The sequence below is a fragment of the Lysinibacillus sp. NPDC093692 genome, from assembly GCF_050280125.1.
In the GTDB taxonomy this organism is placed as follows: domain Bacteria; phylum Bacillota; class Bacilli; order Bacillales_A; family Planococcaceae; genus Lysinibacillus.
Genome location: NZ_JBNNUW010000012.1, coordinates 57,672 through 115,342 on the forward strand (window position 1 = coordinate 57,672; position 57,671 = coordinate 115,342).

Below are 57,671 nucleotides of genomic sequence, written 5' to 3' on the forward strand. Positions count from 1 at the left end.
GCGTACCGGTTGAAGCTAATGTCAGTGGTCACGGTTTAATTGCGCGGATTAAGGGGAGCAAGCCAGGCAAAACGATTGCCTTACGGGCAGACTTTGATGCTCTTCCTATACAAGATGAAAAAGATGTACCATACAAATCAACTGTGTCTGGTGTTATGCATGCTTGCGGGCATGATGGTCATACAGCTACTTTGTTAATTATCGGTAAGCTATTGTGGGAAATGCGCGATGAGCTAGTAGGAGAATATGTACTAATTCATCAACATGCTGAAGAGGTTGATCCAGGTGGAGCAATTGGGATGGTACAGGCTGGTGCCTTGGATGGCGTTGATGCTATTTTTGGTACACATCTTTCTTCTAACCATCCTACAGGGATAGTTGGCTACCGCGTAGGGCCGACGATGGCCGCTGTTGATAGTTTTGAAATAAAAATTCAAGGTCAAGGCGGTCATGGCGCGCATCCGGATCAAACAAAAGATGCGATTGTTATTGGCTCTCAGCTTGTTATAAATTTACAACAGCTTGTCGCACGTCGTGTTGCCCCAACCGAATCTGCTGTTTTGTCGATTGGTTCATTCGTGGCATCTAATGCCGACAATATTATTGCCGATACAGCTTACTTAAATGGCACAATTCGAACGTTTAATAAAGATGTTCGTGAAACGATGGAACGTGAGTTTAAACGGGTTATCCAAGGTACAGAAATTGCGCATGATTGTACAATTGAACTGAATTACCGTCATGGCTACCCTGCGGTTGTAAATCATGAGAAGGAAACACTCTTTGTGCGTAATATCGCTCAGGATATTTGCGATGTTACTGAGATTGAAGCAACTATGGGGGCTGAAGATTTCGCTTATTACTTAGAAGAAAAGCCAGGTACATTCTTCTTCACGGGAGCCCGCCCAGCTAAATATGCACCACACCATCATCCTAAATTCGATATAGATGAAAAAGGGATGCTCATTGCTGCAAAGGTATTAGTATCAGCAGCACTAGATTATCAATTAGTAGAATAGAAGACAAATGCACTGGAGAGCCCGAAGCAAAAGTAGCGCTCCACCACTTAAATCTCTCTTTAACAAAAATAAGCTCATTTCTCCAATTCTATTATTGGAAAAATGAGCTTTTATAATTTGCTGAACACCATAACGTGGGTTGATTTCCGTTCCGGCTAGGCGCTTTCCTGGGGACGTCCGTTAATCCGCTGGAGCTACAAGGTTGTTGATTATCACAAGACGTGATGCTCTTAGCCTTTGATCCCCTATTCTGTGACGCTAATTTCCAAAGAGACGCCCGGTCTCCACTCCCATCAATTTATTCAACGGCATATGTTTTAACTAAATTCATTACCCTATGGTGATATGCTTAAATTTCAAGACTTCGAGGCTTTAGAAGTCAATTCACTCACAACCAAAATGATTATAAAAGTAACATAAAACATCGGCTGTGTGATACCACATAGACCCACTATAATCGCTTGCGTTATCATTGCAAGACGCACAATTTGATTGACTGCTACCTTACGTGCTTCATCCGATAAAGGATAAAGCATGTCCATACGAAATTCACCGCTTGATAATAAAGCTGATTTTAATTGAATAGTTGTAGCAAAGCTCAATGCACCTGCAATAATCCATGTAACGACTGGGATATCTACAAAGGCTGCAATAGCAGCTGAAATTACTGTTAATCGGAGCCATAAATAAAAATGATCATCTGTTCGGACGAATGTACGGAACACTAAGTACTTTTGGGCATTGTCTTTCTTGTATGCCACAAATTTATAAAGCCAATCAAGCCAACCACGACGACGGATACTACCTCGCAAATGTGGAACGTCCGTGAAATAATTAGCAAAGCGATAGAAACTCATCATGCGATTTTGTTCCAGCTTTACAAAGTGCTCGTACGGAATAGGCTCACCAGCACATTTTTTTCTAAATATTACAATATACACACATCCAACTGCAGCAGCAACAGTAGCTAAAATAAGCTGCATTTGAAGCGCCATGTACACAGTAATACCAAAGATAACAGCTCGAATTAGCCTGTCCACCCAAATCATTTGACCACGTTCACTAAAACGATAACTAAATTCACCTTGCACGCTAAAATACTTCAATATAATAATAAGTAGAAATACTGACCAAATTTCAGATGTTGTTAATTCAGTAACAGCCTTAAGTAAAGGGATGCTTACGATATAAACAATTGCCACAATCCAAACCTGTGACCAAAATGTCCACGCTAACGCCTTTTTAAAATAATATGACATTTTCGATTCTAAAGGTAATAAATACACTTGGTCTGGCTCTCTCAAAAGTGAAGTTGGACGACTAAATGCTAGTAAAATCCCCACTGCCACTGCAATTAAAACCTCTGCCGGAAAATCAGACTGTACAATTTTCAGCCATTCACTATATTGATAGCCCCCTGCTCCAATAAGAAATACTAGTACAATCGCTATATGCCCCGTAAAAATAAATCGCATATATTTTTGCACTTCACCTATATAGTGCATAAAGCGAGAGGACCATACATCACGCAAGTTCTTCATGGTCGCGCTCCTTTGTCATTGCAATATATAAATCATCCAATGTCGCATGTGGCATCGCAAATGCCTTGCGTAAATCCTCCATTGACCCTTGTGCTCGCACGCGTCCTTCATGCAATAAAATGATACGGTCACAATGCTTTTCAGCGGTCGATAAAATGTGCGTAGACATTAAGATAGAAGCGCCTTCTTTTTTCTTTTCATCCATCTGATCAAGCAAGGATTGAATCCCAAGCGGGTCGAGTCCCACAAAAGGTTCATCAATAATGTAAAGACTTGGATTGACTAAAAAGGCGCACATAATCATAACCTTTTGACGCATACCTTTTGAGAAATGCGATGGGAACCAATTCAGTCGTTTTTCCATTCGAAATTCCTTTAATAATAATTGCGAACGAGCTTCAAGTGTTGCTTCATCTAGACCATAAGCCATCGCCGTTAATTCTAAATGTTCACGTAATGTTAGCTCATCATATAACACAGGTGTTTCAGGGATGTAAGAAAATGCTGTACGATACTTGTCCGTATTTTCCTTTAACGTCACACCATTTAAACGTATGTCTCCTTCTTTTGGAAGCATCGTTCCGATGATATGCTTAATCGTTGTACTTTTACCAGCTCCATTTAAGCCAATTAAGCCAACAAGCTCTCCTTTTCCAATCGAAAATGATAAATCTTTAATAACCGGCTTTCTTGTATAACCACCTGTCACATGTTGTACCTCTAATACCGTCATACCATCACTCCTCTTCTCGTTTATATTTTATCAAAAATTAGCAAATGATACAGTTATGAGTATGATAGAATGTATGTACATATATAATAAGGAGGAATTTTCGAATGAGCGATTGCCTATTTTGCAAAATCATTGATGGATCCATCCCAAGTACAAAAATTTATGAAGACGAACATGTCTATGCATTTACTGACATTTCACCTGTAGCGAAGGGACATACCCTATTAATTCCAAAGCATCACTGTAAGGACCTATTTGAGATGCCTGAGGAAGTAGCTCGTAATTTATATGCAGCTGCACCCAAAATTGCGAATGCTATAAAAGCTGCTTTTAACCCAATTGGACTTAATACGATTAATAATAATGGTGCTGCAGCTGGACAAACTGTTTTCCACTACCACTTACATTTTATTCCTCGTTACGATGAAAAAGAAGGCTTGGGATTAAATTGGCAAACACAAAAATATACACCAGAGCAATTATCTGATGTTGCGGAAAGCATTAAAGCCAACCTTAAATAATTTCTTATTGCAATTTAAAGATTTATATCGTACACTCACAAATAAGTTTCGCTAACGGTCATGAGGACACGTTAGGAGACAAAAAAGATTAGCATAGTCGAGGAGAGATTAGAAATGAATACAAAGAATTTAGTATTAATGGCCCTTTTAGTCGGTGTTGGTGCTACACTTTATGTGGTCACACCAGGTATGGTAAACGGCATGAAGCCTGATTTCATGCTAACAATGATGTTTATTGGCATTTTATTGTTCCCTACTGTTAAAGAAACATTCTTACTTTCTTTAGCAACCGGTGTACTGTCAGGTTTATTTACAACGTTTCCAGCTGGTCTTGTTCCAAACATTATCGATAAAGCAGTAACGGGCTTTGTTTTTTTAGCGATTTTAATTGTGCTAAAAAAATTGGCAAGCAACTTTATAGTATCTGCTAGCTTAGTTGGCTTAGGAACAATTTTATCTGGAACTGTCTTTTTAGCAGTAGCACTTTTTGTATTCAACGCAAATGTTGGTGCAACATTCGCTGTACTGTTTGTAGGGGTTGTATTACCTGCTGTAGCATTTAATGTCATTGCTTTTGCAATTATTTATCCTATAGTTGCAAAATTAGTGAAACGCTCTAAATTCCAAACAGCTATTTCAATTTAATAAAAGGTGCATACAATTAGAAAATACACCTTTATCTTCAAAAGAAACTAAACCGTGATTCAAAACCACTCGTTTAGTTTCTTTTTTATTTTTGTATATTTGCATTTCATGGTTTAATAGTAGGTAACACATGATAATTACAGGAATGAGGTAATCGATATGAAAGCAAAACCATTTTTATTTGGACTTGGAGCTGGGATCGTCGGTGGTACAATCGCTGTACTTCTTTCAACTCCTCAATCAGGACAACAATTACGCGCTAATTTGCGAGCAAATGCTGAAAGTACAAAGGACAAACTTTTGGATGTAAAACAGCAAGCAGGCACAGTAAAACAATCTGTTCATTCGCTTACTAATGAAATAAAAAATAATATACCACTAATAATAAATGATTTAAAACAAACTATTACTACATTCACTGAAGAAATAGAACCTTCAAAAAATAACTTACAACAAGAAATAGATGCATTACAGAATTCAATAAGCGAAATCGAGAAAAACGTTGCACAATTTACAGAAAAAAAGAAAAAACCGCAAGAAAAAGTTAGCGACTAAAGTCCTTTCCGATTAAATAAGATTATATATTTTTATTAATTTCTATTGGTAAAATGTTATTTTTTAACCACTTTTCAATTTTTTAATTTTTCTAACTTTAAACTTTTTTCCTTTATTGCTATAATATTTTTAAAATGTTAAAGAAAGCAGTAGGTGATGGCTTTGTCAGAGGAATTGTACACTCAAAAAGAAGCGATGCTTTATAGTCAAAGAATTGCGCAAATATCAAAAGCCTTATGGAAAGCAGTTGAAAAAGATTGGCAGCAATGGATTAAACCCTACGATTTAAATATTAATGAACATCATATTTTATGGATTTCGTATCATTTAAAAGGGGCTTCAATTTCTGATGTGGCGAAATTTGGAGTAATGCACGTTTCCACTGCATTTAATTTTTCAAAAAAATTAGAAGAGCGTGGATTCCTTAAGTTTTCAAAGCGTGATGACGACAAGCGTAATACGTATGTTGAGTTAACAGAAGCAGGTACAGAACTTATTGTTGAAATGAATAGCAATTATCATAATACTTATCATTCTGTGTTAGAAGGTTCATTAGCTTTAAAAGACTTATACGGTCGTTTCCCAGAATTTTTAGATGTTATGGCTGTTATTCGCAATATATATGGAGAGGACTTCATCGACATTTTTGAGCGTTCTTTCCAGCACTTCCGTGAATCCTTTGACACGATCGAAGAACGTTCAACTGTAAAAGGATAAAAGTGAAACTACTAGGCTTTTAGCGTTAGTTGTTCGTAATCTAAACCTAATGGCCGTAAAAGCTTATAATTAAAGAGGTATTTCAGAAATATTTCTGAGATACCTCCTTTTTCTTGCATTCTAATATAAATCAATTTAAATTAAATAGACCATTCATATTACGGAGTTGATAATCATGCATTGTTGGAAAATATTAAATCTGGAACATCATTACGGAACAACGCGTATTATGATCATGTCTGTACTTGTTTTTTTTACTGTCTTTTCGCTTTCCTATGTGACATTTAATTTATTTAATGATGAGCACTATACAGATCGTTTGTTTTGGCTTTTTGTTATTGCTATATTTGCAATTTACCCAATTCATAAATGCTTACACTTTCTAGCATTATATGATTTACGTCAGCAATTAAAATTGCGTGTGCGTACCCAATTTTATGTTATTCCTGTTCTTCACATGCGTATCCGTGAACCTTTATCGAAAAACCGATATATTTTAGCTTTACTTTCACCATTTATAGTACTAAATACAAGCATTTTATTGGGTACACTACTATTCCCTGCGTATACTCATTATGGTACATTACTTTTAGCTTACCACTGTAGTCTATGTGTAATAGATATTCTATATGTAAAATATTTATTAAATTCACCTAAAGACTCCCAGATTGAGGAGACGCCTAAAGGCTATGAAATTTTAGTGCCACCTACTATTCACTAAATTGCTTGTACTTGTGTTTTATTAACGTTTTTTGTTATGCTATTACTATTGAAAGAGGGGAGGAATAGACTTGCTGTTAATGATTGTAGTTCTATTCTCGGTATTCTATTTATTTCAAATAAACCGCATGACTTATGCGCTGTGCATGCGACGTGAAATTCCCGAAGAAAACCAACCAAAAGTATTCCGAACTATAAATATACTTATTACAATTTTACTTGTCTCATTTTATATTGAAGTTTTATATGCAGTATAGTTAAAAAGAAAAGTGATCCGCGCCAGTCAACGTTCAGAGGTAAATCGAACGCCTTATGTGACCGCGCGATCTGATCAATTATATTTAATGGAACGTGACTTCAAGTGGACTGCGCGAATGCCTTTACATTGTTAAAAAAAGCTAAGGAAATTAAACCCTTAGCTTTTCGTTATTTTTATTAATTAGTATAGGAACGCTGCACCAACAATAATTAATAAAATAAATAACACAACTAATAAAGCAAAGCCTGAGCCTGAGCCGTAGCCGCCGCCACCACCGTATCCTCCGCTGCCCATAACTTCACCCCCTTTCTTTTCTATATCCTATGCGCTTGCAAATATGAAATATAGGCTATACTCAAGGGGAACCATTTTGTTTTTAAATCGTTTATGTTATAGTAAAAAATGGGACGAAACCATATAAGGAGAGAATATCCACTATGAAAAAGACAGTTTTATCTTTAACATTAGCTGCTTCAGTATTAGCACTTGGTGCTTGTAGCGGAGACGACAACAAAACAATCGCAACTTCAAAAGTAGGTGACATTACAGTTGCTGACTTTAACAAAACATCAAAAACTTTAGCAGGATCTCATATAATTCAACAAATGATGACTGAAAAAGTATTATCTGATAAATACAAAGTATCAGATAAAGAAATCAAAGAGGCCTATGACGCAACTGCTTCACAATTCGGTGATAGCTTCGCCGATGCACTGGCTGCAAGTGGCTTAACTGAGGAAGGCTATAAAGATGCTTTACGTATTGAACTTCTTTCAGAAAAGGCTTTACAAGAAAAAGCGTTTAAAGAAGCAGATGTAAAAAAACATTATGAGCAAATGAAAACTGAGTTAAATGCTCGCCATATTTTAGTAGCAGATGAGAAGACAGCTAAAGAAGTCATTGCTAAAATTAAAGGTGGCGCTTCTTTTGCGGATGTAGCAAAAGAATACTCAACTGATACTACCTCTGCTCAAAATGGCGGAGAGCTAGGTTGGTTCTCTGTTGGTGCAATGGTAGATGAATTTAATGACGCGGCTTATGCCCTTCCTTTAAAAACATTAAGTGAACCAGTTCAATCAAGCTTTGGTTTCCACATTATTGAAGTTACGGAAAAGCGTGATGTAAAAGGTGTTGGTTCATTCAAAGACGAAGAGAAAAACATCCGTACACAAATGCTAGCTAAATTAAAGCAAACAGGTGAAGATCAACAAATTCTTAAAGATATCGTTGCAAAAATGGCAAAAGATGCTGATGTAAAAACATCTGATAAAGAATTAGAACCTGCTATTGAAGCTCTTACAACAACAAGTGAGGAGCAAGCTAAAGCTGCTGAAGAAGCAGCTAAAAAAGCTGAAGAAAAAGCTCAAAAAGAAAGTAAAGACGACAAAGAAAAAGATTCTGAAAAATAATCTTACTAGTTGTTACTTTACTATATGAAAAAGGGTTACGCCGATACAGGCGTAACCCTTTTTATACAAAAATGTCTGCTAAATGAAGAAAAATGTAATCCCCAACCTTTGAATTTACTATATAGTCGGTTTATAAAACGATCGATTATCAAGTGGAAATAGTCTTTCCGTAAATTCGCCTGGCGCTGTTTTGCCTAATGCTCTTGTTAGCATGTTCATCTTCGCATCAATATTATCAATATAATGTAAGATTTCCGCTTCTTGAATCATCGGTTTTTTAGGGCTACCCCATTCTTCTTTACCGTGGTGAGATAGTACCATATGTTGCAATAGCATGACTTCCTCGCCCTCGATTTCTAGTTCACTAGCAATCTTGGCTATTTCATTGACCATAATAGTAATATGACCAAGTAAATTCCCTTCAACCGTATACATTGTTGCAACAGGTCCTGATAATTCAACTACTTTACCAATATCATGTAGAATAATCCCTGCATATAACAAATCTCGATTTAACGTAGGATATAAATCAGCAATTGCTTTTCCTAGTCTCAACATGGACACCATATGATCTAATAGACCAGATGCATAATCATGATGATTTTTCGTAGCAGCTGGATAGACTAAAATAGCATCCTGATGTTTTTTAATAGCTGTACGTGTAATTCGTGATATATTCGGATTTTTAATATCAAAGAAAAATTGCGTCAATTCTTCATATAGTTCTTCTTTTGGAGTTGCCGAGGAAGGAACTAAATCATTAATAGCAATTCCCTCCTCTGGTTTTGCAACACGGATTGCCTTGATACGTAATTGATTTTTGCCACGATAGTCATGAATTTCTCCACCTACACGGACAATTGCTTCAGCGTGATACATTTTTTCATGATCTTCATTTGTATCCCATAGCTTTGCTTCAATATCTCCACTTTTATCTTGTAATAACAGTGACATAAATGGCTTTCCGACTGTGGTAACCCCTTTTGTCGCCTGTTTAATTAATAAAAATTGATCGACTGTTTCTCCAACCTGGAGCGTCGTAATACCCTTCATGTTGACGCCACTCCCCTTTCATTTGCTAGTGCTCCTACATCGACAATTTGGTCTTTCTGCCAATGCTCGAGCATCGCGTCATGGCAAGTAAAATATAAAATTTGACGTTCATATCCTACTTCTTTCATTAATTGTACCATTTTGTCTGTACGGTTTCGATCAAAATGGACAAAAGGATCGTCCATAATAAATGGAAATGGAGCAGAGGTTGTTAGCGTTTTTGCTAGTGCCATACGCAACGAAATATAAGCTTGCTCCTTTGTAGCCTGTGATAATTCTGCCATTTGATAACGTAATCCAGAAACATCCTGTGCAACAAAATAGCCTTCATCGTTTATTAAAAGCTTATCGTAACGCCCACCTGTAAACGTATTAAATATTGCATTAACTTCTGTCAAAACATGAGGTAGTTTTTCTTCTCTTAGGCTGAACAATGTTTCATGGATCGCAGTAGCCAATGCTTTTTTTGAAGCCCATTGTCCTATCAGCTGTTGCAACACTGATTTCTCTTCTTCAAACTGTTGAAGCAACTGGCCATATTTCTCGTCATTTAGAAGATTCTCCTTTTGGATTTGCAGTGTCGCACGTTGTTCTAAGCAATGATCGATCGCTACCTGCATTGTTCCTCGTTCTTCTTCTAAAGTAAGCAGTTTTTCATTTAGCTGTTCCTCTTCTAGCAGTGACTGCTTGTTGTCTACATTTAGCGAGGCTAGCTGACTCTGAATGGCTTGAAGTTCTGTTTTTATTTGTTGTTGTTGCTCAAATTGTTCATGTGTTTCATAATAGCCCTTCTCTGTTTGTACATTCGCAGCATTAAATAACTGAGTAATTTCAGACTCATAGCTGTCTATATGTGATTGCACTCCTTGCATTTTAGTCTGCAGACTAGTCAACTGCTCTTTTGCTTGTTGGGATATTTGTTGCTCCTGCTGTAAAGTAAGAAATGTAGTACGTAAATGCATAAAGATTTCTTGCTCACTATATTCTGTCTTTAAGACTCGCTGTATCTGTTCTAGTAACTCGTTTTTCTCCGCTTGTATCGTTTGTAAAAGCGTAAATGTACTCTTCTTTTTTGCTGCCAACTCTTGAGCACCACGAATGCGCATAAACAGTTCTGGTAATAATGTTTTCGGTATATTTCCCTCTAACCGATAGCGCCCTAAAAAATGGTGGAGCAACTGAGTAGCCTCTTCACTTACATGCTCAGCCCGTTGAATTTTATATTCAAGTTTCACATATTGACGTTCTTTTTCTTGCTGTTGCTCATTTGCATGCAACAATCGATCCTCAAATTTTTGTTTTTTTAGCAGGATAGTCTGAGCAATATTTTCCTCCTGCTCTAACTCACGCATTTGCTGACTCTGTTGTTTACTCGGCGCTTCATGAGCTTGTCTAGCAAATTTTAAATATAAAATAATGATGAGTGACATAACCGCTCCTACAACAATAACAGCCATATTTTTTTCCATAACACCATAGATACACGACAGTATACTTATAGCTAATACAATAAATATAAAAATACTTGGTTGTTGTTGTTTCGAGCGTTGTGACCTTCCATAACGCAATTGTTCAAGCTTTCGCTTACGCTGTGGCCACTGTGCTAAAATATGTTCTTCCTCCGTAATTAATGACTCCTGGTGAAGCTGTTGTTGCAGTTGAGCAATTGTATCTAATTCTGCATGTAGTTGCTCTAACGAACGCAAATGAAATTTCAGCTCTTCTTCTGCTTCTTCCAATAGGCTTAACTGTTGTTGAAATTGTTCCTCTTGCTGTAATGATACGGTTTCTTCAAGCAAAATATCTTGCGCTGTTTTTTCCTGAACACCTAATAAACGGAACTGAGCTTCTATTTCTTGCTCGATTAAATACAGCTCATCCATTAAGTTCTGTTCCTTTACAACTAACTGATTCCATGTTGCTTCCTTGTTCACAAGACGAGACATCTCAGTAATAACTTGCTCGTCCACTGTTAATTGTAGCTTACGTTGCAGTCCCTGATACTGATCCTTCAGCTGCTCCATTTGCAGTGTTTCATGCATAAGTCGATCCTTTAATTGCTCATAGCGTCGGATCCCTTCTGGAGGAAACTGCACATGTTCATAGCTTTTTTGCGTCTGTTCGAAAGACTTTTGCTGCTTTAGAAGTGGCATAGCCTGCCTCAAAATTGTGAGTTGCTCCCAATTTTGCTGCTCTGTTTTTTGTTGACTATATAAGCCCTCTAGCCTTAAATCGAGCTGCTGTAATTGTAATAATTTATCCTCAAAGGTCTGAATATTACCTTGCTCTTGTTTAATCGTACGTTCTAGCTTTTTTAAATGCTCCAATTTTTGATTAATGAGTGGCACTTTGCCTGCTTTTTTAAAAAGCTCACTAGCATCTTTGTCCAATTTCTTTTCTAGAGTTGATAGTTGTTGTATCCCAGTTGTTCCAGAGGCAAGTAACAAATGTGTTAGCTCCTCCTCTGACATTTTTTCAATGCCCTGTAGCTCGTGTAATGAAAAGGAGAAAATAGACTCAAAGGAGGCTTTTGAATAACCATATAATAGCTTTGCTAAAAGCTCCTCATGCCCCATTGTTCCGTCTTCTAAATAGACCGTAACATCTCCAGCTGCCTTTCCTTTCATACGTTCGATCGTGCATTGCCCATACGTTGGATGCCAAATCGTCAGCTGACCACCGAATTTAGTCGATGCTTTCGGCTCATATTTACGTTGTGCCTGTTGCCTCGTAGGAAATCCAAAAAGCATTTGTAAAATAAACTGTTGAATGGTCGTTTTCCCCGCTTCATTCATACCATAAAAAATGGTAACCCCTTCGCGTAAAGTAATGGTGATATTTTCATGCTTTCCAAAGCCATAAATTTGGATTTTTTGTATCGTTAGCATGTTATTCACGCCCTTTGAATTTCTTCTGCTAATAATTCTTGTGCGTCGTGCATTAAATTTTTAATGTCTTGCTCTGTTAAAGGTTCAATCAGCCTTGCACCGCCAGCATGTTGGTATAGTTCCTTTAAAATATCCTTCCATTCAGAAATATCCCATTCCTCCATTAAATTCATCACGGATTCAGTCGCAGCAGTATGTTCATACAATATGGACGCTTGATGTAACACGAGCTTTTGCACCCAGCACATCGGTTCAATTCCATCCTCGGCTTCTCGAATAGTTTCTAGCCATGCGTCAACTGTAGCATGTTCAAATAAAGATTGTGATTGTTCATCTATATTTTTCAAATGAAGTTCAACAACAGACGCCCCAAACTCTTGACGATTAAGCATCAAAACTTCTTCACATTTTTTAAGTAGTTCATTTGCATGAAACACATTCGCACAATCAACCTCTACCGTGTTATAAACAACAGCAGATGTCGGTACAAATTCCAAATCTGTAGAGGATTGTGACAAAGTTACGTCATAGAAACCCTTTATCCCTTGCTCTTTCCGATGTCGGCTTTGAATATTGCCTGGATAAACAATCGGTGGATTTTGATGTAAAAATTGTCGTTTATGAATATGTCCTAAAGCCCAGTAATGATAGTTTTTTTCAAGCAGTTGATCTTTTGTGAAAGGAGCGTAAACAGCATGTGAAGTATCGCTAGCCTCACTACCGTGAAGCATACCAATATGAATAACATGCTGGTCCTGTGCAACAGGATAACTATCAATCATTGATTTCGTTATATGACGGTCACTATAGCTGAAGCCATAAATATTGACTTGTTGACCACGTATGTTTAATTGCACAACACTAGTTTCAGCTGGTAACTCATAGACATTGCTCGGTAAAGCAAAACGCGTCCAAGCACCATTTAAGTGATCATGATTCCCATAACTTAAAATGACAGGGATATTATGCTGAAAGAGTTTTTCCATAGCCTCTTGAAATCGTCTTTGTGCTTGTAAACTTCGATTTTCACCATCATATATATCACCGACAATCAGTAAGAAATCAGGTTTCTCCTGAATAGCCTTTTGAATAATTTTATCAAAAGCTTCGAAAGTACTTGTTCGAATCTTTTTGAAATTTTGCTCGGGTAAACCAAATAAGCCCTTAAATGGACTATCTAAATGTAAATCCGCCATATGGAAAAAACGAATTGCTGACATCCAACCACCTCAAGTATTAAATAATCTATACCTTAACTTCATTCTTTTTCACTCGCAACGCAGTAAATTATTGAGTACATCGGAATCGCCGATTTTATAATTTATCAATTTTTACGTACCTCATTTTTATAATGAGACATTCGTGAATCACGCCAGAACCGAATATTTGTTCTATTTTATCATAATTCCCACTAGATGAGAAATGTATTCAACAAATATTCATTAATAGTATTGCCTTAAACTTTCCACAACTTTCATAATTTATCGAAATATTCGCTAGTTTTACCGTGAAGTTTATAAATCTTCTATGTATAATAGATATATATTTAAGTAAAGGGTGGGGTTTGTATGGAGAATTATCGCTTTACGGCTTTTGAAAAAACTGGGGAAACATTATTTGATGAAACTTGGACATTCGAAAACGATGAGGCTGCAAAAATCAGCGGTTTACAGCAGATCGAAGAAAAAGGTGTTGCCAACAAAACTCATCGTCTTGTTAACTCTTCGGGTAAATTAATCTTATTTCATGTCTAAAAATGGCTAGTAAAAGGCACGTAGTACAATTTACTACGCGCCTTTTAGGCCAACAGATGTTTTTTGCGCAAAATCGTAGCGGTAGCAACATGATGTTGGTCACTCAGTTATTGCCACAGGACGTGGCGGGTGTTTGGACACCCAATGAAAGAAGTTAAATCTATTTTCCTACAAAAGCAGGTGCTCTTTTCTCTACAAATGCATGAATTCCCTCTAAATGATCCGTCGTTTTACGCATCGCTTCTTGCCCCGCTGCTTCCATAGATAAAATACTCTCTAGTTGCGGTAAATTTTGAGCATGTAGAATTTTTTTAGTCGTAATCATCGATGCAATTGGAGAAGCAAGCATTTTTCCTACTAGTTGGTCAGTAATCGCAAAAACAGTCCCATCTGGTGCAACGTAGTCAATTAACCCTTCATCATGTGCTTCCGATGCAGTTAGCACCTTTCCTTCCCAAATCATTTGTTTAGCTTTGACTGTACCCACACGTTCCTTCATAAAGAAATGGCCACCACCATCAGGGATCAGCCCTATGCCGATGAAGTTCATAGCAAGCTTACTATTTTCACATGCCACCACTATGTCTGCCCCTAGCGCTAGACTAAAGCCTAATCCAGCTGATGCTCCATGAACCGCTGCAATGACAATCATCGGTAGCTGGTAATATGCTTTGACAATACGTGTTAAGTAAACCATTGCCTCATTAATATTAAGTGGCTTATCTGGATCTAGCATCGCTTTAATATCGCCACCTGCTGAAAAGACTTTTCCTTCTCCGCGAATAACGAGAATTTGTATTTCTTGTTCTTGCTGTAGTGCCTCAAAGCATTCTGCTAGTTCGCGCATCATCACGTCGTCCATAGCATTCATGGCATGTGGACGATTTAATGTTAATGTTGCACGGCGTTCTAATTTCTCTAATGTAATCGTTGAAAATTCCATCCCAACACCCCCAAATATGAATAGTCATTCACTATGTACTATTCGTGTTTTTTTAGAAAACTCCTTCTATCCTACGCAAAATTGCACTTGTTATGCTATATTTAATGACGAATATTGATTTAAAGGTGGTTAATAATTGTGACACAGAAAGACTATCGTGTATTACTTTATTATAAATATATAGCTATTGAAGACCCTGTGGCATTCGCAGAGGAACATTTAGCACTTTGTAAAGATATCGGGCTTCTTGGTCGTATTTTAGTTGGCTATGAAGGCATTAACGGAACCGTTTCAGGTACAGTCGAGCAAACTGATGCTTACATGAATCATATGAAGGCAGATCCTCGTTTTAGCGACATTATGTGGAAAATTGATGAAGCTGAAGAGGATACCTTTAAAAAAATGCATGTTCGCCCACGTCGAGAAATTGTGCACCTTGGTTTAGAAGACGATATTAATCCTTTAGAAATAACAGGCGATTATTTATCACCAAAGGAATTTATGGAACGTATGCAGGAAGATAATACGGTAGTTATTGATGCACGCAATGATTATGAATATGACCTTGGACATTTCCGTGGCGCTATTCGTCCAGATATAGAAAACTTCCGTGACTTACCAGCTTGGATGGAGGCCCACAAAGAAGATTTTGCTGACAAGAAAGTTTTAACTTACTGCACAGGTGGTATCCGCTGCGAAAAATTCTCTGGCTGGTTAAAACGTGAAGGCTATGGAGAAAGTGTTGGCCAATTACATGGTGGTATTGCCACGTATGCTAAAGATCCTGAAGTAAAAGGCCAACTATGGGATGGGCAAATGTTCGTCTTTGATCGTCGTCGCAGTGTACCCATTAATCAGGTTGAGCATGTGATTGTCGGTAAGGATTTCTTTACTGGTGAACCGACAGAACGTTATACAAACTGTGCAAATCCTGAATGCCATAAATTAATGCTTTGCGAGGAAAAGCATGAGGCCTTTTATATGCGTAGCTGTTCAGACGGATGCCGCCGCGCAAAACGTAACTTCTTCGTTGAAGAGAATGGTTGGACAAAAGAGCAAATTGAGGAACAAATCGCTAAAATCGCTCAAGTTCAAAATTCTTCTTTATAAGAAAAAAGAGCATCATCCATTTTGTGGTGATGCTCTTTCATATTTTTGAGGATTTATTCATTGTCTGTAAAGGAATAAACTTAATCGACATACCCGAGCGATTTTCCACACTTAAATTTCCTTCATTCTCCTTTTGCTAAGTAACGCCCTACCTGACGACCACTAAATAAACAACCTCCAACAAACGTCCCCTCTAATGCACGGTACCCATGTACACCGCCGCCACCAAAACCACTAACTTCTCCAGCTGCAAATAAACCTGGTACAGGCTGACCATCCGCACCTAACACAGCACCATTCAAATTCGTCTGTAAGCCCCCTAATGTTTTACGCGTTAAAATATTTAAGCGAACCGCAATAAGTGGCCAATTGTTAGGATCTAATATTTTATGGGGCTTCGCAACGCGCACAAATTTATCACCTACATAGTTTCTTGCGCCATGAATAGCATTAACCTGTAAGTCCTTTGAAAATTTATTGTCCATTTCACGATCCCTTGCTAAAATTTGCTCTTTTATTTTGATAAAATCGAGAAGGTCATTGCCAGCCAATTTGTTCATTCCATCAACTAATTCCTTTAAATCATTAGCAATAACAAAATCTTCACCATAATTTTTAAATGCTTGAATGGGAGCAGGTGGCCCTGGCAAAACACGTTTCAGAACATCCATAATACTTTTATTTGTTAAATCAGGATTTTGCTCAGAGCCCGATAAGGCAAATTCTTTTTCAATAATTTTTTCCGTTAAAATAAACCATGAGTAATCATAGCCAGTTTTTTGAATGGCTTCTAATGTACTTAACGTATCAAAACCAGGAAAATTAGGTGCTTTAAATCGATTGCCCTCTGCATCAAACCATAATGATGAAGGGCCCGGCAAAATTCGAATACCGTGATTGGGCCAAATAGGGTCCCAATTTTTCAAGCCTTCTGTATAATGCCACATGCGGTCTCGATTAACGATACGTCCACCGGCATGCTCCGTAATTTCTAACATTCTACCGTCTACATAAGCAGGTACACCACAGACCATATTTTTCGGTGGTGTTCCAAGTCGTGTTGGCCAACTTTTTCTAACTAAATCAAAATTTGCACCTATTCCACCGCTGGCCACAATAACCGCTCCAGCTTCATAAGAAAATTCACCTATGCCCAATCTAGAGCTTTTTTCACCACGGTTTGCATAGCTTTGCGCCAAAACTGTTCCACTAATCCCCGTTATCCTTCCATCTTGTTGCATAAATTCATCTACACGATGTCTTGGTTTAAAATCTATAAAACCATTCTTTATGGCCTTTTTCACTTTTTCAACAAAAGGCTTTACAATACCTGGTCCGGTTCCCCAAACGATATGGAATCTAGGTACTGAATTACCGTGGCCGCCTGCTAAGGATCCCCCTCGTTCTGCCCAACCGACGACTGGAAAAAACTTAATTCCCATAGACTTTAACCAGCTATATTTTTCACCAGCTGCAAAATCTACATAAGCTCTAGCCCATTTGTATGCCCACGAATCTTCATCCTCCAAGCGATCGAAGCCAGCCGTTCCTTGCCAATCCTGCCACGCAAGCTCTTTACTATCTTTAATACCAAGCCTTCTTTGCTCGGGTGAATTCACTAAAAAAATACCCCCAAAGGACCAAAATGCCTGTCCCCCCATTGAATTTTCAGGTTCTTGATCTACTAATAGAATTTTTTTCTTTGCATCCGCTAACTCACAGGCAGCTACTAACCCTGCCAATCCTGCACCGACAATTGCTACATCATACATCATTCTACACCCCCTAAAAATCAATCTTCCTTACTTACATTCTTCTCTAATTGACGGTTTACCTTCTACACATCGTAATTTTGACAAAATTGTGACAAGAAAAAAATGTTCGCTTTCCTCCACTAAACAAAGAAAGTTTCCATCGTATAATTTTCGACCTCAAATATTTGTTAAACGTGCATGTAATCTGACTTAACATATATCGGTAGCGCTTTCATTGCCCTCTCTTGAAACACGAACAATTAATTATGTTCAATGAATAAACGTTCGTATTTGGTTGTATTTCAGACATCTGGAGTCATGAATTTTAATCTTTTTCAGAAATAATGTTGACAAAGGTGAACAATAAGGATTATGATGTTAACAATTAAATCACACGAAAATATAACGACGGAGACACGCTAGTCGCTAGAAAATCCAAAGAGAGCTGATGGTTGGTGTAAATCAGTGATTTCTACGATAATAGTTCCACTCCTGAATAGATAAGCCGAACATCTCCAAAGTAAGCTTATCCGTCACATGCACGTTACGCATATAGCTAAGACTGCTAGAAATTTTTTAAGCAGTGATTAAGGGTGGTACCGCGAACCAATGTTTATTATGCCTTTCGCCCCTTACAACACAATATTTGTGTTTGTAAGGCGCGGAGGGCTTTTTTATTGTTCATTTCTACAAAGGAGATTTGTATAGTATAAGATGTACTATCTCCGTAAAATTCAGACTGTTTTGTCTATAAAGAACACTAACATTTTTTAATTAAAAGGAGCTAATTACAAATGACTACTGCAACAAAGGCAATTAACGTATTTATCGCTGACCCACTAAGTGAAGATGGTATTTTCCCACTACGACAAGAACAAGACCTAGACTTAAATATCATTGTTGATACTGGTCTTGCACCAGAAGAATTAATCGCAAAAATTGCAGATGTAGATGTTTTACTAGTACGTTCTCAAACAACGGTAACACGTGAAGTAATTGAAGCGGCTAAAAACTTAAAACTTATCGGACGTGCTGGAGTAGGTGTAGACAACATCGATCTAACTGCTGCAACTGAACATGGGATTATCGTTGTAAATGCACCAGACGGTAACACTAACTCTGCTGCTGAGCACACTATTGCCATGATGACTTCACTTGCTCGTCACATCCCACAAGCATTCAATACACTTAAAAATGGTAAATGGGATCGTAAATCTTATGTTGGGGTTGAGCTTAAAAATAAAACTTTAGGTGTTGTAGGCTTCGGTCGTATCGGTGTTGAAGTTGCATATCGTGCAAAAGGTCAACGCATGAACGTTATGGCATACGATCCATTCCTAACAGATGAACGTGCTAAAGAATTAGGGGTAACAAAATCAACAGTTGAAGAAATTTGTGCAGCTGCAGATTTCATTACAGTACACACACCACTTCTTCCTGAGACACGCAACCTAATTAACAAAGAAAAATTCGCTATGATGAAAAATGGCGTGCGTATCATTAACTGTGCACGTGGCGGTATTATCAATGAGGATGATTTATATGATGCAATCGTTGAAGGTAAAGTAGCTGGTGCTGCTCTTGACGTATTCGTAACTGAGCCAGCAACAGATCACAAGCTACTTACTTTACCAGAAGTAATTGCAACACCTCACTTAGGTGCATCTACAATTGAAGCACAAGAATCAGTAGCGGTTGACGTTTCAAACGACATCATTAAATTCTATAAAACAGGTACTGTAACTAACCCAGTGAACATGCCATCTATTCCAAAAGAGTTGCTTGCACAAGTGGAGCCTTTCTTTGAATTAGCTGAAAAACTTGGTTCATTCTTATCTCAACTAACAACTGAGCCTGTGAAAGAAATCAACTTATCTTATGCTGGTGAAGTTGCAAATTATGATGTTCGTCCATTAACATCAAACGCGTTAAAAGGCTTATTATCTAAAAATCACGGTAATCATGTTAATGACGTAAATGCCCGTTACCTATCTGAACGTATCGGCATGAAAATAAATGAGCATAAAACAACAACTGCTAAAGGCTTCACTAGCTTAATTACGATTGAAATTAAAACAGTTAACGAAACACATACAGTTGCTGGTACATTATTAAATGGTTTAGGTGCACGTATTGTTAAAGTAGAAGACTATGTTGTTGACGTTATTCCACAAGGTCACCTTCTTTACATTAAAAACACAGACAAACCAGGTGCAATCGGCCGCGTAGCAACGAAGCTAGCAGAAAAAGATGTGAACATCGCAACAATGCAAGTTGGTCGTGCACAAGTTGGTGGAACAGCTGTCATGATGTTAACAGTCGATAATGCTGTATCAGAAGAAGATCTAACATTCGTTGCACAGCTTGAAAATATTGATGAAGTAAGAGCGATTAACCTATAATAGATTAATTGATAGAGGCCGGGACATAACTGGTCAAAACCTTAAAAAGCGTGAGAAATCAATTTTAGAAACGTTGATTTCTCACGCTTTTCCGATGTGGAATTTTTTAAATTTGTCGTAAAAACATACTTATGTCCCAGCCTCTTCTTATTTTTTTGGTACATCACAATAACGTTAGGTTGATGTCCGTTCCGACTGAGTGCTTTCCTGGGGACATACGGCGGGCAGCGAAAGCGAAGCGACAGCAACATGGTTTTGACTGTGCGAAAGCGAAGCGACAGCAACATGGTTTTGACTGTGCGAAAGCGAAGCGACAGCAACAACAACATGGGGTTTATCTGTGCGAATTGTTAGGGAAAATCGGATATGTTAAAATAAAAAAATATTTCGAAGCAATGATTTTGAAACCATTGGTTGCTTTTAAAAGTTTTATATCGTTTTAGGAGAGTAGCAATTATGAAAAAAAATATAATCTACTTTGCAATAGGAAGTAGTATTTTATTATTGTTTTATACAGTATTTAAGCTTATCGGGAATGAATCTTCTAAGTTAGCATTAATAACATATGGGTCATTTACAGTCATCTTTATTTATTCACTCATTTATTCATTCCAAAAAAAATGGGTTCCAATTATTATTCAATTAATAACACTACTCATAGTACTTGTAGTGCCACCATTGATTAGAACAGAAGTGAATTTTTATTTTTATAAAGATGATAGAGATGAAATCATTAGTATGTTAGTCAATGGGGAAATAAAAAAAGAAGCAAATAGATACGGAGCTAAAGGTTTTTACTCGTATTACACTCCCCCGCAATATATTGATGCGGTTAAATCTGAGACGATCAGAGTAGGTATGCATTCGAAAGATCATTTTTTTGTCTATTTCCAATCAGCTGAACCCCCCTTTATGGATATGCAGGGTTTACAGGAAGGATTTATTTTTTCATCCACAGGTAAATTTCCGACTGCTAAAGAGTTTGATTATTATAGTGATTACAAAAAAATAGATGATCACTGGTATTTCGTATCAAGTGATGTTAACAGATTTGAGAAATCATGTTTGTTTTTATGTGAATAATTAAGTAAGAGATAAGAAGTTGACATTCAGTAGGAATTTTGAGATATTACTCACTTATTCAAGTGTATATAGAAAAAGCGTATTTTGATCAATCTTTTTTCAAAATACGCTTTTTCTATTTGCTTGGAGAGTTCTGCGGGATGAGCTTGCGCTAAAAGCACTGCAGAAAGCGTCAACTCGGAGTGAAAATCAACCCTTGTTTATGAATACACCCAAATCAGTACATTTTAGCTTATAGCTTATTTACAAGTTCTAATAATGCAGTTAAAGAATCAACTTCATATGTTGGTGTAACAACGCCATTTGGCGCATTGTTTTCACGATTAATCCAAACGTTGCGCATACCAACACGGGATGAGCCTAAAATATCAGTATTTAAATTATCTCCAACCATGATCGCATCGTCTGCTGTAATACTTACCTTCTCCATTACATGTTCGAAAATAGAGGCATCTGGTTTCCCTTTGCCAAAGTCCCCAGAGATAATGATATGGTCAAAATATGGGGCGATTTCTGGTGTTATTTCAAGCTTTAAATTTTGTAAACTTGGTGCTCCATTTGTCAGTAATACGAGTTGATACTTTCCTTTCAGCTTATCTAGCACATCAAAAGTATCTTCATATAAGAATGGAGACACTTTACGCTCTGCCACAAAGCGCTCCCCTAGCTCCGCCCCTAGTTGTGTATCATCCATGCCAAGAGCCAATAAGCCTTTTGTCCATGCTTCTGTACGATAGCCTGGTACGATGTTTTTCATTTTCTGGAAAGATTCTGTTGGATCATCGAATGTTCCCCAAAGTCCTTCAAATGGGTTAATGCCGATTAACACCGTGTAATCATATGTTTCATAGCCTTCGTAAAGTGCACGTGCTTCTTTACGCACAGCGTCCTCAAGCTCAGCCGGATTCACATTATGTAGTGTTGCTGCGTATTCACATGTTTTTTCAAATGCTGTTTTAACGGATTTTTTATCCCATAATAGCGTATCATCTAAATCAAAAATAATTGTGTTAATTGACATTGTGTCAGCTCCTAGCTTCCTATTAGTATAATTATTTTAGCATATATTCAAAATATTTAGCATAGCGTTTTTAGTTTTTCATGCTTCGATTTGAACAGCAAAAATTTAGGCTCATCACCATAACGTAGGGGTGATGTCCATTCCACCTGGGGTCGTCCCAATTGCAATGAAAATCATGACATACGCTTTTACAAATGCCATCCCTAACTTTAAGTGATGAGCCTAATCCTAGCCTCTTCTACTATTGATTTTTTCTACGCAATCTATCCATTAAGCTTTGTATATCAGCCTTTTTCTGCTCCGTTTCTTCTTTTAAAATTCCAATCTGGTAGATGCCGTCTATTTCTTCAATTAGCACACGAGCGCCTACTTGCACTGGTTTATTCATAGTAGACTGTAAAATGATTAGCTGCTCCTCTTCTTCTGGGTACTTCAAAAAAACTGCATATCCATCTTCAATACGGTCTAAGGTGTATTTAGTCGAGCTCACTAACAATATCCCCTTTCGCATTACGTAATTGTGCAGCATCCCCATCATTCAGCCAAATCTGTTTCTTTGTCCATTTTAAATAGTTTTGACCTTCTCGTGCATTTGAGCCACTAGTGACATACATCGTTTTCCCTGGTTGCAATGTCACATTGGGAAAGTTAAAAACTTGATGCCCTTCAATTGATATAAGCTGCCAATCTTTTAAGGACACTGCTTCATTACCGTTATTTTTAATGCCTACAATTTCTTCTATTAAATCTTTATTAACAATTTCAACAGTTGCACTCGTAGTTGGTGGTGCTGTTGGTGATGAGGCGATGGTTCCAGACCATTCTTTCGAATTCACCTCATAGTTTACCCCATCTGTTGATACGATAACAGTTCCCGCTTCTGCAGTTGCGTAAATTTCACTGCCAATTGCTTGTAATCGCTCAACTACTTCAGCATGAGGATGACCATACTTATTGCCCTCTCCATAGCTTAAAATTGCCACTTCAGGATGTACTTTCTGAATGAACTCCGCAGAGCTACTCGTGTTAGATCCATGATGACCTGCCTTTAAGATCGTTGCTTTCACATCGTCCTGCATCATCTCTTTTTCTAACGCTACCCCCGCGTCAGCTGTTAATAAAAATGATACATTGCCATATGCAAGTTTTAAAACAATAGAAGCATCATTATTATCTGTTGCATTTTCATTGGCGTTTAACACCTTCACATTTATATCATCATCAAACGTAATACGATCGCCGGTTTTCGGAACATTATAAGGAATATTCTTCGTATCAATAAGTGTCAGCATCTCTTCAAAAGTTTGAGATGTATGTACCTTCCCTGAATCATAAAATTGTCCAATATCTATCGAATTCAACACAGGAATTAAACCACCAATATGGTCTGCATCAGGATGGGTTGCGACCACTATATCAAGCTTGTTCACACCGAGTTCCTTCAAATACGAAACAACCTTTTGACCGGCTCCTTTAACGCCTCCATCAACAAGCATTGTTTTGCCGTTTGGCGATTCAATAAAAATCGAATCTCCTTGCCCTACATCAATAAAATGTACGCGCATTTCATGTCCCGCAGTGACGGATACCTTCTTCGTATTTGACGCCTCCGTACAGCCTGCTAATAAAAAAATACAAAGGAGCATTACTATTAATTTTTTCATTTCTAACTTCCTTTCTACTTTTCTATTATACAAAAAAGAGAGCTACCGATGGGCTGGGGGCGTTCGCTGAGTCGCAAGATCAACTTACAACGGATCAAAGTTATACCCATTTTGTATATAATGCTCAACCATTTTCTTAGTTTTCATGCGAATAAAATAATAAGGCTCTTGCATTGCCTGCGAAACACTAATAGCCTCATCTACTAATGATTCAACTACAGTGAAATGTTCAAGTAATGCAGGTTTATCATTTTCATCTATTGCCCCCGACAATAACACAGCGTGTACACTCGCTAATGTTGCAGCCTTTGCCACACCTAATGGCGCTTTCCCATGTAATGTTTGGCGATCTGATTTTCCTTCACCTGTCATTACAAACTCGGCACCTTCTAAATGCTTTTTTAACTGTACTGCATTCATCACAATCTCAATACCTGCATGAAAACTGCCGTTTAAAAAGGCGATTAACGCGCCTCCCATTCCACCTGCAGCGCCTGCCCCTTTGTAATCGTGTAATCGAATACCAACATGCTTTTCAACAATGTCCGCAAACTGCTTTAAGCAGCTATCAAAATAAGCAATTTGATGCTCTTTAACACCTTTTTGAGGCCCAAAAATAGCTGTTGCCCCTCGCTCTCCAATCAGTGGATTATCAACATCACAGGCAATAATAAATTTTGCTTCAGCTAATCGAGAATCTAGCTGACTGTCATCAATTGAGGATAAATCTAATAGTGCCGATACTCCATCAGCAATTAAGGTGCCATCTTCTTTTTTCAGTTGCAATCCAAGTGCCTTTAACATGCCTATACCAGCATCATTTGTCGCACTACCGCCGATTCCGACAATAAATTTTCTAAACCCTTTATCAAGAGCCGCCTTGATTAGCTGCCCCGTCCCATACGTCGATGCAAGCTCGGGATTTTTTTCTTCATCCTGCAATAGCATAATGCCGGATGCCTGAGCCATTTCAATAACACATGTTACATTATCACCAAGCACACCGTATCTCGCTTCAATTTCTCTTCCCAATGGATTAAGCACACGGTGCGAAAAATATTGACCTTCTGTTGAAGTAACAAGTGCTTCTAGTGTACCTTCTCCACCGTCTGCAACTGGTAAAATGACTGTTTCAATCGATTGATCAACATCCAATACTCCTGCCTGCATGGCACTAGCTACCTCGATGGCCGACAAAGTTCCCTTATAGGAATCTGGACTAATAACGACTTTCATGTTATACCTCCACTCATTTTAGTTAGACGCTTATCATCATTATAATTCAGACTAAGAACATTCCTGAGCTTTTATCGGAATACTTTTTAGCTTTATCGGGATGTTTCGTGGATTTATCGGAATAAAAAAAGGCAACCTGAAAAACATCAGACTGCCATCTTGTTTATGCCTTATATAATTCATCTAAAAACTCAATTTTTTTACCGATCGCCTCTTCAAACGTCATGATGTAGGCAGCAGGATCTTTTGGATTATGGAACTGTGTAATCTTTCCTGTCTCAGGATGAACAAATTTAGAGGAGGCTCCACAGCCAATCCCTAGAATAGTCTGTACTTCTTCCATGATGACAATATTATAGATACTTTCTTCTCCAGCTTTACTGTAGCCGACATTTTCTAAATTACCTAAAATATTTTTTTGACGATATAAATAGTACGGTACATATTCATTTTCCTTCGTCCATACTTGCGCCATATGCATCATTTCTGCAACAGTATCACGGTCTGCTACCTTGTACTTATTCTTATTACGTGTCATTTCTGATGCACGTTTAAATGATAATGTGTGTACTGTTAGCGATTCTGGCTGCATTTTTGCAGATTCATCTAATGAATTTTGGAACTCTTCAATCCCTTCATTCGGTAAACCAATAATTAAATCCATATTAATATTATTCATGCCTGATTCACGCGCTAACCAGAACTTATCAATTGTTTCTTGTACCGTATGATGGCGACCAATTGCTTTAAGGGTCTCATCTGTGTAAGATTGTGGATTAACACTTATTCGGTCAATGCCCCATTTTTTTAACACTTCTAGTTTTTCAGGCGTAATCGTATCAGGTCTGCCCGCTTCAACAGTTACTTCACGGATTGTATCAGGATTTGGGAAGGAGTCATACATCGTCTGATACAATGCATCCATTTCATCTGCCTCGATTGATGTCGGTGTACCACCACCCCAATAAATGGACGTTATTTTCATATTATTGTCCTTCAGCCATTTACCCATTTCACGTAATTCGATATGCAATCCATCTAAAAATGTTGCAACTCGCCCTTGCTTGCGATTGCTGCCAATCGCATACGCTGGGAAAGTACAATAAGCACATTTAGTCGGGCAAAAAGGAATGCCTATATAAATACTTATTTCTTTACCGATTTCATCTATATCAGGAATCGTTACTAACTGACGTTCAACTATTTCTTTTAGTAGCGCTACCTTTTCCTCTGACAAACGGAAATCACGAATTAGGATATCAGCAATTTCTTCATCTCTTTTTCCGGCCATTCGAAATTTATGGTACAACTTAGTCGGACGTACGCCCGTTAAAATTCCCCACTGTTGTTGCATGCCCGTATGTTGCTCTAGCACATCTAAAAATACGTGTGACAAAGCACGCTTCATACGAATATTTAGCTCACGTCCTTCAGCCCCAGATTCGTATTGAATACGGTAATCATTCGTATAACGCTTACCATCTACCTCAAGCACAGCTTTTGTAGAAATGGAAAAATCATCACCAATGTTATATTCAAATGACACTGTCATATCTGTTCCTTCAGCTTCTACTTTTAACTTGGAATCCTCAAAAAATAAATTCGCAATATGATTTAATACGCGAATCCAATCCTCAGGATATTTTTGATCTATGTGAATAATTTTCATTGTCTTCGCTCTTTTCTCTCAAAAATTACAGCACCAATAGTTTAACAAATTTTTATCACGTTAAGCAAAGCTACACTTAATAACAGAACATTCCGTTTATTGATACAAAAAATCCATTTTGAAAAATTTATCAAAATGGATTCTTATCTTTTATCTTTCAATAGCCGCGTTTGTTTTGAAACTTTCTTCTTTTAGTTTAAGAATTTTTCTTAATTCCATGCTTACTTTCTCCAAGCTTTCCATATCAGGAATAAAATAAGATACTTTGTCGATATACTGATCTTCGCCTTTTATTTCTATCGTTTTCGTAGATATGTTTTTAGCATTCAAATATTGCTTTTGAAGTGCGTAAATCTCTTCAAGGTCTAAATCTGTTTCTACGTTTTTTCCTAAAATATCTGCAATTTGACCAATTTTAAATATTGTATTCGTCGATTTTGCTTGATCAATTGTTGCAGTCAAAAATTGTCTTTGTCTTTCTTCACGAGAGTATGAAGCATTTATAGGTCTGTATCTCATTCTTACAAATGCAAGTGCCTCTTCCCCGTTTAAATGCGACTCTCCTTTATGAAAATCTATCCGTTTTTTATCGTAAATATTATCTTCCCAAAAATCCTCTTTTACATCTACTGTTACTCCACCTAAAGCATCGACAATATCTCTAAAGCCATCAAAGTTTACCGCAATAAAGTTATCTATCGGTATATTAAGGAATTTTTCAACTGTCTCTAATTGAAGTTTAATTGCCCCATAGTCTGTAATCGATCCATAATTATAAGCGGCATTGATTTTATGTACACCTGTATATTCCCCTGCATTTTCTATGTTAACTCTTGCATCCCTAGGCACTGTAATTAAGCTAATTTCAGATGTATCCGGCTCCAAGGTAATGACCATTTGAGTGTCTGCTCGACCATTTTCCGCTTCACTAGAGTAATCTTCAACACCTAATAAAAAAATGGAGATAGGATCTTTTTTAAATGAAACATCCTCTTCCCTTAGCTCTGATTTATTTCCATCTCTTTTTAAATCGACCTTTGAACTATCATAGGCATTTTTAAATTTAACAAACGCATAAGCTCCATAACTAGTTACGGTTAATAGTAAAATTACGATTACTATTAAAGTTATTTTTACTATTTTATTTTTAGGTTTCGCTTTTTTAGACCTTAATTTTCTTTCCACACAAAATCCTCTCTTCCATTAAAGTAACCATCTTCATTGATTAAGACGATAAATGCTCTCACAAGTTTCCTGCAATGATTATCTTTGGGAATATAATCAAATATTTATTTAAAATAACAGTTAAGAAAGTGAATGAATTCAGCATTTTTAAGGCGCAAAAAACCCATACAAAGGTAGGCACCTTAATATGGGTCTCTAAATTATTTTAAATATTCCTCTACAAATTCAACTGGTACATATGTTTTATATGCTTCTAGAAAAGCAGGTGCTGTATTAAGTGGGCGTAATGCTTTGTTATAACCAAACATTTTCTCTCCAAGTGTAATTGTGTAAGATAGATTACCTTTTGATACAATCGCGCCTTTACTTGTTGACTCTACTTTATAGCCAAGCTTTTCGGCAATCAAACGCAACGGAACCATTTTTGTTCCATCTACTTCATAGTAATCTGTCGCGATAATTTGTGCTATTTCCGCTTCTACAGTATTTTCTGTTGGATTTTCAGACTCGTCATCAAGAACAATTATTTTCGAAGGAGTTGTCTGAGCTGGGATACTTTTTGTTGAAGCTGTATAGAAAACTACTAAATTTTTCTCTATTAAGTCTTTCGCTGCAACTTTCTCTCCCTTTGAATTGATAAGCTCTGTATTTTCGCCAATGGTTAACTTCAACATTTCATAAGTATTCGTTAAGTTTTCAAAGAAGTAATCAACTTCAACAAATCCAGCTTCCTCAGTTTCAACAATGACAACATCAGGATTGAATTGTGGTGGATAAATTAATTTTTGTGGCTTGTTTGCGAATGTATAAGCTACTATTTTATCTCCTTTTTTAAGTTCCACTTTTTTACCTGTATTATCGAAAACAAGTGTATCCTTTGTGATTTCTAAAATGTTTGTTTGATCACCATCTTGTACTGTGAAGTATGTAATATTTTCACTTGAATTCACTTTTTCAACCGTTCCATAGGTATTGTTGAAGATGTGTACAGGATCAATTTGGATTTGTGGTACTTGTTGTTGTGCGTCTGTTGAATTTTCATTTGCTGAAGCGACTGGTATTACTACACTTCCAAATAATAATGCTGTCATTGCTACGGGTGCAATTTTTTTCATGTTCATAAAATCTCTCCTTATTATTAGGTTCATAGTAGTAGTAGTTTCAGTATGGTAAAAGTTTCATTAAAAATGGAGAATTTATGATAATAACCGTTTTTTTAGTCAATATCTATTATAATTAGCAATAAAGAATGGAATATTTGGCCTATTACCAATAGCATAGGGTTGATTTCTGTTCCTTTTTAACAAGTTTCGTCCCCAACTTTTGGTGATGAATTTACTAATTTTATAGAAGTAAGGAGATACTATGTTGAAAAAATGGATAATTCCACTATTGTTTCTAAGTTTTTCGTTATTTGCTTGCGAGGATCAGTCATCAGAAAAACCTGATGTTTCTAACGAGTCAACAAAGAATGACAAATTACCCTACACGACAGAAGAGTGGAAGCAACAAGCTTTAGATAGTACATGGTACAAAAACTTAACAATCCCAAGTGAAGAAGTTTTTGTAGAAATGATTGACTTTGAAGGAGATGAAGTCCCAGAACTCTTCATTAGTTATAGCGGTACTAATTACGGTTATATTATCGGTCATTATAATAAGAAACGCGAAGCTTGGGAACAATGGAATTCTCAACAATATGAAACGACAATTCATGGAGATTTCCGTTTTAAGGGTATCTTCAAGGACGAAGACAAAAAAGATATTGCATTAATAATCGATTTTGAAGCTGGTGCTTCAGGCAATTTAGAAGTTCTCCATTTACTTAAAGTAGCAGACGATGGTAGTAACATTATTAGCGGTCAATCCTATAGGCTCTATGAGAATAGTGAGTTAACAGTAGATACCTCTAAAAATACCTTTACTATTCAAGCAGGAGACTTTTTAGAGCATTTTACACTTCATGACCATGCTATAACTAGTGAAAATAGTACAACAAACTTATATTCTGGGTTACCAATCATTCAAAATTCTAAACTGCTAAAATTGTTAAATCATGATTTCTTTAAAACTGACATTATTTTTGGTGATACATATCCGATCGCTAAGGGGAAAGCCGGCTTGCCAAAAGGCGAGGATTATTATGAGGGGGGTCTTTGTTCTTTTTATGATAATTACTTTTTCTGTTTAGCTGAGGAAGAGGTACCTGTTAGTCATTATTATCTGTCAAATTTCAAAAATGTTACAAAAGAATCATTAGAGGAAGTCATAGGTCAAGCTATTCAAATTTCTTCTTATGAGAGATATGGAGATCCTGATGATATCGTATATTATGCAAATTTTGAATTTGATAATATTTATTTCCAAGGTGAATTTAATCATGATCAAAGTAACGCTGAGCTAACTAGTCTCTCATTAGGGATTAATGCTATAGAATAGTAAAAAACCACCTTGTCACTGAACTGCGCCCAATTGTTAGACACACCATCTAACAATTGAGTGTGCATTTCAAAATACTGGTAGTTCTCTTTTGGAGTTTCCAGTATCTACTCCTTTACAATTTCCTTTAACCCTGTAATATCGATACCGTTTAGTGCCTGAGTTGCAAGGCGGTCGGCTTCAGAATTTTCTTTACGTGCTATCAGCTTGTACTCTGGCTGAATACTAAGCTCCTCTAGCTTTGCATCGATTTTATCTGCCCAGCTAGATAAATTCTTTTCTAGCGCTGGCCATTCCCCACTCAATTGATTGATCACTACTTGGGAATCACCAGTGAAACAAACGGGCAAATGATGAACGTTCAATAGCTCAAGCTCAACTAATCCTAAATAAAGTGCTGCATATTCTGCTTCATTGTTAGATTTAAGCTCCGACGAAAAAGAATTTTGTCTTAATCGATATGGCTTGCCATTTTGTTCATAATAAATCACACAGCCCAGCCCCGATTGATATGTCGCACGATCAAAACCACCATCAAAATAAACTGTAATATTGTGTGGCTCAGTGTCAATTTCCTTTAAATATGCCTTGAGTTCCTTTAAAGACCAACTTGTATCCTGTCGATCGATACAATGCAGTGATTTTACTCTCCCTGTTCGCTCCATGTCCTCTGCAAGTAGTAATGCTTGAGCTGCTGGCATTTCTTCTGAACGCAAAACAGTTTCCGCACCCTTTTTCGCTTTATAAGTCCATTCGATGATGACATGCATAGTATAACCTCCGATGATAGTGAGCCATAAATTGAAAACGTGCTCCGACTTGCGGAAACACGTTTTCTTCTTACTTGTTATATGTGCAACTAATAGTACTTTTATGCCTACGCTTTTTCAGGACTCTGAACTTGGCTATTAAAATTCTTCATACAATGTTTGAATAGGTTTTATTAAAATTCGATTTACCTCTTCGATGATCTTACTTAAATTCATTTCTGCCTCAAGCATTGCAGTAATTTTTGTATTTTGCTGTGCAAGCTGTGCAGCTTTCTGCGCATATACAAGTTCATCTTCCAGAATATCTTCACCAGCTAATTGCTTTTTCTGTAGGTCAATTTGAACCTTACGGAAATTTTTGAATAGATTTAATGCCTCTTCATCTTCTTTAACAACTTTCACTGCTGCTTCCAAAGCTTCAAATTCAGGTGTTTTACGAAAAGCTGCCTCTAACGTATTAATTTCATTGTAAATATTATTCATCAACATAATTCTCCTTTTTAAATAAAGTAAACAATTAATCCTTGCACAATCCCAATCAATCCACCAAGAACTGCACCAAGTACTGTAATCATTTTAAACTCACGCTTTGAAATACCTAGTACAAGCTCCTCTAATTTCTCCACAGGGAAAGAATCAACCTGCTCACGTACTACTTCTTGTAAATTTAGACGTTTCAATACATCTTCTAATTTGTCTTCAGCTTTTACAAAAGCTTTTTCGATAGCTTGGGGAATTACTGTTTCCTTCATCCACGAATTCCCTTCTGGCCAATAATGCGAAATAGGATAATTCAAGCGTTCTTCAATTGCTAATTGTTCTTTTACGTAAGTTTGTAATTTGGATAATATGGCTTCAAAGCGAATATCTTGTAAGAAATCCATTGCTGGGCGATCTTTTAATTTCTCCAATTCCTGCGTAAAAATTTTCGTTAGTAATGTTGAAGTTCCTGGTGCCTGTAAAAATTTCACAAGCTCACGCTGAACCTTTGCCACGAGTGAAGAAGAATCACCTAAAAACATATTTATCATTCCACCAAGTGATCCTTTTGACGATAAGAAGTCATCAATCATCGCCTTAATTGTCAGTTCGCCCTCGGGTGATAAAAAATAATCCTCACCCTTTTCTAAAATATGATCAACCGCTACTGGTATCTTTGCATCAATCGTTTCTTGAATGTCTGCTGATAAAAGTGTACGAATTGATTTCGTAGATAGTGTATTCTTAACTGATTCAAATTGTCCCTCAACAATTGCTTCTACCTTCTGTTCAATTGTTGCTGGCATATTAGAAAATCCAGCTAATGATAGCCAATCCTGAATTGTTTTATCATTTGTAAAAATCGTTTCTTCTACCTTTGTTTGTACAAACTGTTCTACCTTTTCCTGAATATCCTTTGAGAAAAATTTCTTTCTAAAAGTTTCAGGTGTTAACAAATAATTTACAACCGTTAGCCCAAGTTGCTTCGCTAATTCGTCACGTCGTTTTGGAATAAGGCCTGGAGTAAAAGGTACTCGCCAATTTTTAATATATATAGCGTTATGTGGTCGAAAAAGCATTTTGATGGCTAAGTGATTCGTTACACCACCAATTGCAGCTCCAATGACTGCCATAAATATTAATGTCACTAGAAAATTATCCATTAGTATCCTCTCATTTCAATTGTATTCACTATTGGCGTTTTTTGTCGCCTGCTGCACTCATTATAGCAGAGCAATGATTTTCTACGAAAGAAATACCCCCTGTTAAAGTATGATGATTCACTATTTTTATCCTTCTTCATTAATTTGCAGATACTGATTTCCGATACGAACTTTAAACTTATTCAATATATAAGTTGATCTTCGTTATGATTAGGCGACTCCTTGGGGATCAGCAATAGAGGAACGCGAGTGAAGCGGCTCATCGGACGCCCTAGGAAGCTTTGCTCTGTGCGAAAGCGTAGTTCTAACGTAGCGGCAGCATCAACAAATGTTTTCTGTAGTGAAAGCGAAGCGACAGCTACAAAGCGCCCAATCGGAACGGAAATCAACACATGTTATGATTATGCCTATGCATATAAATAGCAACTTACAAGCGTCTGTAAAGTGAATAGTTGCAAAATTACCACTATCCTTGAATAATATTAACTACATATATAAGAAATGGGGTTTGGTTATGATTCAGCATTTTAGCTTTAAGCCTTTATTTGAAAATTCTCAGCTTCCAGGTTGGTCCATCTCGTTCTTTTATCAACGCGAACGTTATTCAGCGGAGTACTTAAAAGATGGCGTTATACAATGGAAAAGCTCTATCCCTCCTAACGAAGAGGAAGTAAGAAAAATGATTCATGAGCTTATGTTGTACCATGTTTACGACTAATAAAAGTAATACTTTTCAACACTCACACTATATAAATATACCTATTTTTCACTATTTCTAGCACTGCTATTATCTTATAATTGTTTAAATATGTTGAAATTCCCTTATCCTTCTTATACATTTATGTTATCATGTATTAAAGGGATTTTATGCAGGAGGCTATTTCTATGAGTAAAGTCACTCTTTCTGATGACATAAACAGTTATAATTCAAAACCATTAATTCGTGCAAAAGTAAAAGAATTTTTCCCCGAATTTTCAGCTAAAATTTTCGAGCTAGCGAATGAGGCTGAAGTTATTGATAGTAAAAAATTCGAAGCTCTTTCTGGCTTTAAAAGTGATTTCTACACGGAATACTGCAGTCAATTAAAAGGATTTTTCGATTCTTCTGCTAGTACTTTCGGAAAAAGACCTGTAAAAAATATGTTTTTAACATATAAGGGCACTAATTATATTTTCACAAAACAAGGTATAGCAGAAAAAGCACCTATTACAATTTCTCTTTATTCAGGTGAAATCCCGGTAAAAGAAACGCTACACGATGTGGAAAAAGCGTGCTTGAAATACGCTTTCAACAATAATTAAATAATGCAGAAGGAGCCATCTCATACGAAAATGGCTCCTTTTTTGTTGAAAACTATTTTTAAAATTAGTCGTCTCTTCATTTTTCCTACAAAAACATATGTTGTTGCTGCCGCTACGCTTTCGCACAAAGAACATATGCTGAAGTTTCGTTTTATCACTTTAAATGAAAGTGACTTGCCAGCACATATATATTATGCAGAATGGTTGATCTTCGTTAAGACTGGGCGACTTCTTGGGGATCAGCGATATTCTACAATACAAAGAAGCCACCTCATTTGCATGAGATGGCTCCGTTTTTGTTGCTATTAAAAATAATTCATTTAAAAAAATCAGCAAGTATGCACTCGTGAGATTTTTGACGTGTCGTTTTATATGAGATGTAAATGCTTCTTTCTCTAAACAAACTATCTTCTTTGCTACATTTAAAGTTAGCATAACAAATTTTTATTTTCAATCTTTTGGTGTTTGAAATTATATATTTTTTATATATCGTGAGAAAATTAACTAAAAAAAGTTGTTGTCAATATTTGTGTTTTGCATGTAAATATTTTATGATTAAATTATTCAACAATTTTTTAAATCATAGGAGGTGTACACTTTGCTTCCTTCCCCCATTCGGGCGGGAACAAAGGAATTATTTGGACGGAGACATAATGGAAATAACCATAAGGTTGGTGGCATTTGCCCTACTAATAATAATGACAGGATTTTTCGTTGCAACAGAATTTGCAATCGTTAAAGTAAGGACTACGCGAATTGATCAATTGCTTGCAGAAGGCAATAAAAAAGCAAAAAATGCAAAACGTGTAGTTTCAGATTTAGATGAATACTTATCTGCTTGTCAATTAGGTATTACAATCACTGCTTTAGGTCTAGGTTGGCTTGGTGAACCTACATTTAAGATTATTTTGAATCCAGTGTTTGAATTTCTAAATTTGAGTGAAAGTTTTACTACTGTCCTTTCATTTATACTTGCATTCTCAATTGTAACGTTTATGCATGTAGTTATAGGGGAATTGGCGCCAAAAACACTTGCCATCCAAAAAGCAGAATTTGTAACATTAAACCTTGCTGGCCCATTAGTATTATTCCACAATATTACTTATCCAATCATTAAGCTTTTAAACGGATCTGCACGTGCCTTAACTGGCCTTTTCGGCTTGAAAATGATGTCCGAATCAGAAGTAGCCCATACTGAAGAAGAGTTACGTATGATTTTGTCGGATAGTTTAAAGGGTGGAGAAATTAATACTTCAGAATATGAATATGTAAACAGTATTTTTGAGTTCTCTGATCGTCTTGCGAAAGAAATCATGGTCCCACGTACCGAAATCGTCGGCATTGAAAAAGAACTAACAATTAGAGAAGTTTTCGATTTAATGGGCGTTGAGCAATATACCCGTTACCCAATTATCGATGGTGACAAAGACCATATTATCGGCTTAGTCAATATGAAGCACTTATTAACCGCCTACATTAAAGATCCAGCAAATGGCGATAAACCAGTGATTGAATATATGCAGCCAATTATTCGCGTAATGGAAACAACGCAAATTAACGATTTGTTACTAAAAATACAGCGTGAACGCATTCATATGGCCATTTTAATGGATGAATATGGCGGAACATCTGGCCTAGTTACGATTGAGGATATTATTGAGGAAATTGTCGGCGACATTCAAGATGAATTCGATGAAGATGAAATTCCAGAGGTTCAGGAAATTGCAGAAAATCATTTTATTTTAGATGCGAAGATGCTAGTTGAAAGTGTTAATGATATGCTAGGTACTGACATAGAAGACGATGATATTGATACAATCGGTGGTTGGTTCATGACGAAACGCTTTGATGCGGTCGAAGGAGATAGTATTGAAGAACAAGGTTATGAATTTATCGCAAAAGAATTAGATGGTCACCATATTTTATACTTAGAAGTTCTGAAATTACCTGAACGTGATTTATCAAATGACAACGGTGAAGTAAATGACTAAAATCAATTACGCCTTGGCATAATTGCATTGGATTCGGCTTTGTACTTACACAAAGCCTGAGTTCCACTCTTCCAGCGGATGTTTGGACAAGCGCTGAAGGAGGTTACTTGCAGTGGTATGATTGATGTCGCAATTGTATGATCAAGTATAAAACTAATATTTTGCTCACAGCCTATAATGGCAAGAGCTTCTACTGAAGTAAAATAAATATTTACGCAAAAAACGACTCCCTTACACGAGAAGGGAGTCGTTTTATAATGCCATAAAGTTTTGCTAGGAGGAAACAAAATGGAGCTCTATACAAATTTACGTCAAGGGGAAAAAGGTGCCTGGTTATCTATTGGTACTTATATAATACTAAGCTCAATAAAACTGACGATTGGCTATATCGGAACATCAGAAGCACTAAAAGCAGATGGACTTAACAATACCACTGATATTATCGCATCCATTGCGGTCTTAATTGGATTACGGATTGCTCAAATGCCACCTGACTCTAATCACCAATACGGACATTTACGTGCTGAAACCGTTGCTTCACTTGTTGCTTCGTTCATTATGCTAATTGTTGGCTTACAGGTACTCATCAATTCGCTAAAAAGTCTATGGGAGCCAACTGGCACAGCACCATCATTATTAACAGCCTTTGTGGCAATCGGCAGTGCAGTTGTGATGTATATCGTGTATCGCTATAATTTGGCCCTATCCAAAAAAATAAAAAGCGCTGCTGTTAAGGCTGCAGCCTATGATAATCGCTCAGATGCCCTTGTTAGTATCGGTACAGCAATTGGGATTTTTGGCGCTATTTTTGGCTTCCCCATTATCGATACAATAACAGCTCTACTCGTCGCACTTCTTATTATTAAAACAGCTGTAGAAATCTTTTGGGAGGCAGTTCAAAGCCTCACAGATGCCTTTGATGTTGAAGAAGTTGAAACATTATCCGTTTTAATTCGTAATGTTGACGGAGTAATCGAGCTCTTGGACTTTAAGGGCCGAGCTCACGGCAATATGTATTTTATAGACGTAACAGTGACTGTTGATCCTTACTTAAATGTCTTTGAAAGTCATCGAATCACAGAAGAGATTGAAAAAACCGTTACTCATGAAAATCCCTTCTGTCAGGTACTCGTGCATATTGAGCCTGAAATAGAAGTAAATCCTCTAGCAAATGACGACAAGTCTCCTACCAATTGATTGGTTGGAGACTTGTTTTGTTAAACGAACTAAATCGTCTTGTGGCCTCTTTGGAAATGAAAGTTGCATATATTGTGTTAAAACAAATGGAAACGTTTATGGTTCACCAATTCCCATTGCTAATTGTAAGAAATAAGCAAAAATCAAAATTAATACATTTACCATTAGACCGATCCAACCCAAAATACGTCTTTTAGAAATAAACAAAGAAATAACAGCAAATATAATACCGATAATTGATAAAATACTAAAAACGGTGATACCAAAATAAATATCAAAAACGGGTCCTCTTGTTATAAAGAAAAAATAGCACTTATTATCGCGGGTAATAAAGATGTAACGCTTAAAATGTCTCCAGCTTTTCTCTTAGTCAAATAACCACTCCCTCATTCGTCTTTATTCCTTTTCTACAGCTAAACGACTCATCGTCAGAACATGGGTTAAGTTCCGTAGTGACTACTTACATCAGACAATTCTTTCTTTTCATGATACAACATAATGATGGAAGCGTATGTTTTTACACCGTTTTAAATGTGAAAAATTTCAATATAAACAAAGAAACCTCCTATTTATCATAGATAGGAAGTTTAATTTGTTTAAATTATTTAATGGCAATATAAATATCGACCTGAGCTTCTTTAGGGTTGGCACATCGTTCATCGTACATTTCAAAGTCACCTGTGTATGTTCGCTCTATATCTGAGCTTGCAAACCAAGCCCAGACATCCTGCCATGCTTTTACGACAACTTCTTCAAATGGACCTTTATCAGAAGTGAAAACTACGTATTTAGCAGCTGGCACTGTTTTTACAACCATACCTTCAGGAATTTCGTCGGCTGCAACTACTTCCACTCCAAGTGTAATGGAATACTCTCCGTTAACATCAGTTTCATAATCAGAATACAGTCCATACGTTACTTGATTTACTGCATTAGCTACCTGCCCTACAACATTTTGCTGATAAAAATCCGACCATAATTGTGGGATTTTTGCTTGAGCGGTAATTTCATTTGCATTACTTGTTCGCGTTGAAATTCCTACAATTTGAAATGATTCTTTATTCATCACAATTGGTTCTTGTATATCATGCTTTCTCCATCTCTTTAGGCTTGGTAAAAATGACGTCAACATTTGGCGTGCATCCTCTTCCGCCATACCATCTTCCTTTAAATGTGGGACACAAATTTCGATCATTTCTTCAACTGCTAAATTTGGCTGTTTGAACTCTCCTACTTCATAACAATAAGTGCAATAGTCCTCACTTTTGTGTCCTTCTTTTTCTGTACCAAATAATGCCTCATCCACTAATGGCATTCCACAGCTTTGACAATAACTTTGCATCATTACATCCACCCTTCGTCCTGTTTGTAATGACTATAACAAAGGAAACCTGACAACTGTATGTCATCAATTCATTTTATTTATACAACGTTACAATTTCCTTTGCTCGCATTAATACAATTTCACGTATATGAGGTGGTTCTAAAACTTTTATTCGATGGCCAAAGCTAAGAAGAAAGCCGTATAGCCATTCATCCTCAGGCAATGCAATGTTGATAGTAGAACTTTCACTATTTACATGCTCAGCGCCAAATGACTCTTCTACTAATGTCGTTATAGCACAATCGAAAGATAACGTAAGGTTTACTACATTTTGAGGATGGTGCCACTCTTTATCCCATGGGAGTTCAGATAAGTTGACTTCCCTGCGCTGGAAAGTCGTCATCTCTTCTTGTATATCCTTCATTCTTGAAATTTTAAATAAGCGAAAATCTTCTCTCAATGTGCAAAAGCCATAAACATACCAAACTTTTCCCTTTTGTACTATAGTATGCGGCTCTAATAATCGTCTTGTTATATGACCATGTGTAGTAGAATACGTAAAACTTACACAATGTTCGCGTTCAATTGCTTTCTTTAATAAAGTAATTTGTTCCTTGAAAATAACATTTGGCCCCCAAGGGCTCAGGTCAATAAATAGTTGATCAATCGATTGTTTTACTTCCTCATCCGCAACACCTGTTAATTTTTCAAGTACTGCTTCGGCATGTGAATCCTCGTATGTTGTTAATGCACTTTTAATGGCAATTGAAAGTGATGTAAGCTCCTCCTTCGTCAACACCTGCTTATCAACACGATAGCCATCGATCAAACTAATTCCACCATTAACACCCTGCTGGCTAATAACAGGAACCCCTGCACAGCTCAATGTTTCAATATCTCGATAAATAGTACGCACTGACACATTAAATAAATCGGCAAGCTCCTGGGCTGTCACCTTTTTACGATTTATTAAAATCATCGTCATTGTTAAAAGCCGCTCTAATTTCATATTTGTGCTCCTTTACTCTAAACCCTATTTCCCCCATTGCTAATTACATCGTTTAACTTCCAAATCCTTACTCAATTATATTTACAATATAAGAAAAAACAACCTAGGTACTTATCATGGGCGCTTCCCGAGTCACATTCCACACCTTCTTATACAAAAACGGCGGGTTGCTACAATTTGTAGAAACACGCCGTTTACATTCATTATCTTTTAAACACCGCTACCCTCTGTCAGTCCGTGCTTCACAGCATAAAGAGCCGCCTGAGTACGATCCTGCACCTGTAGCTTCGTAAAAATATTAGAAATATGAGTTTTCACTGTTTTTTCTGTAACGAATAAAGAGGACGCAATCTCTCGATTACTTTTCCCTTTTGTAAGCTCTGCAAGCACATCCTGTTCACGAGGCGTTAGCGGGTTTAAAACATGAGGTGCATTTTTCGATTCTTGACGGTCCATTTCTAGAGTCGTTGTTGCTTCTGGATGTATTGTATTTTCTCCTCGCATAATACGACAAATGGACAATACCAACTCATCAGGCTCAATATCTTTCAACTGATAGCCTGCAGCTCCTGCCTCCATAGCTGGTACCACATGATCACGATCTGAAAAGCTTGTCAGCATTAGAATTTCTATATGCGGAAACTTAGCTTTAATGCGCTTTGTTGCCTGAATACCATCCATTTCAGGCATTACCAAGTCCATGAGTATAATATCTGGCTGTATACTTTCCGCTAATGCTACTGCCTCTAATCCATTTTTTGCTTCTCCTACAACTTCAATATCTTTTTGTGTTTTTAAGAAAAACAATAATCCACGACGTACTACATGATGATCATCCGCGATTAAAACACGTATCATACTCTTCCCCCCTAATATGGCAAGCGGATTAACAGCTCTGTTCCTTTGCCAATTTCACTAACCCAGTCAGCTTTGCCACCAACTGATTTTGCACGATCCTTTATGGATTGCAAGCCCATTGAAAGTAGCTTCGTGTTATGATCGATGACGAAGCCTCGTCCCTCATCACGAATAACAAGTAAAATATCAGTAGAAGTGACCGTTATATATAGCGCAGCCTCCAGCACACCAGCGTGACGACGAACATTGTTCAGTGCTTCTTGGGCTACCCGAAATAATGTTTCTTCGATACGCGATGGGAATTGCAATACACCAGAGACCGTTACTTGAAGCTTCAAGCCAAGCATTTCAGCATATACTTTGATTGCTTCTAGTAAACCATTTTCTAATCCTTTTGGACGAAGTTGCCAAATGAGAGCACGCATTTCTGTTAAGGCATCCTGTGTTAAGTGCTGAATCTCCTTAAATGTTTCCTTCACATCACAATCGTTTGTCATTTCAATACCAGCTCTCGCCGTTAATGTAACAGAAAAAAGTAGCTGATTGACAGAATCATGTAAATCTCGTGCTAGACGATTGCGCTCCTTCACAAGTGCCATTTCTTGTTCCTGCTTTGTCAGCAAAATACGCTTAATGGCCGACCCCATCTGAAATGCAACCGATTCAAGTAATGCTAGCTCTTCCTCTGAAAAACGCACGGTATCCTTTGATGCAACATTTAGGACACCAAAACGCTCTTGCCCTGATTGAAGCGGAACCGTTGCATGATGTGTGATGCCTTCATGATCACCAACATTTGCATCAATTGCACTTTCGATACGTTGACATTCAATAATATTAGAGGCTTTCTTTAATTCCTCATTACGATAGCGGGAAACACACCAGCAGCCTCCCTTTTTTAAATAATGACAATTTTTATACTCCAAAGCCTCTGGTAAATTGACATGGACAACAAGCTCTGATCGCCCTTTTTCATCGATAAAAAAAATCCAGCCTGTTTCAAAATTTGTGCCATTTAAAAATTTCACAAGCGCTCCTTTTAGCATCGACACAATTTCAGTTTCTTCGTTTAATAACTCTGCAATCTCTTTTAAAATACCAATATTGGAATGATCATTCTCCCTCACAAAAACACCTCTTCTTTGGCATTGCTAATTTAATGATAACATTTCAAAGTCTGGAACGTCTGCCTAAGCCATTCATACTTTAGACTGAAATTTTTCATAAGAATACACCTTATTTTGGGTAAGTTAATTTACATATAAAACTAGAACAACTATAATCGAACAAGTACATGGTTATACTAAGGAGAGAACTTATATGTCTAAAAAAGTAGAGAATGGCTTATTATTTATTTGGATTGTCTCTGTCGTTGCAACATTGGGTTCCTTATACTTTTCTGAAATCCGTCATTATGAACCTTGTAAAATGTGTTGGTACCAACGAATTTTCATGTATCCAATTGTCATTATGACAACGATTGCCTTTATCCAAAAAAATGCACGTATTGCTGTAACAACTGCTGTTTTTGCCATTATGGGAGGCAGTATATCACTTTATCATTATGGTATTCAAAAGCTTAGTTTTTTAGCTGAAACTGCACCTTCATGTGGTGCTGTTTCATGTACTGGTCAATATATCAATTGGTTAGGTTTTATCACAATCCCATTTTTAGCGTTAACTGCATTTATTTTAATTGCAGGGGCAAGCTTCTATGTAATGAAGGCTGCTAAAGCAGCAAATTAATTTCTAGACCGTGTTCTACAATTGGAATACGGTCTTTTCTACGGAGGAAGATATATGTTTCACTATGAAATAAATACGAATGATTTGACAGTCGAGGACCTATTGCGCAATCATTGGCGACTCGGCAAAAAGCTAGTCCATGAACTAAGAATGGCAAAGGCTATCACAACTGTTGACGGAGAGCCTATTCAGTGGAAAGATCCACTACAAGTAGGAACAATCATAAAATTTACATTCCCGATTCCGACATCCAATTATCAACCGACACCGGTTTGTGCAATTGATGTCGTCTATGAGGATGACCATTGTTTGATCGTTTCTAAACCAAAAGGCATGTCGACACATCCAAATGATGAGCGTGATACTCATACTTGTATGAATCATGTTATGGCTCATATTAAACAGCAAGGCGGCACTTATGCGGAACATGTCCATCGTTTAGATAGAGGGACACAAGGTTTGTTACTTGTAGCAAAACATCCTTTAGCAAAATCAATCTTTGACCGTATGATTGAGGAAAAATCAATTATTCGAACATACGCTGCAGAAGTGCAAGGAAATTTACGTTCTTCATCTGGCACAATTTCTGAAGCAATCGGGAAAGACCGACATCATGCAACAAGACGTGTCGTTTCTAAAACTGGACAGCATGCAGTGACACACTATGAAGTTGTAGCTCGCTATAAAAGCTCTTGTGTTGTCCATCTAATTCTTGAAACAGGGAGAACACATCAAATTCGCGTACATTTAGCACATCTCGGTCATCCGATTATTGGCGATACAATGTACGGAGCAAGAGAAACGGCAAGTGATGATTACGAGCTTCATGCTATTCAATTGGAATTCGAGCATCCATTTTTAAATAAGCAGATCGTTGTAAAGGACGAGAAATAATTGTTGCACTGCACTTCCAACTAACAATTGGAGGTGCAGTTTTTTTATTCCTTTTTTATATAAGTTGATTTCCGTTATGGAAATAAGTTTTTACTTATTATTCTTTAAAAGTATAAATATATCATTTTACATTTCTTTCATCTATTTTTTACAGCAAATTTAATATACATTTCCATTATTGGTAATGACGATGGATTTCTTTCATGATAGAATTAGAGTGAAATATCAGTCATCTGACTAATATAAGGGGGAAATTATTGATGAAATGGGTTAAAAGTATTGCAGCAACAACTCTAGTTGCGAGTTTACTAGCTACACCCGGTTTTGCCGCACATGCAACAGAAACAGCACCAACAGCTACGAAAGATGGTTTCAAATTAACAGTTTTACACTCAAATGACACGCATGCACACGTTGAGGATGCTCCAAAGCGTGCAACAAAAGTAAAAGAACTTCGTGCTGCAAATAAAAATTCACTTCTTTTAGATGCTGGTGACGTTTTCTCTGGTACTTTATACTTTAACGAATTTGCTGGAGAAGCTGATATGAAGTTAATGAACTTAATGGGTTATGATGCCATGACTTTTGGTAACCATGAGTTCGATTTAGGATCAAGCCCAGAAGGACATGCTGCACTTGCTAAATTCGTTAAGGGTGCAGGTTTTCCATTATTAGGAAGTAACCTTGACTTTTCAAAGGATTCTTTATTCGACGGCTTACAATTCAAAACAGTCACTAAAGACTTTGAAAACGGTAAAATTTATGACGGTATTATTAAAGAAATCGCCGGAGAAAAAGTAGGTATTTTCAGTTTAACAACAGAAGAAACACCTTCGATTTCAAGCGTTGCTAACGTTCAGTTTGCTAACTATATCGACTCTGCGAAAAAAGCAGTAGCAGAATTTGAAAAACAAGGCGTTAACAAAATTATCGCATTAACACACATAGGCTTCGATGACTCCGCAGATTGGGATAATGATCAATTACTAGCGAAATCTGTAGAAGGCATTGATGTAATCGTAGGTGGTCATACACATACTAAATTAGACAAGCCTGTGAAAGCTGAAACACCATTTAAGAACCCTACAATTATCGTTCAAACAGGTCAATATAGCGAAAATTTAGGTGAATTAGATTTAACATTCAACGATAATGGCGCCGTTGTTGACTACTTCGGTCAATTACATGCTTTAAATGATAAAGAAAAGCCCGTAGAAGCCGATCCTGAAGCTACAGCACTTTTAGCTCCATATAAAGAGAAAATTTCAAAAATATTAAATCAATCAACAGGTAATACAGCTGTTTCACCACTAAATGGCGGTCGTAATCTTTGGGGTGTTCGTGCTGGAGAAACAAACCTTGGTAACTTAATTACTGATGGTATGCTTGCTGGTGCTAAAAAAATTGACCCTGAAGTACAATTTGCATTCCAAAATGGTGGTGGTATCCGCGCAAGCATTGATGCAGGAGATATCACTGTTGGCGAAGTTATGACAGTCATGCCATTCGGTAATGCACTTGGCATCGTAAAATTAAAAGGTTCTGAAATCTATGAAATTGTTGAACATAGTGTGAAAGAGTTCCCTAAAGAATTTGGTGGCTTCTTACACTTCTCTGGTTTACAAGTAGAATTTGATGGAAAAGCACCTGCTGGTAAACGTGTTAAATCTATTAAATTAAATGGTAAAGAATTAGATAAAGCAGCCTATTATAAAGCTGCAACAAATACGTTCACTGCTAAAGGTGGAGACGGCTATGATACACTGAAAAAAGTTTATGAAGACGGCCGTGTAAGTGAACCTGGTACAATTGACTATGAAATGTTTATCGAACACTTAAATACACTGAAAAAAGTTGATGCAAAAGTAGAAGGTCGTATTATTGCATCAATTCCATTTACAGATATCGTAAAAGGATCAGAAACAGAAGGCTATGTTCGCGACCTTTATTACCGTGATTTAACAAACGGTACTTCTGCAACAATTTATTCACCAAACGCAAACTTAACACGTGCTCAAGCTGCATCATTTATCGCACGTGCCTTAAAGCTTGAAGCTAAAGGTCAAGCACCATTCTCGGATATTGCTAATGTAAATGCTGAAACACAAAAAGAAATTATAGCACTTGCTGAAGCTGGAATTGTAAAAGGTGTGAATGGTAGTAAATTCAATCCTAATGCAAAAGTAACTCGTGCTCAACTTGCTTTAATGTTCGCTCGTGCGTATAACTTACAACATGACGCAAAAACAGGTTTAAAAGCTGATTTCAGTGATATTTCTAAATACGACGCTGAAACACAAAATGCTATCGCACTTCTGAAAGACTTAAAGATTGTTAGCGGCGCAAACGGCAAATTTATGCCTGGTAACAACGCTACACGTGCACATATGGCAAAAATGCTTTCTAACTACGTTCCTTTTGTAAAAGAATCTAAAGAATAATTTTTAAAATCCCGCTTCTCTATGTAGAGAGCGGGATTTCATGTTTAAAAACTATTGTAAGTATGGCTCTTCGGCAAAACGAAAGGTTGATTTCCGTTCCGTCTGGCGCTTTGTAGCTGTCGCTTCGCTTTCGCACAGAGCAGAGCTTCCTGGGGGCGTCCGATGAGCCCCAAGGAGTCGCCAACCCCCACTCCAATCAACCACTTCACAAAACGTATATTTTCTGAGATGTCACTTTAATCTATTAATATGAAACTTCAGCAGATGTTTTTTGTGAAAAAGTGAAGTCGTTGCCACAGGACTTATCAACAACTAAGTTCCTCTATTTCAGCGGTTGTTTGGACACCCGCTGAAAAGTAGTTAAAAATTAAATTTAAAGTTATCTGGGTCTTGCCCAAATCGTTCATTGCGATTTACTGTAGCTATTTTATCCATTTGTGCTAGTGTTAATTCAAAATCAAAAATCTGTGCGTTTTCCTCAATACGACTTGGTGTCACAGACTTTGGAATAATAAGTGTATCATTTTGTAAATGCCAGCGCAGCACTACTTGAGCAGCTGTCTTCCCTATTTCGTGACCAATTTCAATAATCATTGGATTATCAAGCACACCACCGCGACCTAATGGAGACCATGCTGTAACAGCAATTCCATGCTCGCTACAATATGCTCTTAATGGATCTTGCTGTAAATATGGATGCACCTCTACTTGATTGACCATTGGTGCAATATTTGCTTTAGCTAATAGCTTTTGTAAATGGTGCTCATGGTGATTTGAGACCCCTGTTGCACGAATTAGTTTTTCATCATATAAACGCTCAATTGCTCTATACGTCTCTTCAAATGTTTCAGGAACTGCCCAATGCGTTAAATATAAATCTAAATAGTCCATATTTAACTTTTTCAAAGATCCTTCAAAAGCTCGTAATGTTTCATCATAACCTTGGTCATTATTCCAAACCTTTGTCGTCACAAAAATATCCTCACGTTTAACGCCTGAATGACGAATAGCTTCACCCACCTCAGCCTCATTACCATAAAGCGAAGCAGTATCTATAGCTCGGTAACCATATTTAAGAGCTTTATCAATAGCCTGCAAAGTCTCATCACGCTCTGTCATTTTATAAACACCTAAGCCAAAGCGAGGCATTTCCACACCGTTTGTTAATGTTTTTGTTGATTGTAAATTCAAGAATAACAACCCCTTTCTTTTCCTAGTTCCATTATACAAAAAATTGGTTTTAAGAAACATCAGGAAAGTTTACGGGGGAATTACTTATTGTTCTTCTGCTTTCTCTTCATAATCATCCACTTGGATAGGGTCTGGAATTCGATCGTCTTCTATAAGCTCTTGACCATCACGTAAATGCTCCATCTGCTTCCCCAAATCCTGTAAATCTTTAAAATTTCTAGCCATTGTACCGTTTTCGATATTTGGAACCTTTTTTTCCACTATCATCACCTCTCTTATAGTTTTCCCTAAATAGTTATTTCTGAACCATTTCTGACATATTTTATTCCGCTACGTCGTTTCATTTTTATAATAGATAGGCTATACTAAAAAGAGATGTCTTTATAAACATGAGGAGGGTTCTTCCATGAGTTTAATATTAATTATTGGTGTAACAGTAGCGTTTTTAACTGCTATTTTCACTGCTGGTTACGAAGGCGACTACAGATCAGACAAATAATACCTCGAGAAAATCACTAAGCGTAAGTATGTGCTTAGTGATTTTTTTGTTTTTTTTAAACTATTACGGCAAAAGGTATAAGGTATAAGGTGCCCTATTGTAAAAGGTTTGACTCTTCGGCAAAGCGAGGAGTTGATTTCCGTTCCGACTGGGCGCTTTGTTGCTGTCGCTTCGCTTTCGCACAGAGCAGAGCTTCCTGGGGGCGTCCGATGAGCCGCTTGGGGCAACAGGATGTTGGTCACGAAGGCGTTATCACAGGACGTGATGCTCTTAGCCTTCGTTCCCCTTCTTGCTCGCTCCAGGGTCTCGGGCCAACACGATGTTGGTCACGGAGGCGTTATCACAGGATGTGATGCTTTTAGCCTCCGTTCCTCTATTGCTGATCCCCGAGGAGTCGCCCAGTCGTAACGAAGATCAACTTATTCATATGACATTCATTAAAAAATGACATCTCAAAATTCTAATAGTGTAAAAATTTACCAGAAAAATCTGCTTGCATGACCCACCACCATAACGTTGGGTTGATTTCCACCTCCGACTGGATGCTTTCATTAGGACGCTATAGCTGCTTCGGTTACCTTTCTTATTTACTGGAACAATATAATTACTTGACTTTAATCACTTTATAAAATAAACTTACTTACATAAAGTAAGTTGATAATTAATAATAACTTTTATTTGGAGGTAATTGGCTATGCATTTTCATGAAAAACCTAACACATATGTCACAAATGTTGAAATTAAAGTGAGTGATTTACAACGTTCATTAACTTATTATCAGGAGGTAATTGGTTTTAAAGTTTTACATCAAGAATCAAATAGAACAACTCTAACAGCTGATGGTAAAACAGCTTTACTGACACTCGTCCAACCTGAAACAATAGAAGAAAAAACGAGCTTAACAACTGGACTTTATCATTTTGCAATTTTATTGCCTACTCGTCGTGATTTAGCAAATATCATTACTCATTTCCATAACAATGGTGTGTACTTCGGAGCATCTGACCATGATGTCAGTGAAGCACTTTATTTAAATGATCCTGATAATAATGGGATTGAGGTTTATGCGGATCGTCCTGAAAATGAATGGACTTGGCATTTTGACCAAGTGCATATGGTGACTGAACCTCTTAAAATCCATTCTATATTAGAGGAAGGCGATGGTAGATGGGGTGGCCTTCCAGCTGATACGGTTATGGGGCATATTCATCTATCAGTATCTAATTTAGCTGCCGCAGAGGAATTTTACACAAAAGGATTAGGATTTGAGATTGTCACTCGCTATGGCGCACAAGCTTTATTCATCTCAACTGGCCGCTATCACCATCATATCGGTTTAAACACTTGGCACTCTGAAAATGCACCAAAGCTTGGTGAAAATCAAGTTGGCTTACAAACATTTTCACTGCGTCTAGATAATGAAGAGCAAGCAGCAACAATGAAAGAAAATCTTCGTGCAATTGGTGCACCTGTTACCGATATAGATGGTGGATTCCAAACAGAGGACCCATCAGGTATCGTTGTTTTATTAAAATTTTAAAAGTGATGTTTCCGGCACTTTTGGATTCATTTTTACGAAAAAAGCAGTTCTCCTCTATGAGAGAACTGCTTTTTTTAATGTAATCCTGGATAACCTTGTTGACGTAACGCTTCATAAATAACAATGGCTGCTGTATTCGATAGATTGAGCGAACGAACATGCTCACTCTGAGGAATACGTAAGCACATATCGCGACGCTCATAGGCAAATTCCTTTGGCAGGCCAGTCGTTTCTTTTCCAAACATAAAGTAAATATCACGATCTTTATCACTAAAATCATGTGTCGTGAAGGGTTCTTCACTATATGTCTCAATTAAATAAACGTCGCCATTTTTGGATGCCTCTAAAAAGTCCTCTAGCGAATCGTGGTAAACGACATTTACACTATGCCAGTAATCTAAGCCAGCACGTTTTAGCATTTTATCGTCCGTGGAAAATCCAAGAGGACGAATTAAATGTAATGAGGTATTTGTTCCAGCACATGTGCGTGCAATATTCCCTGTATTCGCTGGAATTTCTGGTTGATATAAAACGATATGCAATGGCATAACGATACACTTCCTTAACTAAAAAATTGTAAACCTTTATAAATTTCAACGAGTACTTCCTCGTCTCGTTCTTTTGCTTTTGCCTCAAGTAATGCAGATTGGGCCTGCACCCCGCCTATCTTACCTAAAGCCCATGCTGCTGTTCCTCGAATAACAGGTCGTTCATCTTTTTCAAGAAGTGCTACTAAATCTGGTACTGCAGCTTCTTCTTTAAAGTGCGCAAGTGCCAAAATAGCATTGCGTTGAATCGGCTTTTTCCCCCGCCACGAACCAGAAACATGTCCAAACTTTTCTTTAAAGTCACGATTTGAAATCGTTAAAAGTGGAACAAGTAATGGCTTTGCAAGCTCTGGATCAGGCTTAAATTCCTCATGTATCCAATTAATCTTGCCTTTATTCTTTGGGCATACAGTCTGGCATGTATCGCAGCCATACAAACGATTACCAATATGGGTACGAAACTCATCAGGTAGCATTCCCTTAGTTTGCGTTAAAAAGGCTATACAACGTTGTGAGTCTAGTTGTCCCCCCTCGATTAAAGCGCCAGTTGGACAAACATCTAAACATAAACGGCAATCCCCACATTCATCCTCCATAGGCTTATCAGGCGCAAAAGGGATATTCGTAATAAGCTCTCCTAAATATACATAAGAACCAAACTCAGGTGTAATAATCGAGCAGTTTTTTCCGCTCCAGCCTATCCCAGCACGTTCTGCAACTGCCCTATCCACAAGTGCCCCCGTATCAACCATCGATTCAATACGTACACCTTCTATACGCTCCTCAAGCCAGGCTGATAATAATTTCAATCGCTCACGTAATGCTGTATGATAATCGACACCCCAGGAAGCACGGCAAAAAATCCCGCGTCTTGCTCCCTTCTTGCCAACAGGTGCATTTTGCATGCGCGACGGATAGGCTACAGCGATCGCCACAATGCTCTCTGCTCCCTCTAACAATTGTAGGGGTTCGGTACGTTTTTCAACATCGCTTTCTTCAAAGCCAGACTGATAGCCAAGTTCTTGCTGACGGCGCAGTCTATTTTTTAATTCTGTAAATGGAGCTGCTGTTGTAAAGCCAATTTTGTCTACACCAATGGACATTGCATACGCCACAAATTCACGTTGTAGGTCATGTATGTTCATTTCATTTCCAACTCCTTACATGATACAATAATAGAAATAGATAAAGTAGGTGATGTTTTATGGAAATTACAATTAATCAATCTCTATTGACACAACATCCCGAGCTAAAAATCGGCATTATTCATTATACCAAAATTGTCGTTTCAGAATCTCCTCAAATGATTAAAGGTCGCATGCAATTGTATCAAGAAAATCTCTTTTTAGAAATGCAAGATCGTCCTGTAACGCAACGTGAGGGTATCGCAGAATGGCGACAACTATGGAAAAAGCTTGGCGCAGATCCGAACCGCTATCGTCACTCAGCAGAAAGCTTAATGCGCCGAATTAGTAAACAAAATTATTTAACACCACTTCACTCAGGTGTTGATTTAAATAATTTCTTCTCCCTCCAATATGAGATTCCAGTAGGTTTATATGATATGGCTAAACTAAAAGGGAATATAGAAATCGCACTTGGCAACGAGGATACTGGCTATGAAGGTTTAAATGGTCGTTTTAATGCATTAAAAAATATCCTTTATAGCTGTGATGCTGAAGGAGCATTTGGGTCACCATTTGTCGATTCTAAACGTACGTCTGTTTCAGAGGAAACGACCGAGGCTCTACATATTTTCTATCTTCGCCCATCATTATCAGAGGAAAATGCGAAAGAGCTTCTTGCATCTGCTGGTAAGATGTTTAACCAAGTTCATGGTGGCGATTATAAAATGGCCCTATTAACAAACGCAGCACCATCTACAACACTATAAAAGGACGTGTTTTCATGATTAATCTTGCAGAAGCCGTTAAGCTCAAGAGTATTTTAGCAAAAAAAGTACAGGAGCTTATTGGCGAATTAGAACGTAGCGCTTTTGTAACTGTTGAAAAAGGACAAGCACCTAAAACAAGTAATCGCGCAATGACAGTAATTGAAGCTGAATTGGCTCAAGTACGTCTCGATGTTCGAACATTGGATCGTTTAGTATATGAAGCAAATATAAAAAACTCAGTAGACTTTAAAGGTGAAAAACTAGCATTAGTTGAAGCCATTGAACTCGCTACACAACTCCGTGCAGATGTCGAGCTTTGCAAGGAGTTTAGTATGCATGAAAAAGAAAGTGTACGCACGGGCTATGGTGAAACTACAATGCTTTATGAAATTGCTATGTATGAGCCAGATGATTATCGTGAACGTGCTATTACACTAGAAAAAGATGCCCATAAATTATCGAATCTTATTAATGCAAAGAATTATAGTGTTGAAATCAACTTTGATGATTCTCGTTATTTCTAATCAAATCGTAAAATACTGCAATAAAAAAAGCATCCTTCTTGAACTGCACCTCCAATTGGGTTTAACAATTGGAGTACAGCTTTTGGATGCTTTTTTTCTACTTTGTTAAATCAAAATTAATTCCAATTTTCCCTAAATCCATATCAGCAATAAGGAAAGTTACATTATGATTAGTATTAGGATCAGTATAAGTATGAGTACCTTTATTCTCATTTCCAGCTTTATCTAATTCATCAATAAGTTTATCTACATTCACTCCTAATATAGCAGCCATTGATATAGCGGAGGAAATTCCTTCTCCCCATTCATCTCCCTCTTCATTTACTTCGTTTTCTGGCACTCCTTCCATAGAAACCCCATATCCAATTATTTTTTTATCATTGTTATATTTAGCTTCTACTTTATAATGACCCTTATATTGTTTAAAATCAGTTTCCAATAAGATTTGTGAGAATGTATTATTCTCTTCTTTATTCAGTTCACTAGTAATTGGTTCTGAAATCTCATCTATTACGATTGGATCTTCTGGATCCTGTTTAAATACATCAACTTTGACATTGTATTTTTTAACAAGCTTTTCTACCGCAGCCTTTGATTCAGGATCGACCTCTTCAAATTTTACTGGAACGACTTTCTTTTCCTCAGCTGGTTCTTTCTCTACAACATCTTCTTTTTTTACATCTACCTCTTTTTTCTTCTCTGTTCCCTCTCCGGAACATCCAACTAGCATAACTGCTAGAAGTAATAATAAAGCTTTCTTCATTACCTTTTTCCCTCCGAATGCATATCAATAAAAATATACTTTACTAGATTCAATGAAATAGAATTATGGTGAAAAAAATACTTAAATTTCTATTTAATATCCTCTTATTATAATTCTTACAAAACTGGATGTATATTACCATGATTATCATTCGACATTTTTCGACATTTTGGAGAAATTAAGGTTTTGCGGGATATTAAAACTATGTTTAAAAGCTTAATTGCACCGAAGCAATTACAATTGACAAACCGAATTTTTATGGCTTCTCAACCCCAGTAAAAAGCAATAAACACTTGTATATCAAGATTTAAACTAGTAAAGATTAGGACGAGTATGTGTACAGGAATAAACAATTCAAATATAAAATAATATTGACATTTATCCTCAGCATGTCACTGTGAGCCTTTCGAAAATTTGTAACAAATATGAATCTTTGCTCGTTATTAGAGTATGTAATTTATTAGTAATGACTTACAGTACGTCCGATGAATTAGAGCTTTTCATATCATAAGGAAATGTATACAATAGGTTATGGAGTCGATAAGACTTCATATCAAATTGGATGTGCTGTTTTCAAAACTAGCTTTTTGGAGCTAACATAAACGAAACCAATGACAAGTTACCTGTTACTGTATGACCAATGACTAATAACCAACTATATGCAATGGCCATACCTGTGAACTTAATAAATCATTCGAAAACGCCATCCAATAGCTCTCTTACACCTTGTGTGTGGGAGGGCTTTTTAAATTCGCAATGAATATCAACAAAGTCAAAATCAACATTTTTAAATTTTTAATTATATTTTGATAATTCACTTTCGTTGACTCTCACTCATCTCGTGTGCAGGAGAGTTTTTTCATGTCTATTTGTTCACTAATATGGACACAATGGCTATATCAAATGAAAGGGGTTATACAATGACAAAACAACATGATTCAACAGACGAGCATGACATGACCTTGACAAATCGACAGGGGCATCCTATTACTAACAATCAAAATATACGAACTGTCAGTAATCGAGGACCTGCAACCCTTGAAAACTATGATTTTATAGAGAAAATAAGTCACTTTGACCGCGAAAGAGTTCCTGAGCGTGTTGTTCATGCTCGAGGTGCTGGGGCGCATGGCTATTTTGAAACATACGGAGTAGTCGGGGATAAGCCTATTTCTAACTATACAAGAGCTAAAGTATTTCAGGAAAAGGGCAAGCAGACGCCTGTTTTTGTGCGTTTCTCAACCGTTATTCATGGTGGCCATTCACCAGAAACATTACGAGATCCACGAGGCTTTGCTGTAAAATTTTATACTGAGGATGGTAACTGGGATTTAGTCGGCAATAATTTAAAAATCTTCTTTATCCGCGATGCTATGAAATTCCCGGATATGATTCACGCCTTTAAGCCTGATCCTATTACAAATATCCAAGACGTTGAACGCTTTTTTGATTTCTGTGCAAGCTCACCAGAATCTTTTCATATGGTGACATTCATTTATTCACCATGGGGTATTCCAGCTAATTATCGAATGATGCAAGGCTCTGGTGTCAATACGTATAAATGGGTCAATGGCGAAGGTAAAGCAGTCCTTGTAAAATATCATTGGGAACCTTTACAGGGCATTAAAAACTTAACACAAAAAGAAGCGGAAGAAATCCAAAAGAAAAACTTTAATCATGCCACGCAGGATTTATACGATGCAATTGAAAAAGATGATTACCCTGAATGGGAGCTTAACGTCCAAATTATGGAGGATGGTTCGCATCCAGAGCTTGATTTTGATCCATTAGATGATACGAAGCTTTGGCCTAATGATCAGTTCCCATGGTATCCAGTTGGTAAAATGGTGTTAAATAAAAATCCAGAAGATTATTTTGCTGAGGTTGAACAGGCTACATTCGGTACAGGTGTGCTTGTGGACGGATTGGATTTCTCAGATGATAAAATGTTACAAGGTCGTACCTTCTCTTATTCTGATACACAGCGTCATCGCGTAGGTGCAAACTATTTACAACTTCCTATCAATGCTCCTAAAAAACGAGTAGCAACCAATCAAAATGGTGGTCAAATGATGTATAAGCGTGATTTAGCTCCAGGGCAAAATCCTCATATTAACTATGAGCCTTCAATGTTAAATGGTTTAAAGGAAGCTACCCAAACTGCTAAGGAACATACACCACATGTGGAAGGTAATCTCGTTAGGGAATCTATTGATCGTCAAAGTAATACAAAGCAAGCTGGAGAAACGTATCGCAATTTTGAGCAATGGGAGCGAGACGAATTGCTTGAAAACTTAATTCGTGATTTAGCAGTCTGCAATAGTGCCATTCAAGAGGCGATGATCGCATTAGCGGAGGAAGCCGACGAGGAGTATGGTCGCTTGTTAAAAGAAGGGTTGCAAAAAGCTCAGAATGATTCTTCTTCATCAAAGCCACTTGGCAATATTGATGGTGATAAAGCGCCTAAAAAGGCTGTAGATAAAGGTCATGACGCAGAGCCTTATTAATAAAATAAACTCACAATAAAAACGCTCAGCACACTATAAAATGCTGAGCGTTCTTTTAATGCACACCAGGCAAAATTTTCAGTACCTTTTCCTGTGCATCTAAAATAGCATCTACCCCTAATGGAATAGCAATATTCGTTGAATCATGACCAATTTTAAAGCCTGCTACAACCGGAACGTCCAAATCCGCAAAATAGTCCTTCATTAAAGTCATTAGTGCCGCTTCATCCGCTTCCGTTTGCGTGAAGGAACCTATCATAACACCTGCTAACTGTTCAAGCTTTCTCGCCTGTTTTAATTGCTGCAACATCTCATCGATTCTTGGAATAGTTTCTCCAAGCTCCTCGATCAATAAAATGCGACCTTCCGTGCGCACTTCAAATTTAGTACCTAATGTGTTAACAAGACGACGTAAATTGCCACCAATAATCTGGCCACGAGCAACACCAGGTGCAATCGTTGTTAACGGCGCAATATCCTCCGTATACTGTAACTCCATCGGTGAAAATAACTGTAAAAACATTTTCTTTGATAAATCATCTATTCTATCTACTGACATAAGGAGCGGTCCATGAAACGTCACTAAATTAGCATATTCATTAATCGCACAATGTAAATATGTAAGATCAGAGAAGCCCCAGAAGATTTTCGGATTTTCCTCTAGTAGTCCGTAGTCAATCTTTTCCGCAATTCGTGCAGAGCCATAGCCCCCCTTAACACAAAAAATTGCCTTCACCTCTGGATTTCTCACCATCTCATGAAAGTCAGCCAGACGCTCCTCATCATTACCTGCAAGATAATCATGCTTTGCCTGAATCGTATCCCCAATTACATAGTTAAGACCTAACTCTTCAAGAAAGGCTATTGCATCTCCTAGCTTTTCGGGCTTTACTTGACTTGATAAAGCCACAAGACCAACTGTATCGCCCTTTTCTAAATGTGGTACGGTGCTTTTCACCCTAACCCCTCCTATTGTTTTTCTCATTCTAGCATATAGATAATATTGTAGCATTGATTAATGGCGAAGCTAATGCCTATAACATCTAAATGTCCGGGTGAATACAACGACTTTGGCGGGGCTATCCATGATTTTGGCTGTTCTATCCACGATTTTGATTGTTCTATCCACGACTTTGATTGTTCTATCCACGACTCTGGCTGTTCTATCCACGACTTTGATTGTTCTATCCGTCGCTTTCGCCTTTCTTTCCGTCGCTTTGCCAATTCTATCCGTCGCTCTAATTTCTTTCCGTCACTTCGGCCCTTCTTTCCGTCACTCTCGCCTTTCTTTCCGTCGCTTCGCCAATTCTATCCGTCGCTCTGACTTCTATCCGTCACTTCGGCTCTTCTTTCCGTCGCTTTCGCCTTTCTATCCGTCGCTTTGCCCATTCTATCCGTCGCTCTGATTTCTATCCGTCACTTCGGCTCTTCTTTCCGTCGCTCTCGCCTTTCTTTCCGTCGCTTCGCCAATTCTATCCGTCGCTCTGACTTCTATCCGTCACTTCGGCTCTTCTTTCCGTCGCTTTGCCAATTCTATCCGTCGCTCTGATTTCTATCCGTCACTTCGGCTCTTCTTTCCGTCGCTTTGCCAATTCTATCCGTCGCTTTAATTTCTATCCGTCACTTCGGCTCTTCTTTCCGTCACTCTCGCCTTTCTTTCCGTCGCTCCCGCCTTTCTATCCGTCGCTTTGCCCATTCTATCCGCCACTCTGATTTCTTTCCGTCACTTCGGCTCTTCTTTCCGTCACTTCGGCTCTTCTTTCCGTCGCTCTCGCCTTTCTTTCGTCACTTTGTCAATTCTATCCGTCGCTCTGATTCCTATCCCCGTCCCTTCGAATTCAAAAAAATAAGCGCAGACTTCAAATAAAATAAAGTCTACGCTTAACGCTTAATTTCTATTTTGTTCCGCCGTAAATAACCGTTACATTCGGATGGTTTAATAATTGGCTTGCTGGGAAATCTTCAGTGATGATTCCACTTTTTAATTTTTCCATAGCCTCTAGTTTTTTCTCACCAAATGCAATTAGGACGATTTCCTTGGCATTCATAATAGATTGAATACCCATTGTAATAGCATGCGTCGGTACATCCTTAGAGTCTTCAAAATAGATGGCATTTTCTGTGCGTGTAGATTCTGTTAACTCTACGATATTAGTCAGTGATTCGAAAGATGTGCCCGGTTCGTTAAAGCCAATATGTCCGTTAACGCCGATGCCTAATAGCTGAATGTCAATGCATCCCGCTTCCTTGATTCGAGCATCATAAGCGACACACTCCGCATCTAAATTTTCTGCCTTGCCATTTGGTAAATGTATATTTTCTTCCTTAATATCTACATGATTGAATAAGTTCTCATGCATAAATGTCCAATAACTTGCGGGACTTGATTGGTCGAGACCTACATATTCGTCTAGGTTAAAAGTGATCACGTCGTTAAAAGAAATATTTCCAGCTTGTTGGCGTCTCACTAATTCCTTATACATCCCTACTGGAGAACCACCAGTTGCTAATCCTAAAATACTTGCTGGCTTTGTTTGTAATTGTTTAGTGAAAATATCCGCTGCTACTTCGCTCATTTCATCGTATGAATTTACTTCTATCCATTTCATTTCGCATTTAATTTCGCTTGTCATTCGTATACCTACCTTACAATCATTATTATTAACTAGACTAATAGTGAATATTATTCTTATAGTAGCTAATATTTTAA

56 protein-coding genes and 1 other annotated feature (1 of these 57 only partly in view) are annotated in these 57,671 nt (G+C 37.4%); of the genes, 26 read left to right on the forward strand and 30 right to left on the reverse strand.

The features are described from left to right. Nucleotides 1–1,019 carry the 3' portion of an amidohydrolase gene (locus ACQKN4_RS14260; RefSeq protein ID WP_427483997.1) on the forward strand. Its footprint begins 142 nt before the window's first position, so only the last 1,019 of its 1,161 coding nucleotides appear in the window; its start codon lies beyond the left edge, outside the window; it ends in the stop codon at nt 1,017–1,019. A gap of 356 nt (nt 1,020–1,375) precedes the next feature. Here the strand turns inward: ACQKN4_RS14260 and ACQKN4_RS14265 are convergent, their stop codons facing one another. Together ACQKN4_RS14265 and ACQKN4_RS14270 are read right to left on the reverse strand one after the other, a co-directional pair. Next, entirely contained in the window at nt 1,376–2,560 is a 1,185-nt protein-coding gene (locus ACQKN4_RS14265) for an ABC transporter permease (protein ID WP_427483998.1), read from the reverse strand. Further along, nucleotides 2,544–3,293 carry an ABC transporter ATP-binding protein gene (locus ACQKN4_RS14270; protein WP_079563337.1) on the reverse strand — a complete coding sequence of 250 codons (750 nt, stop codon included), beginning with the start codon at nt 3,291–3,293 and terminating at the stop codon, nt 2,544–2,546. The genes ACQKN4_RS14265 and ACQKN4_RS14270 overlap by 17 nt, the downstream gene beginning before the upstream one ends. A gap of 104 nt (nt 3,294–3,397) precedes the next feature. Between ACQKN4_RS14270 and ACQKN4_RS14275 the strand changes: the two genes are divergently transcribed. From ACQKN4_RS14275 to ACQKN4_RS14300, 6 genes are all read left to right on the forward strand, one after another. Then, nucleotides 3,398–3,814: an HIT family protein gene (locus tag ACQKN4_RS14275; protein WP_079563336.1), complete on the forward strand. Its 417-nt coding sequence runs from the start codon at nt 3,398–3,400 to the stop codon at nt 3,812–3,814. Between the two features lie 114 nt (nt 3,815–3,928). After that, complete coding sequence (locus ACQKN4_RS14280; RefSeq protein WP_079563335.1) at nt 3,929–4,459, forward strand: tryptophan transporter; 531 nt, start codon at nt 3,929–3,931, stop codon at nt 4,457–4,459. Between the two features lie 159 nt (nt 4,460–4,618). Next, entirely contained in the window at nt 4,619–5,014 is a 396-nt protein-coding gene (locus ACQKN4_RS14285) for a YtxH domain-containing protein (RefSeq protein WP_079563334.1), read from the forward strand. 156 nt (nt 5,015–5,170) lie between these two features. After that, nucleotides 5,171–5,731, forward strand: a complete 561-nt coding sequence (locus ACQKN4_RS14290; RefSeq protein WP_079563333.1) for an HTH-type transcriptional regulator Hpr — start codon at nt 5,171–5,173, stop codon at nt 5,729–5,731. A gap of 175 nt (nt 5,732–5,906) precedes the next feature. Further along, entirely contained in the window at nt 5,907–6,452 is a 546-nt protein-coding gene (locus ACQKN4_RS14295) for a DUF3267 domain-containing protein (RefSeq protein WP_079563332.1), read from the forward strand. A gap of 70 nt (nt 6,453–6,522) precedes the next feature. Beyond that, nucleotides 6,523–6,708, forward strand: a complete 186-nt coding sequence (locus tag ACQKN4_RS14300) for a hypothetical protein (RefSeq protein ID WP_079563331.1) — start codon at nt 6,523–6,525, stop codon at nt 6,706–6,708. 182 nt (nt 6,709–6,890) lie between these two features. Here the strand turns inward: ACQKN4_RS14300 and ACQKN4_RS14305 are convergent, their stop codons facing one another. Continuing rightward, nucleotides 6,891–7,004 carry a YjcZ family sporulation protein gene (locus tag ACQKN4_RS14305; protein ID WP_079563330.1) on the reverse strand — a complete coding sequence of 38 codons (114 nt, stop codon included), beginning with the start codon at nt 7,002–7,004 and terminating at the stop codon, nt 6,891–6,893. Nucleotides 7,005–7,147: 143 nt separating this feature from the next. Here ACQKN4_RS14305 and ACQKN4_RS14310 point away from each other — a divergent pair, with 143 nt between their 5' ends. Further along, nucleotides 7,148–8,119 (forward strand): peptidylprolyl isomerase, encoded by a 972-nt coding sequence (locus ACQKN4_RS14310; RefSeq protein WP_427483999.1) that lies wholly within the window; start codon nt 7,148–7,150, stop codon nt 8,117–8,119. Between the two features lie 117 nt (nt 8,120–8,236). Here the strand turns inward: ACQKN4_RS14310 and yhaM are convergent, their stop codons facing one another. The 3 genes from yhaM to ACQKN4_RS14325 are packed head-to-tail and all read right to left on the reverse strand — an operon-like array spanning nt 8,237 to nt 13,280. Then, nucleotides 8,237–9,172 (reverse strand): 3'-5' exoribonuclease YhaM, encoded by a 936-nt coding sequence (gene yhaM, locus ACQKN4_RS14315; protein WP_079563328.1) that lies wholly within the window; start codon nt 9,170–9,172, stop codon nt 8,237–8,239. Then, nucleotides 9,169–12,060: an AAA family ATPase gene (locus tag ACQKN4_RS14320; protein ID WP_427484001.1), complete on the reverse strand. Its 2,892-nt coding sequence runs from the start codon at nt 12,058–12,060 to the stop codon at nt 9,169–9,171. The genes yhaM and ACQKN4_RS14320 overlap by 4 nt, the downstream gene beginning before the upstream one ends. Before the next feature lie 5 nt (nt 12,061–12,065). Further along, a complete protein-coding gene (locus ACQKN4_RS14325; RefSeq protein WP_079563326.1) occupies nt 12,066–13,280 on the reverse strand; it encodes a metallophosphoesterase family protein in 1,215 nt (404 codons plus the stop codon). A gap of 348 nt (nt 13,281–13,628) precedes the next feature. Between ACQKN4_RS14325 and ACQKN4_RS14330 the strand changes: the two genes are divergently transcribed. Continuing rightward, the gene (locus ACQKN4_RS14330; RefSeq protein ID WP_079563325.1) at nt 13,629–13,814 is read left to right on the forward strand and encodes a YhzD family protein; all 186 of its coding nucleotides are present in this window, start codon (nt 13,629–13,631) and stop codon (nt 13,812–13,814) included. Nucleotides 13,815–13,974: 160 nt separating this feature from the next. On the opposite strand, the gene ACQKN4_RS14335 is transcribed toward ACQKN4_RS14330, so the two are convergent. Then, nucleotides 13,975–14,757, reverse strand: coding sequence for an enoyl-CoA hydratase (locus ACQKN4_RS14335; RefSeq protein ID WP_079563324.1), 783 nt, complete (start codon nt 14,755–14,757; stop codon nt 13,975–13,977). Nucleotides 14,758–14,895: 138 nt separating this feature from the next. Between ACQKN4_RS14335 and ACQKN4_RS14340 the strand changes: the two genes are divergently transcribed. Beyond that, the gene (locus tag ACQKN4_RS14340) at nt 14,896–15,867 is read left to right on the forward strand and encodes a rhodanese-related sulfurtransferase (RefSeq protein ID WP_427484002.1); all 972 of its coding nucleotides are present in this window, start codon (nt 14,896–14,898) and stop codon (nt 15,865–15,867) included. Between the two features lie 122 nt (nt 15,868–15,989). Here ACQKN4_RS14340 and ACQKN4_RS14345 read toward each other — a convergent pair whose 3' ends face one another. Then, entirely contained in the window at nt 15,990–17,642 is a 1,653-nt protein-coding gene (locus tag ACQKN4_RS14345; protein ID WP_079563322.1) for an FAD-binding dehydrogenase, read from the reverse strand. 375 nt (nt 17,643–18,017) lie between these two features. Further along, nucleotides 18,018–18,257, forward strand: a binding site (T-box leader). A gap of 158 nt (nt 18,258–18,415) precedes the next feature. Here ACQKN4_RS14345 and serA point away from each other — a divergent pair. Both serA and ACQKN4_RS14355 read left to right on the forward strand, forming a co-directional pair. Beyond that, nucleotides 18,416–20,023: a phosphoglycerate dehydrogenase gene (gene serA / locus ACQKN4_RS14350; RefSeq protein ID WP_094075119.1), complete on the forward strand. Its 1,608-nt coding sequence runs from the start codon at nt 18,416–18,418 to the stop codon at nt 20,021–20,023. Between the two features lie 456 nt (nt 20,024–20,479). Next, entirely contained in the window at nt 20,480–21,106 is a 627-nt protein-coding gene (locus tag ACQKN4_RS14355) for a hypothetical protein (protein WP_079563319.1), read from the forward strand. A gap of 232 nt (nt 21,107–21,338) precedes the next feature. Here ACQKN4_RS14355 and ACQKN4_RS14360 read toward each other — a convergent pair whose 3' ends face one another. From ACQKN4_RS14360 to ACQKN4_RS14390, 7 genes are all read right to left on the reverse strand, one after another. Further along, the gene (locus ACQKN4_RS14360; protein ID WP_427484003.1) at nt 21,339–22,127 is read right to left on the reverse strand and encodes an HAD family hydrolase; all 789 of its coding nucleotides are present in this window, start codon (nt 22,125–22,127) and stop codon (nt 21,339–21,341) included. 241 nt (nt 22,128–22,368) lie between these two features. Then, nucleotides 22,369–22,617 carry a DUF3006 domain-containing protein gene (locus tag ACQKN4_RS14365; protein ID WP_079563317.1) on the reverse strand — a complete coding sequence of 83 codons (249 nt, stop codon included), beginning with the start codon at nt 22,615–22,617 and terminating at the stop codon, nt 22,369–22,371. Further along, complete coding sequence (locus ACQKN4_RS14370) at nt 22,604–23,791, reverse strand: MBL fold metallo-hydrolase (protein WP_427484004.1); 1,188 nt, start codon at nt 23,789–23,791, stop codon at nt 22,604–22,606. Before ACQKN4_RS14370 ends, ACQKN4_RS14365 begins: the two co-directional genes overlap by 14 nt. An 84-nt stretch (nt 23,792–23,875) precedes the next feature. Then, nucleotides 23,876–25,027, reverse strand: a complete 1,152-nt coding sequence (locus ACQKN4_RS14375) for a glycerate kinase (RefSeq protein ID WP_427484005.1) — start codon at nt 25,025–25,027, stop codon at nt 23,876–23,878. A gap of 163 nt (nt 25,028–25,190) precedes the next feature. Further along, nucleotides 25,191–26,696: a coproporphyrinogen III oxidase gene (locus ACQKN4_RS14380; protein WP_079563314.1), complete on the reverse strand. Its 1,506-nt coding sequence runs from the start codon at nt 26,694–26,696 to the stop codon at nt 25,191–25,193. Between the two features lie 150 nt (nt 26,697–26,846). Then, nucleotides 26,847–27,881, reverse strand: coding sequence for an LCP family protein (locus ACQKN4_RS14385; protein WP_079563313.1), 1,035 nt, complete (start codon nt 27,879–27,881; stop codon nt 26,847–26,849). A 200-nt stretch (nt 27,882–28,081) separates the two neighbouring features. After that, nucleotides 28,082–29,002 carry a copper amine oxidase N-terminal domain-containing protein gene (locus tag ACQKN4_RS14390; RefSeq protein WP_079563312.1) on the reverse strand — a complete coding sequence of 307 codons (921 nt, stop codon included), beginning with the start codon at nt 29,000–29,002 and terminating at the stop codon, nt 28,082–28,084. Between the two features lie 244 nt (nt 29,003–29,246). Between ACQKN4_RS14390 and ACQKN4_RS14395 the strand changes: the two genes are divergently transcribed. Next, nucleotides 29,247–30,320 (forward strand): hypothetical protein, encoded by a 1,074-nt coding sequence (locus ACQKN4_RS14395; RefSeq protein WP_427484006.1) that lies wholly within the window; start codon nt 29,247–29,249, stop codon nt 30,318–30,320. A gap of 107 nt (nt 30,321–30,427) precedes the next feature. On the opposite strand, the gene ACQKN4_RS14400 is transcribed toward ACQKN4_RS14395, so the two are convergent. The 3 genes from ACQKN4_RS14400 to ACQKN4_RS14410 all read right to left on the reverse strand — a co-directional run bounded on the left by ACQKN4_RS14400 (nt 30,428) and on the right by ACQKN4_RS14410 (nt 32,733). Next, nucleotides 30,428–31,090, reverse strand: coding sequence for a ribonuclease H family protein (locus tag ACQKN4_RS14400; RefSeq protein WP_349661974.1), 663 nt, complete (start codon nt 31,088–31,090; stop codon nt 30,428–30,430). Nucleotides 31,091–31,228: 138 nt separating this feature from the next. Then, nucleotides 31,229–31,573, reverse strand: coding sequence for a YlbF family regulator (locus tag ACQKN4_RS14405; protein WP_079563309.1), 345 nt, complete (start codon nt 31,571–31,573; stop codon nt 31,229–31,231). Between the two features lie 17 nt (nt 31,574–31,590). Next, nucleotides 31,591–32,733 carry a DUF445 domain-containing protein gene (locus ACQKN4_RS14410; RefSeq protein ID WP_427484007.1) on the reverse strand — a complete coding sequence of 381 codons (1,143 nt, stop codon included), beginning with the start codon at nt 32,731–32,733 and terminating at the stop codon, nt 31,591–31,593. A gap of 288 nt (nt 32,734–33,021) precedes the next feature. Between ACQKN4_RS14410 and ACQKN4_RS14415 the strand changes: the two genes are divergently transcribed. The 6 genes from ACQKN4_RS14415 to ACQKN4_RS14440 all read left to right on the forward strand — a co-directional run bounded on the left by ACQKN4_RS14415 (nt 33,022) and on the right by ACQKN4_RS14440 (nt 37,420). Beyond that, nucleotides 33,022–33,156, forward strand: coding sequence for a hypothetical protein (locus ACQKN4_RS14415; RefSeq protein ID WP_427484008.1), 135 nt, complete (start codon nt 33,022–33,024; stop codon nt 33,154–33,156). A gap of 91 nt (nt 33,157–33,247) precedes the next feature. Next, entirely contained in the window at nt 33,248–33,451 is a 204-nt protein-coding gene (locus ACQKN4_RS14420; protein ID WP_427484009.1) for a YheE family protein, read from the forward strand. Between the two features lie 167 nt (nt 33,452–33,618). Beyond that, nucleotides 33,619–34,035 (forward strand): hypothetical protein, encoded by a 417-nt coding sequence (locus tag ACQKN4_RS14425; protein WP_079563306.1) that lies wholly within the window; start codon nt 33,619–33,621, stop codon nt 34,033–34,035. A 698-nt stretch (nt 34,036–34,733) separates the two neighbouring features. After that, nucleotides 34,734–36,026: a hemolysin family protein gene (locus ACQKN4_RS14430; RefSeq protein ID WP_427484010.1), complete on the forward strand. Its 1,293-nt coding sequence runs from the start codon at nt 34,734–34,736 to the stop codon at nt 36,024–36,026. Nucleotides 36,027–36,314: 288 nt separating this feature from the next. Beyond that, nucleotides 36,315–37,223, forward strand: a complete 909-nt coding sequence (locus ACQKN4_RS14435) for a cation diffusion facilitator family transporter (protein ID WP_079563303.1) — start codon at nt 36,315–36,317, stop codon at nt 37,221–37,223. A gap of 17 nt (nt 37,224–37,240) precedes the next feature. After that, nucleotides 37,241–37,420, forward strand: coding sequence for a hypothetical protein (locus ACQKN4_RS14440; protein ID WP_427484011.1), 180 nt, complete (start codon nt 37,241–37,243; stop codon nt 37,418–37,420). A gap of 404 nt (nt 37,421–37,824) precedes the next feature. On the opposite strand, the gene ACQKN4_RS14445 is transcribed toward ACQKN4_RS14440, so the two are convergent. The 4 genes from ACQKN4_RS14445 to ACQKN4_RS14460 all read right to left on the reverse strand — a co-directional run bounded on the left by ACQKN4_RS14445 (nt 37,825) and on the right by ACQKN4_RS14460 (nt 41,541). Continuing rightward, nucleotides 37,825–38,568 (reverse strand): effector binding domain-containing protein, encoded by a 744-nt coding sequence (locus tag ACQKN4_RS14445; RefSeq protein WP_427484012.1) that lies wholly within the window; start codon nt 38,566–38,568, stop codon nt 37,825–37,827. Between the two features lie 73 nt (nt 38,569–38,641). Beyond that, nucleotides 38,642–39,556 carry a helix-turn-helix transcriptional regulator gene (locus ACQKN4_RS14450; protein WP_427484013.1) on the reverse strand — a complete coding sequence of 305 codons (915 nt, stop codon included), beginning with the start codon at nt 39,554–39,556 and terminating at the stop codon, nt 38,642–38,644. A gap of 210 nt (nt 39,557–39,766) precedes the next feature. Next, nucleotides 39,767–40,414, reverse strand: coding sequence for a response regulator (locus ACQKN4_RS14455; RefSeq protein WP_079563300.1), 648 nt, complete (start codon nt 40,412–40,414; stop codon nt 39,767–39,769). Between the two features lie 11 nt (nt 40,415–40,425). Next, complete coding sequence (locus ACQKN4_RS14460; protein ID WP_079563299.1) at nt 40,426–41,541, reverse strand: GAF domain-containing sensor histidine kinase; 1,116 nt, start codon at nt 41,539–41,541, stop codon at nt 40,426–40,428. A 193-nt stretch (nt 41,542–41,734) separates the two neighbouring features. Here ACQKN4_RS14460 and ACQKN4_RS14465 point away from each other — a divergent pair, with 193 nt between their 5' ends. The 3 genes from ACQKN4_RS14465 (at nt 41,735) to ACQKN4_RS14475 (ending at nt 45,495) form a co-directional block, all read left to right on the forward strand. Continuing rightward, nucleotides 41,735–42,160 (forward strand): disulfide oxidoreductase, encoded by a 426-nt coding sequence (locus ACQKN4_RS14465; protein WP_079563298.1) that lies wholly within the window; start codon nt 41,735–41,737, stop codon nt 42,158–42,160. Nucleotides 42,161–42,214: 54 nt separating this feature from the next. Next, nucleotides 42,215–43,054, forward strand: a complete 840-nt coding sequence (locus ACQKN4_RS14470) for an RluA family pseudouridine synthase (RefSeq protein ID WP_079563297.1) — start codon at nt 42,215–42,217, stop codon at nt 43,052–43,054. A gap of 260 nt (nt 43,055–43,314) precedes the next feature. Continuing rightward, a complete protein-coding gene (locus ACQKN4_RS14475) occupies nt 43,315–45,495 on the forward strand; it encodes a 5'-nucleotidase C-terminal domain-containing protein (protein ID WP_427484014.1) in 2,181 nt (726 codons plus the stop codon). A gap of 360 nt (nt 45,496–45,855) precedes the next feature. On the opposite strand, the gene ACQKN4_RS14480 is transcribed toward ACQKN4_RS14475, so the two are convergent. Both ACQKN4_RS14480 and ACQKN4_RS14485 read right to left on the reverse strand, forming a co-directional pair. Continuing rightward, nucleotides 45,856–46,686 (reverse strand): aldo/keto reductase, encoded by an 831-nt coding sequence (locus tag ACQKN4_RS14480; protein ID WP_427484015.1) that lies wholly within the window; start codon nt 46,684–46,686, stop codon nt 45,856–45,858. Between the two features lie 84 nt (nt 46,687–46,770). Further along, a complete protein-coding gene (locus ACQKN4_RS14485) occupies nt 46,771–46,947 on the reverse strand; it encodes a hypothetical protein (protein WP_170939047.1) in 177 nt (58 codons plus the stop codon). A gap of 932 nt (nt 46,948–47,879) precedes the next feature. Between ACQKN4_RS14485 and ACQKN4_RS14490 the strand changes: the two genes are divergently transcribed. Then, nucleotides 47,880–48,725: a VOC family protein gene (locus ACQKN4_RS14490; protein ID WP_427484016.1), complete on the forward strand. Its 846-nt coding sequence runs from the start codon at nt 47,880–47,882 to the stop codon at nt 48,723–48,725. 74 nt (nt 48,726–48,799) lie between these two features. On the opposite strand, the gene trmL is transcribed toward ACQKN4_RS14490, so the two are convergent. Together trmL and queG are read right to left on the reverse strand one after the other, a co-directional pair. Then, nucleotides 48,800–49,273, reverse strand: a complete 474-nt coding sequence (gene trmL, locus ACQKN4_RS14495) for a tRNA (uridine(34)/cytosine(34)/5-carboxymethylaminomethyluridine(34)-2'-O)-methyltransferase TrmL (protein WP_079563293.1) — start codon at nt 49,271–49,273, stop codon at nt 48,800–48,802. A gap of 14 nt (nt 49,274–49,287) precedes the next feature. After that, nucleotides 49,288–50,418 (reverse strand): tRNA epoxyqueuosine(34) reductase QueG, encoded by a 1,131-nt coding sequence (gene queG / locus ACQKN4_RS14500; RefSeq protein WP_427484017.1) that lies wholly within the window; start codon nt 50,416–50,418, stop codon nt 49,288–49,290. Between the two features lie 59 nt (nt 50,419–50,477). Between queG and ACQKN4_RS14505 the strand changes: the two genes are divergently transcribed. Both ACQKN4_RS14505 and ACQKN4_RS14510 read left to right on the forward strand, forming a co-directional pair. Continuing rightward, a complete protein-coding gene (locus tag ACQKN4_RS14505; RefSeq protein ID WP_427484018.1) occupies nt 50,478–51,167 on the forward strand; it encodes a B3/B4 domain-containing protein in 690 nt (229 codons plus the stop codon). 14 nt (nt 51,168–51,181) lie between these two features. Continuing rightward, the gene (locus ACQKN4_RS14510) at nt 51,182–51,691 is read left to right on the forward strand and encodes a hypothetical protein (RefSeq protein ID WP_079563290.1); all 510 of its coding nucleotides are present in this window, start codon (nt 51,182–51,184) and stop codon (nt 51,689–51,691) included. Nucleotides 51,692–51,788: 97 nt separating this feature from the next. On the opposite strand, the gene ACQKN4_RS14515 is transcribed toward ACQKN4_RS14510, so the two are convergent. Continuing rightward, on the reverse strand, nt 51,789–52,454 hold the full coding sequence (locus tag ACQKN4_RS14515) for a hypothetical protein (RefSeq protein WP_079563289.1): 666 nt from the start codon (nt 52,452–52,454) through the stop codon (nt 51,789–51,791). Nucleotides 52,455–53,374: 920 nt separating this feature from the next. Between ACQKN4_RS14515 and ACQKN4_RS14520 the strand changes: the two genes are divergently transcribed. Then, nucleotides 53,375–54,961 carry a catalase gene (locus tag ACQKN4_RS14520; protein WP_427484019.1) on the forward strand — a complete coding sequence of 529 codons (1,587 nt, stop codon included), beginning with the start codon at nt 53,375–53,377 and terminating at the stop codon, nt 54,959–54,961. Between the two features lie 55 nt (nt 54,962–55,016). On the opposite strand, the gene ACQKN4_RS14525 is transcribed toward ACQKN4_RS14520, so the two are convergent. The 3 genes from ACQKN4_RS14525 to nagB form a co-directional block, all read right to left on the reverse strand. Next, the gene (locus ACQKN4_RS14525; protein ID WP_079563287.1) at nt 55,017–55,919 is read right to left on the reverse strand and encodes a S66 peptidase family protein; all 903 of its coding nucleotides are present in this window, start codon (nt 55,917–55,919) and stop codon (nt 55,017–55,019) included. A 23-nt stretch (nt 55,920–55,942) separates the two neighbouring features. Continuing rightward, the gene (locus ACQKN4_RS14530) at nt 55,943–56,185 is read right to left on the reverse strand and encodes a hypothetical protein (RefSeq protein ID WP_427484020.1); all 243 of its coding nucleotides are present in this window, start codon (nt 56,183–56,185) and stop codon (nt 55,943–55,945) included. Between the two features lie 671 nt (nt 56,186–56,856). Then, complete coding sequence (nagB, locus tag ACQKN4_RS14535; RefSeq protein WP_427484029.1) at nt 56,857–57,570, reverse strand: glucosamine-6-phosphate deaminase; 714 nt, start codon at nt 57,568–57,570, stop codon at nt 56,857–56,859. Nucleotides 57,571–57,671: the final 101 nt, after the last annotated feature.

Bases quoted from the DNA above. Each gene is read 5' to 3' on its own strand.
- ACQKN4_RS14405 (WP_079563309.1), bottom strand. From the start codon at position 31,573: ATGAATAATATTTACAATGAAATTAATACGTTAGAGGCAGCTTTTCGT.
- ACQKN4_RS14270 (WP_079563337.1), bottom strand. From the start codon at position 3,293: ATGACGGTATTAGAGGTACAACATGTGACAGGTGGTTATACAAGAAAG.
- ACQKN4_RS14290 (WP_079563333.1), top strand. From the start codon at position 5,171: ATGGCTTTGTCAGAGGAATTGTACACTCAAAAAGAAGCGATGCTTTAT.
- ACQKN4_RS14490 (WP_427484016.1), top strand. From the start codon at position 47,880: ATGCATTTTCATGAAAAACCTAACACATATGTCACAAATGTTGAAATT.
- ACQKN4_RS14345 (WP_079563322.1), bottom strand. From the start codon at position 17,642: ATGATGTATGATGTAGCAATTGTCGGTGCAGGATTGGCAGGGTTAGTA.
- ACQKN4_RS14510 (WP_079563290.1), top strand. From the start codon at position 51,182: ATGATTAATCTTGCAGAAGCCGTTAAGCTCAAGAGTATTTTAGCAAAA.
- ACQKN4_RS14475 (WP_427484014.1), top strand. From the start codon at position 43,315: ATGAAATGGGTTAAAAGTATTGCAGCAACAACTCTAGTTGCGAGTTTA.
- nagB (WP_427484029.1), bottom strand. From the start codon at position 57,570: ATGAAATGGATAGAAGTAAATTCATACGATGAAATGAGCGAAGTAGCA.
- ACQKN4_RS14355 (WP_079563319.1), top strand. From the start codon at position 20,480: ATGAAAAAAAATATAATCTACTTTGCAATAGGAAGTAGTATTTTATTA.
- ACQKN4_RS14330 (WP_079563325.1), top strand. From the start codon at position 13,629: ATGGAGAATTATCGCTTTACGGCTTTTGAAAAAACTGGGGAAACATTA.
- ACQKN4_RS14435 (WP_079563303.1), top strand. From the start codon at position 36,315: ATGGAGCTCTATACAAATTTACGTCAAGGGGAAAAAGGTGCCTGGTTA.
- ACQKN4_RS14275 (WP_079563336.1), top strand. From the start codon at position 3,398: ATGAGCGATTGCCTATTTTGCAAAATCATTGATGGATCCATCCCAAGT.
- trmL (WP_079563293.1), bottom strand. From the start codon at position 49,273: ATGCCATTGCATATCGTTTTATATCAACCAGAAATTCCAGCGAATACA.
- ACQKN4_RS14470 (WP_079563297.1), top strand. From the start codon at position 42,215: ATGTTTCACTATGAAATAAATACGAATGATTTGACAGTCGAGGACCTA.
- ACQKN4_RS14465 (WP_079563298.1), top strand. From the start codon at position 41,735: ATGTCTAAAAAAGTAGAGAATGGCTTATTATTTATTTGGATTGTCTCT.
- ACQKN4_RS14395 (WP_427484006.1), top strand. From the start codon at position 29,247: ATGTTGAAAAAATGGATAATTCCACTATTGTTTCTAAGTTTTTCGTTA.
- ACQKN4_RS14280 (WP_079563335.1), top strand. From the start codon at position 3,929: ATGAATACAAAGAATTTAGTATTAATGGCCCTTTTAGTCGGTGTTGGT.
- ACQKN4_RS14515 (WP_079563289.1), bottom strand. From the start codon at position 52,454: ATGAAGAAAGCTTTATTATTACTTCTAGCAGTTATGCTAGTTGGATGT.
- ACQKN4_RS14325 (WP_079563326.1), bottom strand. From the start codon at position 13,280: ATGTCAGCAATTCGTTTTTTCCATATGGCGGATTTACATTTAGATAGT.
- ACQKN4_RS14375 (WP_427484005.1), bottom strand. From the start codon at position 25,027: ATGAAAGTCGTTATTAGTCCAGATTCCTATAAGGGAACTTTGTCGGCC.
- ACQKN4_RS14360 (WP_427484003.1), bottom strand. From the start codon at position 22,127: ATGTCAATTAACACAATTATTTTTGATTTAGATGATACGCTATTATGG.
- ACQKN4_RS14445 (WP_427484012.1), bottom strand. From the start codon at position 38,568: ATGATGCAAAGTTATTGTCAAAGCTGTGGAATGCCATTAGTGGATGAG.
- ACQKN4_RS14505 (WP_427484018.1), top strand. From the start codon at position 50,478: ATGGAAATTACAATTAATCAATCTCTATTGACACAACATCCCGAGCTA.
- ACQKN4_RS14285 (WP_079563334.1), top strand. From the start codon at position 4,619: ATGAAAGCAAAACCATTTTTATTTGGACTTGGAGCTGGGATCGTCGGT.
- ACQKN4_RS14295 (WP_079563332.1), top strand. From the start codon at position 5,907: ATGCATTGTTGGAAAATATTAAATCTGGAACATCATTACGGAACAACG.
- ACQKN4_RS14335 (WP_079563324.1), bottom strand. From the start codon at position 14,757: ATGGAATTTTCAACGATTACATTAGAGAAATTAGAACGCCGTGCAACA.
- ACQKN4_RS14520 (WP_427484019.1), top strand. From the start codon at position 53,375: ATGACAAAACAACATGATTCAACAGACGAGCATGACATGACCTTGACA.
- ACQKN4_RS14380 (WP_079563314.1), bottom strand. From the start codon at position 26,696: ATGAAAATTATTCACATAGATCAAAAATATCCTGAGGATTGGATTCGC.
- ACQKN4_RS14400 (WP_349661974.1), bottom strand. From the start codon at position 31,090: ATGCATGTCATCATCGAATGGACTTATAAAGCGAAAAAGGGTGCGGAA.
- ACQKN4_RS14430 (WP_427484010.1), top strand. From the start codon at position 34,734: ATGACAGGATTTTTCGTTGCAACAGAATTTGCAATCGTTAAAGTAAGG.
- ACQKN4_RS14320 (WP_427484001.1), bottom strand. From the start codon at position 12,060: ATGCTAACGATACAAAAAATCCAAATTTATGGCTTTGGAAAGCATGAA.
- ACQKN4_RS14310 (WP_427483999.1), top strand. From the start codon at position 7,148: ATGAAAAAGACAGTTTTATCTTTAACATTAGCTGCTTCAGTATTAGCA.
- yhaM (WP_079563328.1), bottom strand. From the start codon at position 9,172: ATGAAGGGTATTACGACGCTCCAGGTTGGAGAAACAGTCGATCAATTT.
- ACQKN4_RS14450 (WP_427484013.1), bottom strand. From the start codon at position 39,556: ATGAAATTAGAGCGGCTTTTAACAATGACGATGATTTTAATAAATCGT.
- serA (WP_094075119.1), top strand. From the start codon at position 18,416: ATGACTACTGCAACAAAGGCAATTAACGTATTTATCGCTGACCCACTA.
- ACQKN4_RS14390 (WP_079563312.1), bottom strand. From the start codon at position 29,002: ATGAACATGAAAAAAATTGCACCCGTAGCAATGACAGCATTATTATTT.
- ACQKN4_RS14265 (WP_427483998.1), bottom strand. From the start codon at position 2,560: ATGAAGAACTTGCGTGATGTATGGTCCTCTCGCTTTATGCACTATATA.
- ACQKN4_RS14410 (WP_427484007.1), bottom strand. From the start codon at position 32,733: ATGGATAATTTTCTAGTGACATTAATATTTATGGCAGTCATTGGAGCT.
- ACQKN4_RS14370 (WP_427484004.1), bottom strand. From the start codon at position 23,791: ATGAAAAAATTAATAGTAATGCTCCTTTGTATTTTTTTATTAGCAGGC.
- ACQKN4_RS14455 (WP_079563300.1), bottom strand. From the start codon at position 40,414: ATGATACGTGTTTTAATCGCGGATGATCATCATGTAGTACGTCGTGGA.
- ACQKN4_RS14305 (WP_079563330.1), bottom strand. From the start codon at position 7,004: ATGGGCAGCGGAGGATACGGTGGTGGCGGCGGCTACGGCTCAGGCTCA.
- ACQKN4_RS14425 (WP_079563306.1), top strand. From the start codon at position 33,619: ATGAGTAAAGTCACTCTTTCTGATGACATAAACAGTTATAATTCAAAA.
- queG (WP_427484017.1), bottom strand. From the start codon at position 50,418: ATGAACATACATGACCTACAACGTGAATTTGTGGCGTATGCAATGTCC.
- ACQKN4_RS14420 (WP_427484009.1), top strand. From the start codon at position 33,248: ATGATTCAGCATTTTAGCTTTAAGCCTTTATTTGAAAATTCTCAGCTT.